This is a genomic window from Agrobacterium sp. AGB01 (assembly GCF_014851585.1).
Lineage (GTDB): Bacteria > Pseudomonadota > Alphaproteobacteria > Rhizobiales > Rhizobiaceae > Agrobacterium.
Genome location: NZ_JACVAB010000004.1, coordinates 1 through 56971 on the forward strand (window position 1 = coordinate 1; position 56971 = coordinate 56971).

Genomic DNA, 56971 nt, shown 5'->3' on the forward strand with positions numbered 1-56971 from the left:
GCTCGCCATGCGCACCGTTGAGAACAGTGCCCGCAAAGTTAAGACCGACATTGGCTGTTGGTTTGGCGGCAAGTGAACCGGCAAACTCGTTCATGTCGATGATGCCCGAACCGGTTGAGGCAACACGAGCCAGGAAGGCCGCGCCGGTTGACGTTTCACCGACGATAACACTGCCATCCGCGCTGACACCCCCAGCACTATTGGTAAAATCGCTGGCAACGGTCACGCCGTTGTTACGCAGCCAATCCTCAACCGAGATCATGCCAGTGGCGTCTGTCCAGCGGAAGGCGCGCCGTAAATTACCAGCATTGCCATCCGCCGAATGACCGACCACGACTGAGCCATCGGCATTGACGCCCGTCGCTATTGACTCTGACCCGAAGTTCACTGTGCCAAGGCTGACCATGGTGTTAGATGCTTCGGTCCAGCGGAAAGCGCGGTTAGCATTGCCGACACTGCCATCTCCTGCATAACCGACCACGACCGAACCATCGGCGCTGACAACATTGGCGTACGAAAAAGCCCCACCATTCAGGGTCCCCAAGCTGACCATGGTGTTGGACGCTTCGGTCCAGCGAAAGGCACGGCTAACATGTCCGACACTGCCATCCGTTGCATAACCGACGACGACTTTGCCATCGGCGCTGACGCCATTAGCATACGAAAACGCGCCGCCATTGAGTGTACCCAGGCTCACCATGGTGTTGGACTCTTCGGTCCAGCGGAAAGCGACGCGGCTATGATTGCCAACATTGCCATCCGTGGCATACCCGACCACGACCTTGCCATCGGCGCTGACACCCATAGCATAGGAATAATCCCCACCATTCAGGGTACCCAGGCTGACCATGGTGTTGGAAGCTTCGGTCCAGCGGAAAGCGCGGCCCTCGTTGCCGATATTGCCATCCGATGCATAACCGACCACGACCGAACCATCTGCAGTTACCGCGAAGGCCATTGAAGTATGTCCCCCGTTAAGCGTTCCCAAACTGACTATGCTGTTTGAGGCACCGGACCAGCGGACCGCCCGCTGACGGTTCCCACTATTTCCGTCACCTGCAGAACCAACGACAACCGAGCCATCGGCACTGATGGCATAAGCATAAGAATAACCACCACCGTTGAGGCGGCCCAAATATTGGAAACCATCTGGCTCCGCAGACCAAGCAGTTCCCGAAGACAGCACGCCAAATACGCTGGCCATCATGACAATTGCGGTTGAGGTGTTGAGGCGGTTCGCACGCCGGGAAGTGCCGGTACTGGCTGCCAAAGTAGTATGTTTATCATTCATCTTGGTACAAGCCCCCATCCCTGCCCACGCGGGGCCGGATCCGTTACGTCAGCGTATTTCAGCAAATCAGTTGATGAAATTCTGATAAATATCTCTGATGAGTCAAATATTTTCTGGCAACTCATAGTAGTGTTGAGACGAGTGCCGCAAATTGGCAACAAAAAGGGTAGCTTGCTGTTGATCCAGCGAAGCCAATAAGCGAGGGGGCGATTGTGGCCGAAAGCGGATGCACATCGTACATCAACGCGCCAACATTCCCATCCGCCATTCACTGTTGCCTTTTGCCCCGCACTGGCAACGTAGCTTGGGGAGCAACATAGTGATGACACACTGCTTTCCATGTTTTCGAGCCATCTCCCAGCGATCGACCGGCGCAACGCGGTCACAGGTCTTGCAATGGATCGCGAGTGTTTTCCATTCTGGCAACGAGGCGAATGTGTACTCGGGATCGTCAAGAACGTCGGGATAGTGGTCCGTTCTTTCTTTGCACTTCGACGGCCTCAATGACTCCGGTAGATCTGGCGCGAGTTCGCATGTCATGTGATGGCGTTCGTGACGTACGCTTCATGTCTGCCCAACTGCAATGCGAAGACTGGATGGACCCGGACCTGACCTTGGAGCGTCTTGCACGGCGCGCCAGCATCAGCTACTCGACCAGAACCGAAGCAAGCCCGTGCTTTCGTAGCAAGTTATTGCTCTTGGTGATTTCGCCAGAAAAGCCGGTGTTGTAATTGGCTTCGTCTCTCAGATTGACAGGTGGTTTAAGAAGAAGGCCAAGAAGCCGACGAAGGCTTCAAAATCTGCCAAAGGTGATGACGGGAAAAAGAGCAACGTCGTAAACATTATGGACGCGCTAAAGAAGTCGGTCGCGAAAGAGCTGAAGTCCCGAAAGGCAGGATGACCGCCCAGAGACCGTGTGGCTGCATTCTATGGCGCGAAGGCATGGCTGTATTCGCGGCCGCTGAAATCCACTTTCGGAACAGGAGGTGCTTGAAGGTGGTTAACCGCACTAACCCCTAAAAAGGAGAGCCGTGATGGAAGATACACGATACCCCACCCCGCCATATCCAGAACAGCAGCAGGAGCCACCGGGCAAGACTGAGAAGATGGAACCTGTCCCTGACCATGGTGAAAAGTCCTATACGGGCGACGGCAAGCTCACGGGCAAAGTCGCCCTCATCACGGGCGCTGATTCCGGGATCGGCAAGGCTGTCGCCATTGCATTTGCCCGAGAAGGCGCCGATGTCGTTATTTCCTACCTCAACGAGGACGACGACGCCCGCGACACCGCGAAGTGGGTTGAGGAAGCCGGACGTAAAGCTATAATCGTTCCAGGCGATATTAAATCCGAGGGACATTGCAACGATCTCGTGAAGCGCGCCGTCGACGAATTGGGTGGCGTCGACATCCTTGTCAACAACGCTGCGTTCCAGCGCACATATTCCGATATAGCTGACATTACCGCTGAAGAATGGGACGAAACGTTCCGTACCAACATTTACGCGCCGTTCTTCCTGTCGAAGGCGGCCGCTCCCCACATGAAGCCCGGCAGCTCAATTATCAACACAACCTCGATCCAGTCGCGGCAGCCTTCGCCTCAGCTTCTGGCATATGCTTCTACCAAAGGCGCTATTTCCAACTTCACTGCGGGTTTGGCGGAAATGCTTGCGGAAAAAGGCATTCGTGTGAACGCGGTGGCACCTGGTCCGATTTGGACGCCGCTTATACCTTCCACCATGCCGGCCGAGAAGGCTGCCAAATTTGGAAAGAGCACACTCATAGGCCGAGCTGGGCAACCAGCGGAGTTGGCTGGGGCGTACGTTCTGCTCGCCTCCGATCTCGGAAGCTATATGACCGGAGCCGTCATTCCCGTGACAGGCGGAGAGATCATGATCTGAGGAAATTGAGGCCGCGCCTGGGCAGCGTCCGTTTCTGCTTACGGCTAAGCTACGGCCGATATTTCGTTGGAACACATTCCCGGCGTTAGAGTTAGATTTTTGCCATTGCGGTGACCCCGTAGATGGTGCCCGTTGGAACTTAGCGCGTCTCTCAAGGAGACGCGCTTTTTTGTGAGGGAGCCGACAACGTGATGAATCTATTGCGATGCGCTCACCTATCGGGCCAACCTGAAACCTAGGCAGCCCTCTGCGCTTCCATATGAGCGGCGCAAAAGATGCCCGATCAGACGACTTCTTGAACTGGCGGGCAAAATTCGCTGCGCGGGACGCTTTAACTTGAGCACCCGCCTTCTGACATTTCCGAAAGTCTACAGAACACCGCCTCCGGCGCCTTTACCACCTTGAAGTAGGAACCTTTGGATCTTCGGTCACGTTGGATAACGAGGAGATCAATATGAAATATCTTTCTAATGACCGACCTGACTTCCCATCACCAGCAAAGCCGCCAATTGAAAGGGCCAGCGATTTAAACTTGCTGATCATTGGGGTTGTAATTGGCGCAGCCTTATTGGCATACCAAGTCTTGGTTTTGATAAGCATATACTGAAGCCCCTCCCGACGCTTTCGCGCAAAGCGCCCACTGTGCAGCGTGGCCAGCAAGAGAGACACTAGAGCTCATCGATAAGCATAATCACATGTGCGAGATGGGTTTCCAAGCGAGGGAGTGTCTCCTTAGCGAAACCCACAAGTGACTGATCCTCGCCTGAGCCGGCATAGGTTCGAAAAAGAGCGACGGCCTCCATGTGGGCTTGGGTCTGAACGTCTACGTACAGCACTTCGAAATCCTTGCCTTCAGCACTCTGCAACTGGTCGAGCATTTTCTTATGTTTTGGCAACAACTGGATCGGGCTTGGGGGGGCGGCATCTTTTTCTGCAAGCGTCTCCTCCAGTTTTTTGCCAGCCTTTGTATGATCTGCAATGATCATATCCGCGATCTGTTTGATCCGCTCATTGTTTGTCTTCTGCCCCACAAGTTTGCTTGAGAGGATTTCAAATTCGTTTGAACTTGAGGTCATTTTGACGAATGACGGGCGGTCAATAATCATCATCGGGACGGCATCGCCCGCGGGCTTCGGTTTCATTTCTTGTGCCATAAGCGGCGGAGCCACGAGCATCATGGAGATGGCAAGCATGTGCAGCGAGGATTTCATCGTTGGGTGCTCCTTGAAGGGCTTTAGTTATTCTTCTCAAATGCTTTCTTGAGATCGGCGGTGGCAGCTTCAACAGCCACTTTCGCTCTGTCTATCACTTTGGCCATTCCGAAAAATTCGTGGGTTACACCGTCGTAGTTGATCAGGTTCACGGGTACGCCGGCTGTCTTCATTTTTTCAGCGTAACTCTGGCCCTCAGAACGAAGCGGATCGAATTGGGCGGTAATGACGGTTGCAGATGGCAGCCCACGAAGATCGTCTCTTCCTACGAGGTTTATTCGCGGATCGGCGGTCTGGTCTTTTGAGGTGAAGACCTGCGCTACAAACCATTCCATGTCCGCTTTACCCAGCGGAGACGCCCCGGCGTTTTCCTGATACGACGGCGTATTGAAGTCGTTACCAGCTATTGGATAAACCAGCAGCTGATGCACCGGCATTGTCGCTTTCCTGGATTTGGCCATCAGCGCGACATTTGCAGCAAGGTTAGCGCCGGCACTTTCGCCTGCAACAGCGATCCGGCTTGCGTCACCGTTGAGGGTATGGATGTTTTCCACTGTCCACACATACGCTGCCCAAGCGTCGTCATGTTGTGCCGGAAATTTGCTTTCCGGCGCATGGTGATAGTCGGCGGAGATCACGATAGCATTTGCGCCGAGTGCTAACGCCCGCGCTGACGCGTCATAGGTGTTGATGTCAGCAACAACCCAGCCTCCACCGTGATAATAGACTATGACCGGGAATGGGCCTGTTCCCTCTGGAATATAGGCGCGCGCAGGCAGCGCACCCGAGGCGCTCGGGATCGCAATGTCCTGGGTGACGATCTTGGCCTCTGGCAGGGGCGAAACCTTCTTTTCACGTTGGACTGCTCGCGCGGCGTCGGCAGCGCTTGCCTGGGCGCGAGCATCCGCAACGCTCAATGTATGGAAAGGTTTGGCGTCAAGACCCTTCAGGGCATCGAGCACGTCCTGCATTTGGGGGTCAAGTTTCGGTTGTTGGGCCTGCGCAGCAAGACTAGTTGAAATGATGGTGGCTGCAAGGCTGGTGGCACGTAGGGTGGAGTGAAGAAATGACATGTTATTCCTCAATAAAAGAGACCTATGCGAGGGCGCGGATCATTATTTCGGAGGCTGGACCGTCTGTTGATAGAGGCCGATGAGCTCACCCTTGGCCACGACGTGCCCGTCGATAGCCGAAAGAAGCGCATCTCGGTCGGATGTAGCAGGAATATCCAGCATGACGTCCAGTGCCAGCACTTGGAAGTGATAGTGGTGCGCTGCATCGCCGACCGGAGGTTTCGGCCCAAAATATCCATGTGTTCCAGAACTATTCCGACCTTGCAGCACACCTTCCGGCTCTACGAGCCGTAGCTGTTCTTGCAGTCCCTCAGGCAGGCCTTCCACCGTGCCGGGGATATTCCACGCTACCCAATGTACGAAGGGCTTGATCGGACTGGCGTCGGGATCTTCCATGATGATTGCGTAGGATACGGCATTCGGTACGGTTGCCCATGTCAATGTGGGCGATACACCGTCTGCGTATTCACTATGCTTTTGGGGTATTGACCCATTTGCTGCAAAACTGTCGGAAGACAGGGAGAGCCTCGACTCTGTGTCCGTCTCGGGACGAGACAGTGCAAGCGGCACACCTGAACCTTTATCAGCTTGTGTTTTCATCGGCGCGTCTGGAACAGCTTTCTTGTCGGTTAATCTTTCGCCATCACCGTCGTAAGCGATACGATAAATCACGCCGTTGGCATCATCCGCCATTAAAAGGGATCCATCCTTGGCCATAGCCAAACCGACGGGACGAGCAAAGTGGGCCTTGCCGCTGTCAGTCAGAAAACCCGTAAGAAAAGGTTCGATCGATTGTGGCTCGCCATTTTCGAAACGTATTCTAACGACTTCATAGCCAGATGCGGGATTTCTATTCCAAGAGCCTCGCATCGTTGCAAACGCATCGCCCGCGAAATCTGCGGGGAATGCTTGGCCGTTGTAAAACATCATCTGCATGGGTGCTGCGTGAGCGGTATAGCCGATAACCATGGGCTGGCTTTGGTCGCGCCATTGTTCTTTCGTCAACCCGCCAACAGGGTTGGATTGCGGATAAAGGTCGCCCTTACCGAAGACATGTGGCCAGCCATACTGCTTGCCCTGCTCCAGCCGATTAAGTTCCTCAGGCTGAACCTCATCACCCAGCAAATCGATGCCGTGATCGAGCCCCCATAATTCGCCAGTATCCGGGTGCCAGTCGAACCCGATCGTATTGCGCAGTCCCGAAGCAAAGATCGTCCGGCTTTTTCCATCAGGACTGGCGCGCAGTATTGTCGCGTTTTCGGCATTGCTTTCGTTACAAGCATTGCAGGTGGAGCCGACACTGATATAGAGCATTCCGTCGGGACCGAAAGCCATAACTCGGTTCGGATGCTGTCCAGCATCGGGAAGATCACCGATGATGAGTTTAAGTGGGCCCAAGGTGCCATCTTGTCGGATATCAGCGACGAACACTTCTTTCACCGTGACGAGATATAGCCTGTTGTCCTTTATGGCGAGGCCATGCGTCTGAGCTCGTGCAGCGACTTTGACTGGCGCCGTGTCAGCCTTGCCATCACCATCCTCATCTTTCAGCAACAACACGTCGCCTTCTTCGCGCCGACTGACGTAAATGTGTCCTCGTTTTGAGACTGCGATGATGCGGCTGTTGCCCAGACCTTGCGCAAACGGTTTTACGGAAAAACCATCGGGAACTTTTAACTCCCCGATACGATCCCTGGTAGGGGTGACCTTGTTCGGCTTGAAGATGTTTGTAGTGATCTGAACGTCTGTCCCGTCGCCCTGTTGCGCGACAGCGATGTTGGCGGGGATAATTAAGGCACTGCAAAGAAAAAATACTTGCTTTGATCCAAATACCATCGTGCAAAATCTCCAGTGTGTCCGCCCCGAACCTCCGCTTCTGACGTTTGTTCCCGAGTTTTTCCGAAATCCTGTTGGTTTCCCCGACAGCCGCGCTCCCCCACTTCATCAGCGCTGCGTTTCGCCGCCTGAGCGTACCAAGCAAATCGCTGGTGCCTATGTCGGTTCTGGATTCGCCTGACCATTAAGTTGTTGCTCATAAACCTCCCGCGGAGTGCAACCGTTCCGGCTTGAATCCATTTACTGTGGGGTCTCTTTGGGAAGTTCTTATGGGAAAGAAACTCAGTGACGTAGAAAGACACTTGGTTCGTGGTTTGGCAAAGGGTTTAGCAGGCCACGAACTGTATGACTTTGTTGCGGGTCGATCTGAATACTTTTCGATTAAGCGATTAAAGCGCGCTTCGTTAGCTGCGATGGGAAGTCAGCCCGTCTCTGTGCATGGTGTATTAGAAGGTGTCTATTCGCTTGCTGTTTATGGGGCTCGTTCATCGTCGCACTGCCATTATGTTTGACTGGAACTTTATAAAACAACGCGCATTTCTCTCGCATCTTCATTTGAGATGAGGTTCCGATGGATAGCGCAGTCCAGCTTCAACATGAGGTAGTTGCATTAATTCCGGCCCTCCGCCGCTTCGCCCGCAGATTTCATCGAAATGAAAATGACGTGGACGACCTCGTGCAGGAAACTCTCACCCGAGCGCTTGCATCTATCCATCTCTTTAAACCGGGAACCCAGCTGAAATCATGGTTGTTCACAATCATGCGAAACAGTTTTTTGTCTCAGTATCAGCGCAACAAACGCTTTGTCTTTGGTCTTGATGATATAATCGAAAAGTCTCGTGTGGCCCCCTCTCAGGAGTGGATTATTCGCGGCAAGGAATTACAAACTGCTTTCCGAGACCTACCGGACAACCTTCATGAAGCCATGAAAATGGTATTTCTCGACGGGGAAAATTACGAAGACGTCGCGCGCAAATGCAATTGCGCCTTGGGAACTGTCAAAAGCCGCGTTAGTCGCGGACGAATGCATTTGGCAAAAGCACTAGGTGACGGCGTTTCAAATGCGGCTTCTATATAGGTTAGGAAAATTCACTAACGTTTGAGCAGAGGTAACCGTACTTATATTGTTTTCGAACTGATTCCGTTGGATTTTTGCACCAGCTTCTGTACGATCGGCTCACCTTCAAAGGTTGGGAAATGTTGCTAGATCCAAACGAGAACTGCAGTATGGCGGACGAGATCACTTGGGATGAGGAGCAGCGATCTGCGGCCCTCCATTCATACGATGTGCTCGACACACCGCGTGAAGAAGACTTCGATGATCTGGCGCGGGTCGCCTCTGAAATCTGCGGGGCTCCAATAGCTGTCGTCAATCTGGTCGACACGACGCGGCAGTTTTTTAAGGCCGAGGTGGGACTAGGCGTGCGGTCGACGCCGCTCGAAACTGCTTTTTGCCGTCATGCCTTATTACTCGAAGACACGATGGTGGTTCCGGACGCCACGAAGGATCCGCGGTTCGATTGCAATCCCCTGGTTACGGATGCCCCGCATATCCGAGCTTATGCTGGTGCACTGCTGAAAACGCCTGAGGGTTTGCCGATCGGAACGGTATGCGTACTCGATTACAACGTCCGAGAATTTTCCGACCAACAGATTCGAATGCTGAGGTTCCTTGCCAAGCAAACAATGACACAGTTGGAACTCCGAAAGCGTATCGCGTTGCAACGCCGGCTACTGCTTCGTACACGCAAGGCAGAACAGGAAAAAACAAATTTTGAACGGGTCGTTCGGCAGTCTTCCGATTTTATCGGGATTGCCAATGAGCGTGGGGAAGTAGTTTTCCTTAACGACGCGGCTAGAGCTCTCGTCGGCTTGGCGAGCGATGTACAGCCGCCAAAGAGTGTTATCGATTACCTCGCTGAAGCTGACAAAGCTGCTTTCCTCGAAGAGATTAAACCAGCCATCAAATCTGGCAACAGTTGCGAACAGGAACTCAGGCTGCGTAATTTCGCAACGGGCGTCGAGGTCCCTGCGCTGTTTAGCATGTTTCCGATTAAGGACGGCGACGGGCAACTGATAGGATATGGGGTGGTGACAAAGGACATCACTGCCCAGGCGGAAGAGGCTGAACGGAAGGCTCAAATCATGGCCGAAGCTGCTCACCGTATCAAAAACACGCTCTCTATTGTGCAGGCAATCGTCCATCAAACGTTGAAAAACAGCCCTACCCTCGAACAGGGGCGGGATGCTATCGTTAAACGGGTGAACGCCCTCGCGATGGCCCAGGACATTCTCATGGGTGCAGGCAATTCGGCGGCAGATATCATGTCTGTAGTCACGAGCGCGCTAGCACCTCACGAAGCCGGTGATGGCCGTTTGTCATGGGATGGACCGGATCATCGGTTAGAACCGCCTCAGGCGATCGGCCTTTCTTTGGGACTGCATGAACTCGCAACAAATGCGGTAAAATATGGCGCGCTTTCTGGTGACGTAGGCAACGTCAAAATCACCTGGACTGTCGAAGCCGACGGGAGATTTGAACTCCAGTGGACCGAGCAAGATGGCCCACCGGTTGTGGAGCCGATATCGACTGGATTCGGCTCTCGCCTGATCCGTCGCATGATTGGCCCATATTTTACCGGCGAGACGACTCTGGAGTTTCCGCCAGAGGGTGTTCGTTTTCGCTTAACTGGTAAACTCCCACCTAAGTCGGGCACTATCGACCAGTGAGACAGTTCACCGCGCCTATGATCTGATCATGTTCATAAGGCTTTTCGAAGAACACTGTTCTCGAAGGGAGGCTACCCTCAGTGAGGCGGGCAATCCCTGAAGCAATGATGACCCCAATCCGTGGCCACTCATCCCTTATTTTCTTTGAAAGGGCCAGACCGTCAATGGATCCGGGCATATGGACATCAGTAAAAACGACATCGATGTCCTCTCGCTCTCGAAGAATAGCTACGGCTTGATCACCGCACGTCGCCTCAAGCAATTCGAAACCCGCATCTGAAAGGGCGTCAACCGCATCAATGCGGATCAGACCCTCGTCTTCGACAACCAATACGACGGTTTTCTGTTCGTGCAATGTACTCATAGCTCACCTTCCACAACACCCTAACCTCTTTCCCAAAAATGAGTTCCAAAGGCTCCTTCAATAGTGCCTGAACTGGCAGTCGCGGCGCCTATGCAGTTAGCCGTCCCTTAATCTGCAGTATCGCTGCTGCCGGCCATGCTACGCCACTTCCATTAGGAAGGCGGTTAGTTACAAAATGGAACAATCCACTGGGACTTTGGAACATTCTGTTCTCCTCGATCTTCTCATCTGACAATCAATGGAGATCTAAATATGAGCGCTCGCCCTGACAAGTTACGTGATCTGGTCGTTGTTGTTGTCGGTGCCTCAAGCGGCTTTGGGCGCGGAAGCGCCATTAAGCTTGCAGCCGAAGGCGCGTCGGTTGTCGTTGCCGCGCGGCGCAAACATATGTTGGACGAGATCGTTGCTGAGATTGCAAGTGCGGGCGGAAAAGCTTTCGCTGTCGAGGCCGACGTGTCAGATCCGGCGCAGGTTTCAGAAATTGCGGAAGCCGCCATCAATCAGTTTGGACGCATAGATGTCTGGATTAATAACGTTGGCGTTGGGGCTATCGGTTATTTTTGGGATATCCCGATCGAAGATCATTCCCGCCTCGTTGATGTCAACCTCAAAGGCCTGATTTACGGTGCGCATGTCGCGCTTCGTCAATTCATCGTTCAGGGTTACGGCACCCTCATAAACACTGGGTCGATCGATAGTGAAGTTCCCTTGGCTCTTCAGAATACCTATGCGGCCACAAAAGCCGGCGTCCTCAGTCTAAGCCGTTCTCTCAACGAAGAATTACGGCTTGCCCAGATGGACGACATAAAGGTTGGTACGATCATGCCATGGGCGGTTGATACGCCGTGGTGGGACCATGCCGCGAACTACACAGGCCGGGCACCACGTATGGCGATGATGGACGATCCTGAGATTGTAGTCGATGCAATTGTGAGATCATGCCTCAATCCTAAAGAAGAGCGTCCAGTGGGTTGGAAGGCTAAAGCCTCCGATCTGTCTCACCATTTGATGCCAGACCTCACGGAGCGGATGTCGGCCAACATTGCAAAGAAGCAATCGGATCGTGGCGGCGACAGGTCCTTTCACACGGGAGCCATCTACGAACCCATGCTAGACGGTCTGGGGATGGATGGCGGGATTAGAGCCCGCATGAAACACGAAGATGCGAACGAATAGCCGAGCTAACTGCGATATGTCATTTCAAAACCGACACGTGCCTCATCTTCTGCAGGATCATTGATGATCAACGTGTTACTGCTCCGTGGGAGAGAGGAAATTGAGCCAACTCATTGAAATCTTCTTGCCTTCAAATGTTGACGATGCGCAGCGCAAGATCGAGCAATTGAAGAAGGAACTTGTCGAACGTTTGGCGGAGTAACCCTGTATGTCAACTCTCCTGCTAGGAGGCTTTGGGATGCAGGCGCTCGCGTTGAAGACGACACGATCGTTGTGGCAGAGGTCATGGTGGAAGAACTCGATCGTGAATGGTGGGTTGGTTACCGCGCGGCCCTGGAGCTTAGTTTCGATCAGGACGAAATATTAATTCGAGCGACACCGGTGTGCCGCCTGTGAACGTCCTCGGGGCTGGCGCTGCTAAGTCGATTAAAAGCTAGATGAAACCGTATCGTCCCTCGCGGACATTCTGGGGTCAGCACTGGTTGACGGGCCTGGTGCGATAAACAGATTTCTGGATCCGGTTACAGTAACTTCTGGAACGGACAAATTCATCCTGCAAGATTCCGCCTCCCGAAAGTTCACGCCAAGAAGTCGCTGGTATTCGGCCTCTGCCATTCCGTACAGTGGGCCGGAGACTTTTATGAGGTCCTGTCGGTTTCGAAGAACGACGCTGCCGCGTTTACAGGTAATCATACCCTCACCTTCCAATACGTGCAGCGCTTCGGTAATACGGGGGCGCCGAGCATCCACAACAAATGCCAACGCGTCATGAGTTACACCCAGTTCATCGCAGTTCAGCCGATCAAAATACATTAGTAGCCATTTGGCGAGACGCGCTTCAATGCCCCGTCGCGGCGCGGAGACCCCGTTCGATGCCAACTGAATTTGCGCGACCCGATCAGCACGAATGAGCATCGCATGGAGTTCCTCATGGCGATTGGCTGAACTGGCGAGTTTCTTTGCATCGATGCGCCAGGCACTTCCTGATACCTGCACCTGCATCGTCCAGGGCATTCGGTCGTCCACTGACGGGTAAGCGTGGTTGATGACACCTTCCCGTCCGATTAGCCCAATCTGCTGGTGGTCTTCGCCTGCAGCTGACGCCAGGACACCGATTACTGCGGTCTCCGGGAAATAGATATGTGGAAGCGTCTCTGACCGGGTAGCGAGCAATTGAAGAGGCTCCAGCCGAACCCGCTCCAGATCCGATGCGAGTTCCTCGGCCACATGGGATGAAAGTCGATTTAAAAGAACATTCCCGTAGAATTTTGACATCCGTGTCCCTCAAAGGGTCCTTGATTTCAGCATCGCGCCGCAACGTATCCACCAGAATTCATAAATCAAGGAACCGTTCCGCGATTGGGTGGTTCGGCCGGAAAAGGAAAGAGGATGCCTTATTACTATCTTCACCATCGCCGCGACGCGCATACGATCATACACGATCCAGAGGGAGCCGAATTTGCGAGCCTGGACGATGCCCGCCTTGAGGCGGTGGCCGCTGCGCGGGAATTGTTAGCGGGACAAGTGATCGAGGGACGAGTGTGGGACGGCCAAGCAATCGAGATTGCGACGAATGACGGAGCCGTGTTGATGACAGTGCGTTTCATGGATGCCGTTTGGGTCGAAAAGACTGGCCCCTCAAGCTGCGAGTAAGGCCCTGTTTCACTGGCCTTTGGAGAGATTAATCCTGCCGGATTTCAACGACCTAAGATCTCTTTTATAGCGTTAGCCAGATCTTCCTGACTGTAGGGCTTGGTTATCAAGGTCGCGCCAGAGAACGCTTCGTCCGTTACACGCGATTGTCCGCTCGCCAAAATAACCTTGAAGACCCGACCTACACTTTGAAGCTCCCGTACGAGGTCATAACCGGACACGTCAGGTAGACCGATATCGGTCACAAGAAGATCGAAGCTGCTCTGGGCCACCATGAGAGCTTCCTTTCCGGACCCCGCTTCCAGAACGGTGTGACCCAGATCGATAAGCATTTCCGCCGTGTTCATGCGTATAAGCGCATCATCTTCGACTAACAGCACGTTGAGCGTTGGAACAGTATGTTCCGGGACGTTGACCACTGCTGTCTTCTGAGATCGGACCTGCGTACGCTGAGCACGGTTCCCAAGGACATGCCGGATCTTACGAGCCAGCGCCTCACGGGTGTATGGTTTGGACAGCAGTTCAACGCCGGCATCAAGTCTGCCGCCGTGAACAATCGAATTTTCGGTGTAACCTGATGTATAAAGTACCGCGAGATCGGGTTGACGTTCTTTTGCGCGCTTTGCCAGTTCGGTACTTTTCATACTGCCAGGCATAACGACATCCGTGAACAGCACGTCGATCGCGATGCCAGATTCAATAATCACAAGGGCTGCTTCCGCACTGGAAGCCTTTAATACACTGTATCCGAGGTCACTGAGCGTCTCGACCACGGTAGTGCGCACCTCATCGTCATCTTCGGCAACCAGAATGGTTTCCGAGCCTCCGACAATCGGTCCCAGGGCGATAGGCGTCTCGCGATCCTCACTTGCGAGCGCACGCGGCAGATAGATGCGTACGGTCGTTCCATGACCGACTTCGGAATAGATTTTGACGTGACCGCCTGACTGCTTCACGAAACCGAATACCATGGATAAGCCAAGGCCAGTGCCTTTGCCCTCCGACTTCGTGGAAAAGAATGGTTCAAAAACCTGATCGATCATGTCCGCGGGAATACCGCAGCCTGTGTCAGTCACCGATATCATTACATACTGGCCGGCTTCGACCTCGACGTGCTTGGCTGCATAGTTGTCATCCAAGAAGGCGTTTCCGACCTCAACTGTCAGCTTACCCTGCCCGTCCATCGCGTCGCGGGCATTGATCGCGAGGTTCAGGACGGCATTTTCCACCTGAGCTGGATCTGCAAGGCAGTTCCACAGTCCACCAGCGATAACCATTTCAATTTCGACGGCCTCGCCGATCGACCGCCGCAGCATGTCGTCCATGTCACGCAGGAAGCGGCCGACATTGATGATCTTTGGATCAAGTGCCTGACGCCGTCCAAAGGCCAGCAGCTGGCTTGCCAATTTTGCACCGCGATTAACGCCTGACATAGCGTTTGTCAGACGACGCTGTGCTTTCTCGTCTCCAACAAGATCTTTCTGCAGAAGATGGAGGTTACCCGAAACAACTTGCAGCAAATTGTTGAAATCATGTGCGACACCGCCGGTTAGCTTACCGATGGTCTCAAGCTTCTGGCTGTGGCGCAAACGCTCTTCAGAAGCTCGCAATTCTTCCGTTCTTTGAGTGACTTTTTCTTCGAGACTTTCAGTGAGTTGCAAAAGCTCATTTTCGGCGCGCCTCCGTTCGACAGCGTTTCGAAGTCTTGCTGACATTTCTTTCAGAAATGTCACATCCTCATCGCGCCAATCTGTGGGAGTTGAATTGTTGACGAATAGGACGGCGACGAGTCCACTTTGCTCCCTCAATGGAACATTCACGCTAGCACGAGCAGAAATTGCCTCCAGCGCCACGGCGCGGTCTCGCGTTCGGGGATCATGCTCGGCGTCGGGTATTACAACGATTTTGCCGTTCTTGAGGTCATCAATGAACATGCCGTAGTCGCGAAAGCGTCTTAAGCCACTCAGGCTGCTCATGCCGCCAGTGGTCCAGTCGTGTTCTATCGATACAGTCTCGAGAGCTTCATCGATAGTCCCGTAGCCAGCCCGACTGACCTTCATAAGACTTCCGATTGTCTGTACCGCAGCTTGCACGATATCGCCGGGATCACGGAGCCCAGCAACTTGCTCATCAAAATTCATGATAGCGGTTCGCTGAATTTCCGCGATTTTTAGTTCGTGAACGTCTGTGCAGGTGCCATACCAGCGTGTGATCTGGCCGACAGAGTTGTGGATTGGATTTGCTCGACCGATGACCCAGCGATATTGTCCCGAAGAATGGCGCAAACGATATTCGATGTGATATGGTTTACCGGTGTGTAAGCAATCCTGCCATACCGCCCACGCGCGGTCACGATCGTCGGGATGGAAGATCTCGTTCCAGCCAGCTCCATCTGTCGAGCCTGGTTCCACGCCGGTAAACTCATACCAACGATCATTGTAAAAGTCATGGAAACCGTCGGGTCGTGTCGCCCAGACCATTTGATCGATGGAGTTGGTGAGAGCCCTTAGTCCGCTTTCGCTTTCCCAAAGCTTCTGTTCCATATCGTGCCGCTCGTCAATGTCGATGACCGAGCCAATATAACCAAGAAATGTACCCTCGGGAGAAAAACGCGGCTCGGCGGCATCAATCGCCCACCGGTAAGCGCCATCGTGGCGGCGAAGACGATACTCAAGTCGAAAACCCTCCCGGCGAGCCAGAGCTTCCAGAAATGTTCGCGTCGCCACTTCTTTATCATCAGGATGAGTAGCGTCGAGCCAACCAAAGCCTTCTGCTTCTTCCTGAGATTGTCCTGTAAACTCGTACCATTTGGTATTTAGGTAGGTGCACGAGCCGATCTCATCGACCACCCACATCATAACAGGTGCGTGATCCGCCATGTTACGAAACCGAGCTTCACTTTCTCTGAGGCGTTGTTCGCCTTTGGTGCGCTCGGTCGTTTCGCTGACAATGCATAGGACACCGCCAACGGCACCATCGGACATCGGCACTGCGGAGTAGGCAATATCGAAGGTAACGGTTTCCGGATGACCGTGACGTTCAATATAGAAGGGTCGATCCTTGAGAAATACAGGATTGCCACCAATCATGACCTGATCGAGAAGAGGTTTAAGGTCGTCCCATAGCTCGCTCCAGTAATCGCGCGCCGGACGGCCGAAAGCCTCAGGATGCTTCACGCCAATGGTGGGAGCGTAGGCTTCGTTGTAAAGAGCGAGATATTCTTCTCCCCAGAACAAGACGACCTGGTGCGGCGACGCAACCATTGTGCGAAACGTGGTCTTCAAATCCGCTGGCCATTGTTCAAACGGGCCGATGTGGTCGGTCGGCAGACCGCCAAGCATATTATGGACCCATGCCGTGTCGGCGCCCGCGGATGTATTCATGCTAACCAAGCCCCAGTTAAACCGTTGGTCTTGCGTAAAGAAGCACACGCAAACAGTAAAGTCCCAGAAGCGTACGGAGGCGTAAGCTCCGCATTCCGATGCTGCCGCTAGACCTTTTGGGTCGCTCCGGTATGTTGGGTACTTCGCCACACATATTTGAGGACCTCAGGAGAATTACCAGATGCCGAAGACAGATCAGACGCTCAGCGTTGTGATACGGTCCGACGCCGAACGCCATTGGGTAGAGTGGACTAATGCAGGGGAAACCGGATATTTGTGCCCTTATCAGGATGCGCGAATGGCAGATGGTGTCCGTGCGGCTAAGGAGCGAGGGTTCTCCGAAAACACTGGACATATAGATGACGCAAAGCCACCACGTGGCGTTTATGTCCCCATCCAGCCGGATGCTAAATAAGACATGGCGGCTCTGAGGTCTGCTTTGAGCGACCCGTGGGTTAGTACAACGCGGAACTGTTTCTCGAAACTGAGAATTTAGTAGTCGTATTCCAACAAAGAGGTTCGAAATGGCTACGACAAAAACATTGGACGATCTGTTTCTCGATACACTCAAGGACATTTATTACGCTGAAAAGCAAATCTTGAAGACGCTTCCAAAAATGGCGAGAGCTGCGCAGTCCGAGGAAGGCAAAGCCGGTTTCCTACAGCACCGAGATGAGACGCAAGGTCAAATTGACCGGCTGGAACAAGTGTTCGAGTTGCTTGGCAAACCCGCGCGCGGGAAAACCTGCGAAGCTATCCAAGGCATCATCGCTGAGGGTGAGGAAATTATCGACGACTTTAAGGACAGTCCCGCCTTGGACGCAGGCTTGATTTCGTCGGCGCAGGCAGTCGAGCACTACGAGATTGCTCGTTATGGCACTTTGATCGAATGGGCAAAACAGCTCGGTCTTACTGATGCGGTTCCCCTGTTGCAGCAAAACCTGCAAGAGGAAGAAGCGACTGACAAAAAACTGACCCAGCTGGCTAAAGCTTCGGCAAATGCCAAGGGCCAAAAAAAAGCTTGAGACCAAAATATGGGTCGCTCCAAAGGCGGCCCATTTTCCAAGGGAGAAACCGATGAGCAAGCGCGAATTTATCGACACCGGAACGGACAAGCGTTACGTTCGCCGAGATGACAATGGCCAGTTTAAGGAATCGGTCGATGTCGGCAAATCTCTTTCAGCCGACAAGCGTCACGCTGCTAAACATGAAGCAAAGCCCGGCGAAGGTGACAAGGGCGACCATAAGTCGTGACACGCCGAGCACCTTTATTGTCGGCCGTCGCGATGCAAGCCACAAATAAGGGAAATACGCCGACGGATTTATCGTGGCAACATCCCTATGCGCCACTCGACGTTGCCTTTTGGCCCGCACTGGCAACGTAGCTTGGGGAGCAACACGGTTTTCACGCACTGCTTTCATGTTTTCGAGGCATCCCCCAGCGATTGACCGGCGCAACACGGTCACAGCTCTTGGAATGGATCGCGAGTGTTTTCCATTCCGGTAACGATGCAAATGTGTACTCAGGATCGTCAAGAACGTCGGGGTATGCATCTTTTCCGTTCATGCCCTTCCGCTCCTTCAATGGGTCCGGTGGATCAGGCGCGAGCTCGCATGTCATCTGATTGCGGCCATTCATGAATATCGTTTCGTTAGCATACAAAAGAAGCCCCCCGTGGCCATGAGCTCAGAGCTTCTTCAGCTCGTCGTTTGCGTCTCTAACGATCTTCAGCGTACGAAGAATTTCAGCTGCTTCCAACATCGCGCGTTTTACCTTGCCATCGTCTGTGTGACCTAGTGGAATCAGCTCTGCAGCTATTTGCAAATCTATGACCGGATCACGCAGCGTTGATCCTGGCAGCAATCCGAGCTGTTCGCGCATGTCCTTGATCGTTGTCACTGCGCGTTCGAGCATCCGACTTTTTTCAAAGTCACCCAGTTTTTCGATCTGGTTCGCGTCTCGGATCAATTCAGAAATGAAGGCAGAAACAGAGTTACTCATTTCCCCCTCATCAAACTTCGTCAAAGATAAAGGGAAAAAACGGCAATCGCAATGTGGACGAAGCTACAGAAAGCTGCCGGAAGACCTTCAAATCCAGCGTAATGGCGTAGACACACTGCGGCTTCAGTGAAATCACATCGTCATAAGGTGACTGGAAACTGCAAATCATGAGTCTGAGATTAGCCAGGTTCTTTTCTTGTTGGGCGGTGCGGCCATGGCGCCCTGGTTTCCAATAGATAATCACACTAAGCTTAGGTGGTTCTGGCTCGCCGTTTCTCTTGTATGGACCGTCTTGGCATTTCGCGAGCTGGGCTGGGGGCGGAGTTTTCATACCCCGTTGTCCAACGAAGATGAGGGACCGTTTTTCTCTTCCTCGCAGCTTTGGTACAAGCCGTACATCACGCCTGCACTTATCGTCGCAGGTCTGATCTGCGCGGCCTTTTCAATTAAGGGCAACGGTATTTACGTTCTCAGGTTTCTGATTGTCACATGGCGCTTTCCATTTGCCGACATTCTCCTGTTCATTGTCGCAATGATTGTTTCCGCTGGTGCGGAAGGACATATGGGTTTGAATTTCGGCGACTGGGGCCACATGCAGATACTGGAAGAAATGTCAGAGACTGCAGCTGCTGCCTGCGCAGGCACGAGTAAAGCTGGCCCTCAGGCGATAAATCCAACCCAAATTCGTTTCAAGGGAACCAACAACCGACCAATGACTTGTGCCCACATACAGTTTCGTGGTTTGGGGTTATCACTATGAAGATTATTCTAGCTCTCACAATTTTTAGCGTCGTCAGCATGACCGCGTTAACAAGCTACGCACAGACGAGCAATGACGCTGCCGCGCAAGCCTGTCAGTCCACAGGGCTAATTGCGCTCAAGGAGAGAGCGCCCGAGATAACAGACCTTGTTCTAGATATGGAAACGCTCGCGGTTAGCGCGGCCGACACGACAGTTGAAGACGTTGCTGTGAAGACTGTAATTATGGGCGATGCATACATCGCTCGTGGTGGTCAGACTGGAAAGCCCGATCGCTTTGTTTGCCTTGTTGGCGATAAGGGCAAGGTCCTGCTTACATTCTTTACGGCGCAGTAGTCCCTTCGGGGCCAGCCGTCAGATCACAATACGCCGATTACTGCGGGGGGGGGGGGGGGTGGTTTACTGGACCAGTGCCATACTCGACTATCGCCTCGTTCTGCGCATCCGAACCTTGCCATCGAGACGGCTTTATGTGTTAAATCCAGTAACAACGCCCAAGGATTTACGTGGTCTGGTCGGCGGCAAAATCCGCGAAGAACCGATTATCGCAAATTGGCCCGTTATCGGTCGCGAGCCAAGTGCCGAACGTCGAGCTTTGCGTCAACTTTACGTAGTGGTGTCTTTAAATACATACATGTTCTTAGCCGCAAATTCCGGACTGAAAATTTCGTCAAGTAAATTCAAAACACGGTGCACTCCTACGTTTGTGCAAGTGTAGTAGACAATTTGAGATTTACGGCGTGTGCTGACCAAACCATCCGACCTCAGTTTTGCCAGATGCTGGGATACTGCAGACTGGCTTATGGTCATTTTTGAACAAAGCTCACCAACGGACACTTCTCGTTTAGTCATGAGCGAGAGCATTTCAAGCCGCGTAGCGTTTGAAAGGTTTGTCAGCAACCGGGCTTTTGAAGCATTTGAGTACATTCTACCAAGCTCCTAGATTAGGCGTAAGATGCCATAGGGGAAAGCCCAAGAATTGTCTGAAACAGCAGCTTATGTTTTCCTGCTGTCTGCGCATGGAAGGGTGAAGCTTGCCCTCAGCGGTAAGGACCATCTCAAGTTCGTAAACCAGAGCGCTCAGATCGTGATCATACAGCCAATCAAACTCAGACCCTTCGGTACCGATCACTTCGGAACAAACTGCAATCGATTGAGTTCACCTACAGAGCGCGGGCCGTGTCAACCGGACGCGACAGGGATGGTGAACATCGCGGTTTTTTCCGGTTTCTCGCGATGGCAACGGAACGGGAGATGAGCGCCCCACCTGTTCGCACTCGATAATATACAAAGTGGCCGACCTTGCAAGGCCGTGCCGGAAGGCACAGGACATCAATCTTCAGCATAGACTCTGAAGGTGCTGATGGGTTTGGAAATGTTCTTTACCCGTTGAAAACCTGCATCCTCAAACTTTAGCTTTCGGTGCTTTCTGACATGATCTCTCACTGATCGTGAAACGCATATTCCCCCAGGTTCCGAAATGCTTTCCAACCGCGCCGCTATGTTCACAGTGTCGCCAAAAATATCACCATTGTCGATAATCACGTCGCCAACGTTCATTCCGATTCTGAACCGAAGTCGATCATTTTCTGATCTGTCGATGTTCTGCATTCCCAAATGCTTCTGAATTTCAATAGCGCAATCGATTGCTGACAGGGCACTCGAAAAAGCGGCTACGATGCTGTCTCCGGCCGTCGTGATAATGACGCCACTGTGGTCCTCAATGATCGCATCAATGCCGTGTCTGGCAGATTTGAGCCGATTGAGTGTGTCTGCTTCGTCAATTTCCATCATCCTGCTATAACCGACCAAGTCCGCAGCCATGACCGCCATCAGGCGTCGATCGGCGTGCCCCAGAAGCTCATCTCTCGTCTTCTCGGCCGCTTTTGCGCGCGTGACCGTCGCGCGCACGACAAGAATACTCAAGCCCCCTGCGAGAATTGCAAATATAACGAGCAGGGTTTGCATTCGCCTCTTTCCAAGAGCGACCGCTTCCAGCCGCGTAGCTAACTGCGCGACACCATCTTCTTTCATTTGGTGGATGACAGCCCGTATGCCATCCATCAGGATTTTACCCTGACCGGTCCTCATGAGTGCAATCGATGCTGGCTCATCCAAGCGACGAAGCTCGACGCTCTGCTGGAGCTCAGATTTCTTCTGCGCAACGAGACTTCGAAGCGCTGCGATATTTGATGTCTGCACAGGGGTGCTATCTACCTCTGCGAGTTTGTCGATGATGTTGTCCAACGACGCCATAGCGACGTTGTAAGGATTTAAATAGAGTTCATCACCCGTAAGAAGATACCCTCGTTGCCCGATCTCAGCGTCTTGAATGGATGACATCAGATCAGCGACACCGTTCTGGTATGCAACGGTTGCTCGGAAAGCCTGATCTGCCTCCGAGTCTTCTGACGCTATCCACACCGATAGGAATATTGCGACGCCAAGAACAAGCCCAACGACTGTGGCAGTGATAGGCATCGCTCCGCTTGCAAGCTTCCCAGAAATCCTTGAATCAATGACAGAAGCGCGACGCATGTATGTGATCCTGCTGCGGAGAGGTTCGTCGGGACGTCAGGTACTACCGTAATATCTGACTAATTCAGAAACGCATGGTTCTGAACTTCGTTCACACGGTCCCCATAGCTCGAATTGATTAGTTTTATTAGAGTTCCGCATATGCGAATGCGCTAACATTGCTGAGAGACTTTTGAGGGACCTATTTTCAGTATGTGTAAAACTTCGGCCACTTGCGTGGTCGAGGTTTTTTTCGATTAAGGCGTCTCATGGACGAAGACGCTCACACTTTAAGATCAAGGAAGGCCAACCCCGAGCCTCCCCATGTCCAGCTAACAGTGACGTTAGGTCAAGGCGAAGTGGGCTAGCGATCGGCACCTTCATAGTGAGTGTGGTAAGACCGCCCAATCATATTTCCGCTTTGCTAATAAGGTGTTGGGATCTAGGCTGACGCCACCCATAGTTCGCTGTTGGCGTCGGGCGGCAAATCGTATCGCCTCGAACTGGATTCTGACTCGGCTGGATGTCTGAACATGCAAACCACGACGCTGCTTCAAGTGCCCCCGGATCAGGGGATCGAAATGATCAGAGCGCGAGCGATAGAACGTTCGTTGCCCTACAAGGAAACATCGGATGGGCTCAAATTGGAACTGCCCTGGGGGCAGTTATTAGCGATCCCAGAGAGAAAAGGTCTGCGCCTTACGCTGAATGCAAGCGATTCGATGAAGCTTCACCTGTTGCAGGAAGCTGTCGATCACCGGCTGGATGAAATGTTGGCTGCACCGGACAGACGTTGGTCTCAGGTCGATGTGGGTCAAGCACCGCCTAGCTTGACGTTCGCGAAAGTTGTTTCCTGTGAACGACTATCCCCATCGTACTATCGTGTCCGCCTGTCTGGTCCAGAACTGGATCGGTTCTCTCGCGACGGTTTGCATTTTCGATTGCTTTTCCCACCTGACGGTAACAAAGGTGAATGGCCATACATATCCGAGACAGGACGTACGGACTGGCCTGGAGGCATCGCAGCATGGCATCGGCCAGTCTACACGACCCGAAGATTGGAGCCGGAAACGGCAGCGCTGGAATTTGATGTCTTCACACATAGTGGTGGGCGGGTGACCCAATGGTGTGAAACATTGAATGTCGGCATGGACGTTGCATTGATGGGGCCTGGCGGTGAGTGGTTGCCGACTGCAAACTGGATTGCACTCTTCGGCGACGAGACTGCGTTACCCGCCATTGCCCGTATTCTGGAAAATCTCTCAACTGACGTCATGGCAACGGCCTCAGTTCTCATCCCAGATCGCCGTGATGCTCAGCCCCTACCTGAACGAGATTCCATTTCGGTGCGCTGGATAGTTCGTGGCGGAGGTGTATCCCTGATTGACGCTTTGTGAGAACTCGACATCCCCGATAAAGACCGCTTCGTGTGGTTCGCGAGCGAACGATCAGAGGTAAACGAGGCTAGAGAAATCCTCCTCGCTCGTGGGCTCCAGAAAGCAGAAATACGGGCAGCATCGTACTGGAGTCGGTGATATGCAATCCAATCTGACTGCACATGATGCTGATATGCAACGTAAGCGATAAGTTAGCTATTTAATCACGAAAGATGATTGAGGGTGTCTATATTGCCAACCAAGCTCGCGCTTAGGTTGGTTTACAATCTCTCACCGTAGTATTGTAGAAATACTACGGTGAGACAAACTTACTTTCTGGGAAAGCGAGCGCTCATAACGGCCTGCTGCTAACTGGAGACTTTTCACAAACAGCACCGGACACTCCAGATAGAACGCGTTTAGAAATATCAGCAGGGCTTGCAGCTTGGCCTCATGCGCCAGGAAGGCTGCTGTGGTAACGATAACCGACAGTGGAAACGTCAGAAGCACAAACCATCTTGGGAACCGGTGTGCAGGTTTGTCGATATCCATCACACTGCCAATTTCGACGCCTAGTTCGCAAAAATGTAATAGGCCTTGTTGTTGCTTAAGGACAAGATCAGGTATCCGCGATTTTGACGCCCAATGAAATTGCCTGGCTCACTAATGCTCCTGTGTAGGTCAGCAGCAAGGGCATCTGGTATGTGCAAGACAATATCCCGACGAGACAAGTATTCATTTAGCGAACCGTATTCAGTGCCATCACAACGTGACACGAGTGTTCCAGGAGTTTTCGTCCAATCAAGATAACTTCGCGGATTGTCTCGAGGCCGAGGGCGGGATTTCACGCACTTTAGCGATGTCAGAAATGGTATTTCTCCTTTTCTGACCTGTTCCACGCTGGTTTGCGAGAGATTGAATTCAGCGAATACGGCAACGAAGTCACCAGGACCACCGATCCCAGTATAGTCTGACGTCGCAAAGCCAGGCTCCTCAACTTCGATCCCGCAGGGAATGTTACGGCGAAATGCGTCGGAGTTATCAGGTGATTGTGTACATGCGGCGCATAACAGGGCCAAGCTGACCATCAGAAATACAACCATTCGTTTCATGCGGATTTGTTTAGTCTGCCTGGTGTTCTCACACAACATTGTTGAACGAGAATTTCGCATAGGATTTAGTGCGGCGGTAAAGTCTCAAACGCGCAGAAAAAGCTGAGAAACCGGAGACGATCGACTGTCGTGGACATCTGCATAGCCGGCCAAGTTAAAATGCAAGTCTGCTACTGAGGGCGAAAGCGTGCGGATCATATGACGCGAGATATCCAGACTCCCTCCCAGCTTACAGCAACCGTGACGTGAGATAGCCATGGGCGACGATAGTCATAGGAGCAAATTGACCAAGCTAGACAAGCTCAGAACATGGTCTGCAATTGCTGGAATGACGGCATTTGGGCCGGTCTTCATAACATATGTAATCGTCATTATGTTTCGAGGTGAACTGTCTGGCCGGCTCTCCACTCTGAACTCTGCGGACCATTCAATCCTGTTTTACGCGGTCATTTGCATATTTCTCTTGGGAAGCCTCAAGCTTACACAAATCAGCGTATTGTTTGCTGTCCGAGAACATCTAAACCCTATTAGGTGCAGCGCTACGCAGACGACGAAGCCATTGGTGAAGTATGTCCTGAGCGGTAGTCAGTAATATCCATCTCCGCCTTTGTCAGCGGTCATTCGCAATCTGTATTCAAAGTATCGTCAACGGATAGCCCCGTCAGGCTTTCCTATCAGATTGGCGATAGACGAAGTCCCTGAGCGAAACAGCCGACAATCGTTATGTGAACGAAGCGGCAAAACCGTGCATGACTTTTGAGAGCCAAAGTACGCCTGCCCCACACGGTGACGATGCAGTACGAGTGCTCGGTACCTTCAGGCGCGATTTTTCTTGTCTGATGCTATGACTATCCCGTAAGTCAATGTCCTATGACCAATCATCATTTTTGCCGGGATATTTGCATCGACCGCGGTGAGCCGCTGCCTGGTTCAGGGGTGGCTGCAAACCGATATGCACTGTTACATTGGCCCCGCCGTCACTGGCGGGTTCCCAGAACACAGTCGGCTGAAATGCCAGTCGATCTATCTGATGCAATTGTCAAAGCAAATGAGGCCGGGGTGCATGTTGCCCTGGTTGACGGCGATGATATCGCGTTGTCGGTCGATGGAAAGGTGTTACCTGTCGCATCTCACGAACTGGCAGCAGAACACCTCCTACACATCGCATCCAGTGGCACATTGGATGGTAAACCTGACACGCGCATAACCATACTCTGTTGCACGGATAGCAAGCAGGATCCCTGTTGCGCAAAATACGGGTTTTCCACCTGGAAAGCACTGAAAGAGAAAGCTGATCCAACCAAGTTTCGGGTACTGCAATCGACCCATTTGGGCGGCTGTCGTTTCGCAGCTACCCTGATTGTCCTGCCCGCGCGGCAGAGATATGGCCGGCTCGAGCCTCAAGCTGTGCCTGCTTTTTTGGAGGCTCTGTCCAACGGAACTCCATTTTTTCCGGCCTACCGCGGCAATCCAATGCTTGATGAGGCAAGACAGGTGGCAGAGCATGCTGCGTTTACCTATGCTGACGGTGATGGTGTCAGGGAGGTGGCGCTGCAGGAAAGTCCAGAACGTTCAAGAGACCCGGAAAAGAACGCTGAATTCATAGCTGTCATGTCTTCACGCCGCCTACGCATTCGATTGGCGCGCCATTCATTTGAAGTGAATACCCGGTGCGACACTATCACGAGGGGATCAAGTCAAGCAGCTGACCGCTGGCAGGTTGTAGCGGTCGAACCTATCGATTGATACGGGTCTTAGCGAGACTGCGCCGCCTCTTTGAGGTCAGCTTGCCGCAGCACTTCACGCTCACCGACATGCGAAAAAAGCAAGGTCGCAGAGCCTATTAGGCCGTTCATCGTTTCTCCATAGCGGCTGCGGTTAAGGTATAGGAACTGGCGATTGCGGACCGCAAAAAGATTTCGCCATTGGGCAGTTGAGCGAAATGCCATGGTCTCCGCTTCTTCACTCAACATCTCTTCATAAGTGTCGATAATCACATCGCTGTCAAAATCTGAAATTCGTTCCAGACTGTAGGGAATGTCAGGGGAGCTGTTTGCATAAGCGGGGACGTGACCGAGCCCGAAGTCCGAAATCACCTCCTCCATGCCACCGCGACCGATGAGGCGAAAACCATCGCGATAAATTTCCATTGGCGTGACAGTGATGGTGGCGGGATCGCGGACACGGTTTTTGAACGCGTTGACAATGCCCTGATACTCCATGTTCAACTCTTTGAAGCGTGCCTGCTTGCCAACGATATCTGCCAATTGTCCAGCATATTCGACTATGTTCTTTTCGCGCACCGGCAGGAGAACCACGGGTGCAATCGACGACAGCTTTTCGCGAAGTGCTGCGTGATAGGACAGGCCAACGATCAGGTCAGGTTTGAGGGACGCGATGGTCTCAATATCAGGCGCTTGATGGGTACCAATATAGTGGATAGCGGACGCATCGAAACGTTGCGACGCACCACGAAAAATCGTTCCTTTAAACAGTCGCTTGCGGCCCGAAGAGCCACAGGGCGTAATGCCGAGCTCCAGCAATTGCGTGGTCAGGCTGAAGTCATGCAAAGACACCACACAGCGGGGTGAAACAGGAATTTCCGTCTTTCCGAACTGGTTCGTGAATGTCCTTGTCGCTTCACTTGCGTCAGCGGTCACACCACTCACAAAGCACAATAACGTTACAAATAGTGCTCGCATTCTCATGAGATATGTCCTCTGCGCGAAAGCAGGAAAAGCAGATAGGGTGCACTGATTACGGCAACGACCAGACCGGCTGGTATCTGGAGGGGTGCAAAGAGCGTCCGACCGACCGTGTCGCCAATCAGTACGATGCTAGCACCGACAAGGGCAGTTAACGGCAACAGAAACCGGTGGCGATCCCCGACAAGCAGTCTGGATGCGTGTGGTGCGATCAGCCCGATGAAACTCATAGTGCCGACATTGGCCACGGCGGACGCTGTCAGCATCACACTCAGCAGCAATCCGACCAACTGGAACCTGCCGATATCCAGTCCGCGGCTGCCTGCAACGGCCTCTCCAAGCTGGTAAAGATCGAAATGACGATAAAGTAGAAGAATGGGTATCCCTGAAATAGTCAGCCAGAAAAGCTGGCCGCGGACATTTGCCCACCCCGCATGGTGAAGACTACCCGCCAACCACAACAAAGCAGATTCAACCTGGTCGATGCGACCATATGTTATCATCGTGTCGGAAACCGCACTCAAAATTGCGGTTATGCCGACACCAACCAGTATCAGGCGTAGCGGGTTAACCCCTTTGTTCCAGGATAGGACTGCTACTAAAAGTGCCACCAAGACACCGCCTACGAAGGCCGCGAGAGGGTAGAATTCTTCCGTGAGGTCCGACCGCCACACAATCATCGCCAGAAGCACTGTTGTCCCTGCTCCGGCTTCAACGCCGACGAGGCCTGGTGCAGCAAGTGAATTGCGGGTCAGAACCTGAAGTGTAACACCCGAAAGCGCCATTGCCATACCGGACAAAATAGCCTGCATAATCCGAGGAAGGCGAATGTCGTAGATGATCGTATGAAGGATATCTTTGTCATCACTTGAACTGAAGCTTGTCACGACATCACTTACTGTCATCGGATAACTTCCGAAAGTGACGGATAAGAATGCAAACAACAGCATGAAGATGCAAATGAAAACGACAATCTTTCGTGCCCTTTTATCTCTAGATGTCGTGTCTGAGCCGACCGAGGCTGGAATCATTTCAGCCTCCCAAGGACAAGGGCGATAAACACTGGTGCGCCAACCAAAGCGGCAACAATTCCGGTGTTTAGTTCGAGCGGCCGTACGACAACGCGAGCGACCACATCGCCGATCACCACCATCAAAGCGCCTAATAGAGGGGCCGCTACGATCAGGTAGCGATGATTGTTACCAAACAACATCCGCCCGACATGGGGCGCCACTAGGCCGACGAAACCAATTGGTCCGGCAATTGCCACGGTTGACGCGGAGAGAAGCACAGATGCCAAAAGCATAGATATTCGAAAACGCCCAATGTTCAGCCCCAGCAATGAGGCCTTGTGTGACCCGAGGCGATAAAGGTTGAGACCGGGAATGTTAAATACTGCTATGCCACTAGCAACAATGAGCAGCGGCAGGGTGTGCCATCTTGCTTCGCCGCTTTCAAACGCCAACGAACCGACAAGCCAACGTCTGAGAGAATCAAGCCCTTGCTGATCCATCAGAAGAATGCTTGAGGTCAGAGCGCTGAACAGCGCACTGATGACGACACCGGACAGGATGAGCCGTGCGCGATGTTGTTCTACTCCTGCATTGAGAAGAACAAACGATGCCGCCACAATAGCGCCAGAAAATGCCAAAAGAGGGATCATCGCCAGCGTCATATCAGGCACGACCAACAATCCGCCAACCACGAAAAATGCAGCACCACTGTTGATGCCAAGCAATCCCGGATCTGCAAGTGGGTTTTCCGTCAGGGCTTGCAGCAGCACGCCCGCTAAACCCAGTGCACCGCCAACAATCAGCGCACTGAAAAGGCGCGGCATGCGCATATCAAGGACAATGTTATGGAGTGGATTAGTATAATCAGGAGACAATACTGCATCCCACACGACACCCCAATCAAGCACACGTGCCCCGAATGCCAGATGCACCAATGCAGCGACGCCAAGAGCAATAGCGAGTGCGATAAACGGTATTAAACGAATGGCGGATAACATGTCAGCCGCCTAAGTCTCGAGAGATGAAGGAATGCAGATCACTCCGCCGGTTACAGTGTCCTCCAACATTCTGGAGCGTACGCCAAACACATTCTCGATGTTGTGGTCTGTAAAAACGCGAAGTGTCGCACCTTCTGCGACAATCTCGCCATCCCGCATCATCACGAGCTCCTCTGCATACTGCGCCGCCTGATTGAGATCATGAAGAATAGCAACCACGGTCCTGCCTGCGTCACGTAACATGGCCAGGAGATCAAGAAGGCTCAATTGATTGGCTACATCCAGATAGGTGGTCGGTTCATCAAGCAGAATGATGGGGGCATCCTGTGCCAAAGTCATCGCAATCCAGGCACGTTGCAGTTGGCCGCCCGAAAGGGCAGAGAGCGGCCTATCCAGTAACGCCTCTACTTCGCAAAGTGAGGCAGCCCGCCTGACCGCTTCCTCATCCTTGTTCGACCATTTGCCCAGCCAAGTTCGCCAGGGAAAACGCCCTTGTACCAACAGCTCACGAACGCTTATGCCCGTTGGGGTATGTGTGCGTTGAGGAAGGAAAGAAACCAGGCGGGCAAACTCCCGCTTTGGATAGGACGACACTGATTTTGAGTCGAGAAAGATGCTGCCTTTTTTTGGAAGCACATTTCCAGCAATCGCGCCAAGGAGTGTTGATTTGCCTGAACCATTCGGACCTATCAGGGCAGTGAACCTATGTTCCTTGACGGTTAGATTGATACCGCGCAGAGCATGAGTGTCACCGTGGTACACATTTAGATCACTTATCGAAAACATGTATGTCTATCCACGCGCCGACGTCGTTACGACGAGACCAAAGATTCAATCTGATTTGGCAACCTGTAACACCGGCCCCCAAATGGCATGCAATGCTAAAAGTGTGTTGAGACACTTTAGCGTTTTTCCAGAAGTGCATCACATGTTAGTGACGCCCATCTTTGTTGACCGCGAGTGTCATGTTTGTGTGGCAACGTCAAGGTTTGGGGGGCCAATGCGCCAGCGTTTCAAAAAATTCACCACCAAAAGCCTTCTTTGCAGCTCTGCATTGGCCTGCTTACTTTCGGCGGAAAGTGTTGCCATCGCTCAGGATACTCAGAGCGCAACAGTCCTCCAATCAATTGTCGTGACTGTTAAAACGGACGCTACTGCGCCAATCGATGGCTATGTGGCTCAAACAAGCAATAGCGGCACCAAAACAGACACGCCGATCCTCCAAACACCGCAGTCATTGTCGGTCGTATCAGCAACGGAAATTAAGGATCGCGATGCGCGAACTCTTGCCGATGTCCTTGCTTACACCCCGAGCTTTACTGCACAGCCACGTTCATTTTCCCGCGTCGCGGACCGCTTCCGTATCCGGGGTTTTGATGTGGAACCCGGTACAGGTGGCTTGTTGCGTGACGGAATGCGACTGCAAAACAATTCCTATGACGGAACTCAGGAACCTTTCGGATTGGAGCGCGTGGACATTGTGCGCGGCGCGTCCTCTGTTCTCTACGGCCAGCTTTCGCCCGGCGGTTTTGTCAATGGCGTCAGCAAACGCCCGACGGATGAACCGCTTCGTGAAATCGGCATTGAAGGTGGACTGCACAAACGCAAACAGGTTACGGCTGATTTCAGCGACGCCCTGACCGATACCCTGTCCTATCGCCTCACTGTCATGGGTCGCAATAGTGATACGCAGGTGAACCACAGCAATGACGATCGTTTCTACATTGCGCCCGCCTTGGAATGGAGCCCTGATGACGATACGACGCTGTCGGTCCTCGGTTTCTACCAACGAAGCAGCACGCGGTTTCCCGCATCAATCCCGTACCAAATTATTGACGGTATAGGATCTGGTCCCTTTTTCCTGAAACGGGGCACATTTATTGGCGAACCCGGTTACGACCGAATGGTGAGCGACATGAGTGCTCTTGGCTATGAGTTCACGCATCGGTTTGACAATGATGTGAAGTTCTCATCGAAATCGCGCTATTATGAATCGGACCTTGATTGGCGTTATCTAATGGCCCAGACCGGCACTGCGGCGGTGAACAATGCCGCCGCCACCGGTATTTTGGCGCGTCAATATAGCGATCGTTATGATCAAGCCAAGGGTTTTACCCACGACATGAATGTTGCGTTTGACCTGGATACAGGTCCGCTGTCACATTCCTTCGTCGTGGGATATGACTTTTATGACACATCCTATGACTCTGACAATTTCCGTGCAGCGGTTGGGTCGATTGATCTGAACAATCCGGTCTACGGAACACCCATTGTGGTGAATAAAAACCCTGCCCTAAATCGTGGCGGTAAAACCACGACCACGCAGCACGGAATTTATGTTCAGGACAATATCAATTTCTACGAACGCTGGAATGTGCTGTGGGGCTTGCGCCACGACTGCGCCGACCAGGAATTTAGGATTCATAGAACCGGGCAGACGATTACCCGCGATACGCAGGAAACGACGTGGCGTGCGGGACTGGTGTATGAGGCGGCCAATGGGCTGGCACCTTACATCAGCTATGCGCAATCGTTCTTCCCAGTATCCATTGGCGCTTTCACCAACGATATAAACTTCGACCCCACCACAGGCGAACAGATTGAGGCCGGAATACGCTACCAGCCGCCCGGAACCAACATGCTGTTCAGTGCAGCCGTCTATCAGTTGACGCAGGATAATGTTGTCTCAGCCAATCTTGCCGGTGACCTCACCCAGATTGGTCAGCAACGTGCACGGGGCCTGGAACTGGAAGCGAAAGCTGACCTCACGGATTATCTCACTGTGGTTGGATCATACGCTTATACGGACGCAAGAATTACCAAGAGTGAAGTGGCAGAAGAAATTGGTCGACGCAGCGAAAACACGCCTTATCACCAAGCCGCTTTGTGGATGACCTACGATCTTGCGCAACTGGGCGTCGAAGGCTTGAGCGTTGGAGGCGGTGTGCGTTACAAGGGAACAACCCGTGCTTCAGGTATCGATCATGGGATACCCGCCAATGTGGTTGTCGATGCTCTAGTCCGCTACGATGTCAACGAGAACGTGACACTGTCGGTCAACGCCACCAACCTGTTTGGAAAAGATTACGTCAATTGCGAGTTTTCCTCCTGCCAATATGGCGATGACAGGGAAGTTATGGCGTCCGTCCGAATCCGTTGGTAGTGGCAGCTCGGCCTACGAAGACTGAACAACCAGTGACAGCTTTAAAGCGGCCCTGCCCTCACGCAGGGCCGCTTTGAAATTTTGCCAGAATCGACAGGCCACGCGATAATTCATCGATCGAGGGACCGCCAAGACAAAGCCGTATCCCCGTCGACTTATCTTGGCGGTCTGCGCGCATTGCATCTGGTGGCGTGACTATAACGCCCATCATTTCTGCTGACGACACGAACGCCTCCGCCTGCGCATGGGGCATCGGAATCCACGCATGGAACGCCGCGGGATTGGTGACGATTTTCCTGTCAGAAAGCAGCGAAACCGCAAGGTGTGCTCTGCGGCTGGCTTCTGCCTGAAGCGATGTTCGTGTGGCTTCGACAACCCCGCTGGTGAACCACTCTTCAAGTAAGGAGTAATCCAGAGGCGAAGCCGCCAGTGGAATGATCTGCAGAGCTTCTTCAGCTGAAGTAATCCATTTTTCGGGAAGAACCAGAACCCCTAATCGAAGACCTGACGTCAGTGTTTTTGAAAGACTGGTAACGTGAAACACATTATCGGGTGCCAGTGCCACGAGAGGTGGGTAGTCAGTGCTGGAGCCGAGCGTATAGACCCCGTCCTCTACAATCTGCACGTCACGTTGACGGCAAATCCCGATGATTTCTTGCCGACGGCCGAGGCTCATCGATGCAGTGGTCGGATTATGGAGAGAAGGCGTGAGATAAACCAGCCTTCGCCTCCGCTGATTGTTTGGATCGTCTAGAACCCGTGCCAGATCGTGCGGCACCATACCCTCTTCATCAATCTCCACACCGGCAATTGGATGACCTCTGTGGCGCGCGAGTGCTATCGCCCCGGGATAACTCAGTCGCTCGGTGATGATCAGCCCCCCTCCCCCGCACAGTGTGTCGAACGCCAGCCAGAGTGCCTGCTGGCCGCTTCCGGTCAGGATGATGCGGTTGGGCTCAACAAATATTCCCAGGCTCTCAAGCCATTTCCCAAAGATCCTGCGGTGAGCATCATGGCCTGCAAGTGGCGGTCTCAAGTGGACATGTTGAGCATCTATCTTGCGAGACACAGTTGAGAGAGTACGTGCCAACAGACGATCACTTAGCATTGGCGGAATGGCATTGACGGAGAAGTCGATGGTCGCGCGATTTTCCGATTGGAACGATGCAACAAAGGTTCCTCTTCCTTTGATACTGCGTGCAAGGCCCCGCCGTTCCAGCACCGCGTAAGCTTTTGTCACTGTGCCGACACCCAGTCCGAGCGTCCAGGCAAGCTCGCGATGGGGTGGAAGCCTGTCGCCGCCTGCCAAAAGCCCCGACAAAATGTCGTCGGAGAGTGCTTCCAACAAACGGGTCGAAGGATTGCCCTCACCGTCTGTTAGGCGGGCCTTCCATGGAGATTTGAGGCGCATCAGGTTCTCGATTTGTCCAAGACATGGTTGTCGGATGTCACTGATTAAGACCCACTCGTCAACATTCAGTTGAAGGGAACCAAACCTGTCTTCGTAGAACGCTGTTACATCTATGGAGCGAACATAGCGTATTGTAGCATAAAATTGAAGATCGACATCGATATCGGCAGCGCCTAAATCTCGCTCCTATTTATCTGGTCTCTAAAGCCCGCGTCGCGTTGCATCTCCTTCGTTTGAATTTCACAAGCCATTTCCAGGACATGCTTCACGTCGTGCTTCGGTATACATGCCAGACCATCAGCCCCGAACACGATCAGATCACCAACGTTTATTTGCACGCTGTGAATCGAAACCGGTGCGCCAATTTCCAAGGTCTGCAACCGACCTTTGCTGCGGAGTGGTGAAGTACCTCTGCACAGCACAGGTAAGGGTCCGGCAGCCAGAGCTTCGCTGTCACGGGTTGCACCATTGAGCACAACACCTTTCAGGCCATTGATCTGGGCTCGCAGAGAATGGCCTTCGCCCCATGTCACGACATCTCCCGCGTTACCGGCGTCGATCACCAGGACGTCACCGGGACTGGCCAATGTTAATGCAGCCTCTCCTTGACGGACTATTCCTGTTTCTCCGGGTTTCAACAGGGTTTGCTTCAAGGTGAAGGCCCGCCCAAAGACGGTGCCTCCTTTTCCGCCGAGTAAGCGATAGCCACCTGCGGCATTCTGTGGCAAGCCGAGTTCGTCCATTGCATCGCTGATCTGGCCGACGCCGACCCCCAGGGTAATCGCCTGTTCGATAAGATCAGTCATTTGGGGACCTTCGGGGCCGTTGCAGCGACCGACGCCTTGCCTGAAACCTTTTCAAACCATGCTGCAAGATTGGGACGTCCCTCTCGCCAGTTGGCTGCCTCAAGTAGGCGAACATCAAACCAGCCAAGTGCGCTGATCAATGACACTTCGCCAATCGTCAGGCGGTCTGTTGCCAGTCGAGTGGCATCCTTTTCTGCTGCATCAAGACCATTCGTGACCTTGAGCAGTTGCAAACGCTTCCAGTCCGCCCACTGTTTGTCTTCAGGTCGCAATCCTTCGATGCGTGCCGATTGCCCGGCCTCGAGAAGACCGTCGCCCAACGCATTGCGTTGAAGTGCAGTCCATTTCGCCGCGTCGGCCGGGAAGAAGATCGGCGCCCCGTCGAATGCATCGAGATATTCCGCGATCACCGTTGAACCGTAAAGGACGGTGCCATCCTCAACAGTCAATGCAGGAATTTTGCCAAGCGGATTGATCGCGATAGCAAGTTCCAGCGGCTGTAATGGATTGACGGGCGCAGGAACGAGCTCCAGTCTTTCGACCAGGCCTTTTTCATGTGCTACGATCATTACCTTGCGAACGAATGGCGAAAGCCCACCATGTAAAAGCTTCATGACTATCGTCTCCTTTCTCAACCCTGGAACCGTGGTTCAGGCAACCCTTTGACGCCAACGTCGATACGGAACAGACCGCCGGCATCCGGTTCGGCTGCCTTCTGTTCGTCGCTCAACCCTTGCCATGCTGTCGTGACGTAGAGAACGTCTCGGTTTGGTCCCGCAAAACCGGCGCAGGTTATGTTGGTGACCGGCATTTCTATAATTCGATCAACTGTGCCATTCGGGGCATAGCGCACAACACGTTTGCCGGCGAATTCGCAGTTCCAGATGTAACCTTCGGCGTCGACGGTTGAGCCGTCCGGGCGGCCAGGATTGGCGGTAAGATCGGCAAAAACCCGACGGTTTGAGATTACGCCCTCATCAATATCAAAGTCGAATGACCACATCATACGCTTGGGCGTATCTGCGAAGTACATGGTTTTGTCATCGGGGCTGAAGCAAACACCATTGGGAATGTTGATGCCGTCAAAAAATTTGCGCGCTGAAAGATCGGTGCCGATCCGCCAAAAGTTTCCGTCATCCTGTCGAACCTTGTCATTCATGCTGCCGAGCCAAAAACGTCCACGGCGGTCGCATCGACCGTCATTCAAGCGATTATCCGGCAAGTCTTCTTCCGGATGGAACAGCTTTTTGCGCTCGCTGACACCGGGATCAAAGGCATAAATGCCGTCATCCTGCGCGAGGATCATTCCTCCGTTTTCACGCAAGGCATAACTGCCCAGAGCCCGTCCGCCCGTCAGGAAAACCTTGTGTTCACCTGTTGCCGGATTGAAGGATTGTACACGCGGACGACGCACATCCATCCACCAGAGGAGGTTGCTACGGTCGCACCAAACGGGAACTTCGCCCACCTGGTCGCCCGACTTAACGACGCATTCGATCTGAACCATTGTCTATAGTCTCCTGTTATTCGAAAGTTTGGCCGGCCCAGCGCAATCAGCACCAAACCGGACCGCCTAGGCGGATTGTCCTCCAAGGCAAATATATTTGATTTCGAGATAGTCATCGGCTCCGTACCTAGAGCCCTCTCTGCCCAGACCAGATTGTTTTACCCCGCCAAAAGGGGCCACCTCGGTCGATATCAGACCGGTGTTCACACCGACAATGCCCACCTCAAGTGCCTCGGCCACCTTGAAAATACGGGCCATGTCCTTCGCATAAAAATAGCCGGACAAACCAAATTCGCTGGAATTTGCCAACTCGATTACTTCGTCGACGTCATCAAAACGAAAGATTGGTGCAAGTGGTCCGAAGGTCTCTTCCGTGGCGACCTTCATGGAGGCGCAAGCACCAATGATGACGGTTGGCTCAACGAAATGAGTTCCGCCATCGGGAGATCCGCCGGTCAGAAGAACAGCGCCCTGTTTAATGGCGTCTTCAATGTGGTCCTGGACTTTTGCCACGCTGGAACGATTGATCAGCGGGCCGATCACAGTGTCAGGCTCAAAACCGTCGCCAACCTTGAGGTTGCGTACCCTCGTTACAAATTTTGCCACGAAGGCATCATGAATGCTGGACTGCACATAGATGCGGTTTGCGCAGACACATGTCTGTCCGGCGTTCCGGAATTTGGCGAGAATTGCACCTTCTACTGCCGAATCGAGATCGGCATCATCGAACACGATGAATGGCGCATTACCGCCGAGTTCCAATCCCAGTTTTTTGATTTGTTCGGCACCCTGGCGCATCAAGATACGCCCGACTTCGGTTGAGCCGGTGAAGGTAATTTTTGAAACGTCGGGATTCGATGTCACCTCCCGGCCGAACTCAGCGCCGCTACGGGCCGTGATCACCGAAAACAACCCATCGGGAATACCTGCACGGTCGGCAAGCACGGCAAGTGCCAAAGTCGAGAGCGGCGTTTCGGCTGCGGGTTTTGCCACCATTGCGCAACCAACCGCCAAAGCTGGCGCAACCTTGCGGGCAATCATTGCATTGGGAAAATTCCATGGTGTGATCGCTGCAACCACTCCGATTGCTTGCTTCAGAACCAGAATGCGTGCGTTTTCGACATGTGCAGGGATAACATCGCCATAAATGCGTTTCGCTTCTTCCGCGAACCACTCAAGATATGCCGCACCATAGAGAATTTCCCCGCGCGCCTCGGTGAACGGCTTTCCTTGCTCGGCGGTCAGGATGGTGGCCAGATCATCGGCATTATCGATCCAGAGGCGGTGCCAGCGCATAAGATGCGCGGCCCGGTCTTTGCCAGTTTTTTTCACCCAAGAAAGTTGTGCTTTCTTAGCGTCAGCAATTGCCTTGCGAGCATCCCCAGCGGAAAGTGCTGGCAAAGATGCCAGGATAACACCTGTCGATGGATTGTGGACGTCGAAACGCTGGCCATCGGTGGCATTGTAGACCCACCGCGTGCCAACTTTTGCAGCCTCAACCACGAGGGTTTTGTCATGCAGGCGCGCAAGCAAGCTATCATGAACAACCATTACAGCTACCCTTCTTCTAAAATCGACAAATGCTGATCAGGCTTCTTCGGTGAAAACTTCTTCACGTTTTTTGCGGAACTGTGGGACGACCACAGACAACAGCAGAAGCAAGGCGATCAGGAGCATGGTTGCGGAGATTGGCCGGGTGAAGAATGTCGTTGCGTCGCCCTTGGCCAACAACATTGCTCGCTTGAGATTGGATTCCAGCATCGGTCCAAGGATGAAACCAAGCAGCAGTGGTGCCGGTTCGCATCTCATGCGCATGAAGAGATAGCCCAGCAAGCCAAACACCGCGGCGACGGTGATTTCAAAGGTTTGGTTTTGGATGCTGTAAAGTCCAATCACGCAGAACATCAGAATTGCCGGGTAGAGATAACGGTAAGGCACAGAAATCAGCTTCACCCAAATTCCAACCAGCGGCAGGTTAAGGAGGACAAGCATCACGTTACCGACGAACATCGAGGTGACGAGACCCCAGAACAGCACCGGCTGCTGCGTGATAACCTGCGGGCCAGGCGCGATATTATGGATCATCATCGCCCCCATCATCAGGGCCATGGTGCCGTTTGAGGGAATGCCCAAGGTCAGCATCGGGATGAACGAGGTTTGGGCAGCGGCGTTGTTGGCAGCTTCCGGACCTGCGACACCTTCAACCGCACCGTTACCGAAGCGCTCGGGATGGCGCGACACTCTTTTTTCCAGAGTATAGGCGGAGAAAGATGCAAGGGCTGCACCGCCACCGGGCAGAATGCCAAGGATCGAACCGAGAATAGTTCCACGCGTCGCCGCAGGCGTCGCGTCCTTGAAATCCTGTCGTGTTGGCCACAGATGAGTGATCTTATGGATAACCGTTTTGTTGCTCGTCTTGTCGCTGACATGCGCAATGATGTCGGCAAATGCGAACAAACCCATGGCAATCGAGACAAACTCGATACCCGTCGACAATTCAATGGAACCGAACGTGAAACGATAGGCACCGCTATTATTGTCGATACCGACGCTGCCGAGAATAAGTCCGACGAGTACCATGCCTATGGCCTTTAAAAGCGAGCCACTGGCAAGAATGACAGCAGCAACCAGGCCGACAACCATCAGCGAAAAATATTCAGCCGGACCAAAGGACAAAGCCACGCTGGCAAGCAGCGGCGAGAACCCTGCAACAAAAAATGTGGAGATAGTGCCGGCAAAAACCGATGCCAGCGCCGCGATTGAAAGGGCTGCACCCGCACGACCGGAATTGGCCATTTTGTGACCGTCAATTGCGGTCACAACTGAAGAAGCTTCACCCGGTAAGTTTACAAGGATTGCAGTGGTGGACCCACCATATTGCGCGCCATAATAGATGCCAGCAAGCATGATCAACGCCGAAACGGGATCGAGCGCATAGGTCAAAGGCAGAAGCATCGAGATGGTCGCCAGTGGACCGAGGCCCGGTAATACTCCGATGGCGGTACCTACAATGACACCGATCAGACAATAGGCGAGGTTTGCTGGCTGGAGAGATGTCTCGAAGCCAGTCACAAGATGTGAAAAAAGTTCCATGATTTCAATTCCAGAACAGTGGAATACGAAGGTCGAGACCAACGATGAAGATAAGCCACGCCATCAGCGTAAGCACGACAGCGGACAGCAACGTTGACCACAAATTACCTTGGCGAGCAGCAAGTGAGGCAACCAGCACCAGGACGGCGATCGACACAAACACGCCAGCAGTCAACAACAGCAGTCCTGACGCTATAATGGCGACAGTAATGAAGAATGCCGACCGCCACTCAAAAGGTTCGGCAACCTCTTGGCTCGTCCGAATGGAATTGATGATGACCGCGGCGCCAACGATGGCCAGAAGGCTCCCCAATCCGAGGGGGAAGAAGCCTGGGCCCATCTGTGATGCGCGGCCAAGCGGATATTGAAGCGACTGCCAGGCAACGAACAGACCGAACACTGCAAATAATATTCCGGCCTGCCCGTCCGGCGTTTTGTAAAATTTTTCCTTCATGGTTTCCTCCCTTCCTCCCGTTCCAGCTCTGAGGGCTGGACCTTAGTTTCCTCATTCTGCGGCGGCGGTACGTTTCGCAGACGGGATCAATGGTCTCAGTAGCGCCGAGACGTCTTCTTTCGTCTCAAGGTCCTTCAATGCTTCGAAGGCGCTCTGTGCAATTGTGCCGTCGACACCGCAGCTTGACGCGCAATCAAGGAACTTGTCGTTCAGATCGTTCCAAGTGAGCGGGCGTTTTGGGTGACCCGGAGAGACATCAACACGGCGGGTGATTGTACGCCCGTCATGCAACTCCGCTTCGACGATCACAAAACCCCGTGTGCCAGCACTCTTCTTGTTGTAATCGGGATCCTCCACCCCGCAGGCCTCATCCTCTATGACCTCGATCTTGTTGTACAAAGCCCAGATCTCAGGACGCTTGACTGCGGTATCCTCAAAAGATGCGATCGTAAGGCGGCGATCGACCATTGCCACGGCAAGGCCATATGGCATGCTGAACTTGCCTTCGAGGCCAGTTTTAGGGCGATTGAAACGCAAGGGCAGAAGTGCACCCGGGACAACGCGGCAGGTTAGTTTTTTCAACTGGTCCAGAAGGGGGCCGACCTCTTTTTCGATCTCCGCTACACCATCAATCGCACGATGGGTTGCATAGCATGTCGGAAATTTTTTGAGCGCAATACCAGGTGACACAATGGTCCATGGCTTGCCCAGAAGTGGCAGTACTTTGCTCGCATCGCTTTCCTCCGTGCCGTATGCGGCGAGATAACCGCCTTTGTCTTCAAGCGCTGTGAGCGAGGCAGTAAAACCGGAGCGAACCAAATCAACGGCGATCACCGCAGACTGCGCGGCCCATCCGGAATGCAGCGGCTTTGTCATCGTTCCAAAATTTGCCTGGATACCGCTTGCCGTTGATGCAGCAAGACTGAACGCCATCTGCGTCTGCGCAACCGAAAGATCAAAGCGTCGCGCCAGCGCAGCTACGGCACAAAACAGGGCTATCGTCCCGGTCGTGTGATATCCACGTTGATAATGGCGTATGCCGACGCCCTGCGATAGTTTCGCCCCAACTTCAAGGCCGACAATATAAGCATCGATGAACGCTTTGCCCGAGACAGGCTCATCATAACATTGAGCAAAAAGCGCTGGCATAATGACAGCGGCCGGATGCCCTGGCATCATTGACAGAACATCATCGAAATCCAACGCAGCCCCGAATGTTCCGCCAACGAGCGCGGCGGCAGGTGCTGACGCATATGCGTCAGTCCCGATAAGAGGAACACTGCCCGCTCCCATGCGCGACACATAACTCAACATAGCAGGGGCGACATCACTGCCTGCACCGGACATAATAACCGCAACCGTGTCGGCGATTACTCGTTTTGCCAATTCCGCAGCATCGACGCCTGCCTCTGAGCTATCCGCGTTCTTTACAAACTCGGCGAGGCCGAGAGACAATTCAACACTCATGGGATTTCCTTTTGGAAAACTCTGGGATGGTCGCGGCATCGCCACGACCGTCGTTGGTCACTGTGTAATTTTGGCTTCTTTGATGACCCCACTCCATTTCTCGGCATCGGCATCCACCAACGCCTTGAAATCCGAGGGCGTGCTGCCGACGATTGTTGTCGCCGACTGTGCCCATTTGTCGATCAGGGCCTTGTCTTTGAGCGCGACATTGATTTCAGCGCTTAACTTGTCGACGACAGACGATGGCGTGCCAGTCGGCGTAAAAATACCCCACCACAACCGGACATCTACATCCGGATAACTCTCGGCAAGTGTCGGCACATCAGGCAGCACCGCATCACGTTTCGTGTCGGTCACTGCAAGGGCATTGCTTTTTCCATCCTTGACGCTTGGGAGCATATTCACAACGTTGGAAAACCCGACATTGACATTACCCGAGACCAAATCGAGGCTGGCTTGCGCGATACCGTCATAGGGTACATGCACCAGCTTTATACCTGCCGCAGACTGGAAAAGCTCTGCTGCGAGGTGCGCAGCACTGCCCTGACCAACAGATGCGTAGGTGATGGATTCTGGATCTTTTTTTGCCTTTTCCACCAGCTCGGCGATTGTCTTGATACCTGTGGATGGATGCGCTGTGATCAGCATTGGCGTGAAACCGAGCTGCGTGACAGGTTCAAAAGATTTCAGCGTGTCGAACGGCAGGTCGGGACGCAGTGCCCGGTTCATCACATGAGTGGCGACGCTGCCAACGAGGATTGTGTAGCCGTCCGGCTTCGCATTCGCCACGAATTGTGTCGCAACAACTCCGTTGGCACCCGGCTTATTCTCGACAAGAACCGGCTGCCCCCATGCCTTGGAAAGATTCTCGCTGACAGAGCGCGCAAGAAGGTCAGGCGGCCCAGCCGGTGGGAAGGGAACGACAATCGTGATTGGACGGTCGGGATAAGTGTCGGCGGCCAGCGCAGTTGCGGAAAGCGTCATAATGCCCGCGGCAAATGTTAACGCAGCCATCCCGCATGAATAGCGCAGAAGTTCTCTTCTAGATGTCATGATGTTCCTCCTCCATGTGATCGGCTCCACTCCGATGTGTAGTTTGTGTCATTATTTGGGAAAAACATCAAGTATGAAATATTGCGATAATTTCACATTTCTGTATTTTGCATGAAAACACGCCGCAATCGGCACCAAGGAACGCAGCATGGAAAAGACAAGTATCGACAGGGCTTTTGAAATCCTGGACCTTCTCGACGACGAAAGCCCAACCGTCTCTCCAGATGAAATCAGCATCAAGCTGGACCTGACGCGCTCAACGACTTATCGCTACCTGCGCGTCCTCTGTAATGCTGGCCTGCTGGTACAGCTTAGCCGTGGCAGCTATTCGCTTGGTCCGCGCATCGTGGAGCTTGAAAGAAAAATCCAGATCAGCGATCCGATGACGGCCGTCGCCAATGCCATCATGCCCGGATATGCGCGGCAGGTGCCAAACAGCGTACTAATCCTTTGCGGCCTCTGGGGAGACAGGGTTTTGTGCTTACGTCAGGAAAACAGTGCCGCAAATGGCATTGCTCCAGTGCCGTTAATGCGCGCCAGAGGTTTGCCGTTCTCTCTCTTCAAGGGAGCCGCATCGCTAGCCATTCTGGCCAATCTTCCATCAGCGCGCATTAAATCGCTATTCCTGAAATCAGGCACTGAGATTGCCCAGGCGAGCCTTGGCGATAACTGGAATGATTTCCGCCGGCGATTGCAGGGCATTAAAAAAGCTGGTCACTGCATCACTGTTGGCACATTCGAGACTGGGCTTGCGGCGATCGCTGCACCAATTTTCAATGATGAGGGTGCCGTCATTGGCAGCCTAACGCGTATTCTCAACCGCAGTCATGCGGAAAGTGATGAAGATTTGGCAAAGCAGGTACGCGAGGCTGCCGCCAGCTTCTCCCGTGAACTGCAAGTGGGGATGGCCGCGCATGCGCCAGTGACCCAGCAGGAGCATAGGCGCGATGCAGAGTTACTGGGAAGTTTGATTGAACATGTTTGATTAGTCGCATCGTGAGTTACGCACGACCGCCAATTTACATTTCCAGATTTCGTTATCGCGAGAGGGGATTATGCTACTGAGGCGTTGCAGCCGCGTAGAAACTCGCACGATCAATTTAAACTGTGTCCGCAATCGACTGATGAGTAGTCAATATACGTAGCAGACCGCTAACTTTACGGTCATTGTGTATCACAACCGTGGGATAAATTAGCGCTGGGCTGTAATTCTCGTCACTTGGACGTCACTTTGCTAAAAGCTTGGTGGCCTTCTGCAAACATCGCTCCGTCGACGTTAGCCGCAGAACGGAGCGGCGTGATGGAGATCGGTGTTACCGCATCTGCTTGTTCCAGCAGTGCTTAGAACATTGGAAATGCATCATGTCTTGTCTGGGTCAACTCCTGTCTTCTACGAGCCGTTGGCATTTAAAGAAATGTCGGTGTCTACACCGAATGCCCACCAAATAAGCGCTCATCGCTCAATTGGTGTGCGGTGCGCAAAATATTCGACCATGATCTAATATATAGATCTAATTTCGAGATCATTATACGCTTATAATTCCGCTTTTCATTCCGCGTATGGTTTACCAGATTGGGGTAACAAAAAACGGGAACTCAGAAACCGGAAGGTTTAAATCTTGTCAGCCAACGGCCGCACCACAAGTCGCGTCGTCCACGAAGTGGTCGCGGAGACGCTCATCGCTTATGGCACGGAATGCCTCTTCGGATTGATCGGAGACGCAAACCTTTTCATGGTCGATAGCTTCGTTAAGAACAAAGATGTCCGATATATCGCGGCAACTCATGAAGCGTCCGCCGTATTGATGGCGCTTGGATATGCCCAGCGGACCGGCCGTATCGGTGTCGCGACCATAACGCATGGACCTGCCCTGACCAATGCAATAACGGCGCTAGCCGAAGGTGCAAAGGGAAGCATCCCTTTGGTTCTCGTCTGCGGTGATACACCGCCGGATAATCTGCAGCATTTGCAGAAAATCAATCAACGTGAACTGATTGCGGCAGCTGGAGCCGGTTTTATTGAACTGCGCAAGCGTGAGACCGTCGCGGAAGATATCGCAACCGCATTCCGCAAAGCCCAGCTCGAACGGCGCCCCATCGTTCTAAACATGCGGGTCGATCTGCAATGGGAGCCCTGCGATGTCGTTCCGACAAAGCTGCGCATGCCCGAAACTCGGGCGCTGGTTCCGGCAAGTGAAGACCTCGACGAAGCACTTGGCATCATCGCCGGAGCACGGCGTCCGATCATTCTGGCTGGTCGCGGTGCTGCGAGCGCGGATGCGCGTGAAGCACTGGTCAAACTTGCAAGACAGATCGAGGCACCGCTGGCAACAACCTTGAAGGCCTCCGGGCTGTTTGAAGGTGAACCGTGGAACCTCGGCGTATTCGGAGGCCTCAGCCATCCGGCAACGGTAGACCTTATCGTGCAAAGCGACTGCATCATTGCATTTGGTGCAAGCCTCAGCCGTCACACCACGGAACAAGGCTCGTTCGTTCGCGGAAAACGCATTATCCAGATCATGTCGCGGCCCACCGATCTTGCCAGCAATGTCGTACCGACAATCGGACTGGTCGGCGATGCCGCCCTGATGGCAAATGCCATGTGCGACATGCTTCAGGCCGCAGACATTGAGCCATCCGGTTTTGCGGTTGGCGAGCCGCCGCAACGCGATAGCATTATCGAACAGGCAGCAAGCAAACCCAAGGCACTGCCAACGGGTGTGGTCGACATCGATTTCGCACTTGCGCGTCTCAACAATGCGACGCCACCCATCAGGACGCTTGTTACGGATCTCGGCCGCTTCGTCACGACCGCTTGGCTGGCTTTTCCGGTCACGGCCCCTGAAAATCTTATCCATACGGTGAATTTTGGCGCAATCGGACTGGGTCTCTCACAGGCAATAGGGGCAGCCATTGCATCAGCCGGAGAGCCGGTGGTTATGGTAGCAGGTGACGGAGGTTTCATGCTTGGAGGGCTGTCGGAAATCTCTACTGCAGTGCGGGAGAACCTCGCTCTCATCATCATCGTCTGCAACGACAACAGCTACGGGGCGGAACACATCCAGTTCACCAACCGGTCGATGAACCCTGAACTGTCGATGATCGGCTCGCCGGATTTCGCTGCAATCGCGAAAGCCATGGGCGCGGCGGGCGTGACGGTACGATCCGAAGCGGATCTGGACGTCGCCTGCCATGCCATCAGCAATCTCTCAGGCCCGCTTCTGATTGATCTCAAACTCGACGCCAATCACATACCGATGCGCTGAGCCCAGACACCAAGACATACAGTCAAGCATACCTATCAAAAGAAAAGGGGAACACATGCAATTGACACGTCGCAGAATGCTTCAAACATCGATGATGGCCGCAGCCGCCACGTCGATCGGTTTTCCGGCCTTTGCACAGGCCAGCCCTTTGATCGTCAACATGTTTGGCGGCCGCTGGGAAAACGACTGGCGCAATACGGTTTTGCCGAACTTTTCAAAAATAATCGGTCGCCCTGTCAATCTCGACATCGGTCTCGGCATGGGCTGGGTATCGAATTTTCGGGCCGCCGGCCAACAGAACCCGCCATTTTCCGCCGTCATGCTCAACGAGCGTTACACGGCCATGTTGCGTGATGACGGTTATTTCGAAACATTGACGCCTGAGCTGGTTCCGAACCTGGCCAATGTCATCGCACCCGCCCGTCTCAAGAACGACACCGCCGTCACTGGCATGCTGGCGCCTCTAGTCCTTGGTTATCGAACCGACCTCGTTTCCGAAAAGCCCCGCGGCTGGGCCGATCTATGGCATGAACGCTTCCAGGGGCAACTCGGCCTTTACGCGATCACCAACTCGGCTGCCATGATGATGGCGATGTGGACTGGCAAGCATTTCGGCTCGGGTTATGACGACATCGACACCGCCGTGAAGAAATTCGCAGAGCTGAAGCCCTTCCCGCAACTCGGTTATTCTGCTCAGCTGACACCGTTGCTGACCCAGGGGCAGATCGCGGTCGCGCCAATCGATCTCGGCGAGATCTCTACCATGCAGGCCCAAGGCGTACCGGTCGATTACGTCATTCCGGAAGAAGGCATGTTTGTTTTCGACCATTCCTTCAGCCTGTTGAAGAATGGCGCCGACAAGCAGGATGCCGCGAAATACATCGATTTCGTGCTTAGCCCCGAGACCCAGAGCTGGATGGCAAAAAACTGGTTGATCGCACCGACAAACAAGACGGTCGCGCTGCCACCTGAAGTTCAGAAATGGCCTCTCAGCCAGGAGGAAGTTTCGAAAGCCCTGCGTTTCGACTGGACGGAGGCCAACAAGATCAGCGCCGCCCTTTCCGATCAATGGGCACGGAACATCTAAAGCCATGGCAAAGGTGGAGGTCAAAGCGCTTACAAAGCACTACGCAGATGTCGTCGCTCTCGACGGCGTCAGCCTTCAGGCCGAGACCGGGGAGTTGATTTCGCTCCTCGGCCCCTCCGGCTGTGGGAAAAGCACAACCTTGCGATGCCTAGCGGGCTTCTTGTCTCCAGATTTCGGAGACATAAGTGTCAATGGCCAAAGCATTGTGGCAATGCCGTCCAACCGGCGTGATTTCGGCGTGGTCTTCCAAAACTACGCCCTTTTCCCGCACATGACCGTCGCCGAAAATGTCGGCTACGGTCTGTTGTTCCGCAAGATACCGAAGAGCGAACATCAGCAGCGTATCGACAACGCCCTGCAGATGGTGCGTCTCACCGGTCTTGCAGACCGCCTGCCCCGCGCTCTTTCCGGCGGGCAGCAACAGCGTGTCGCGCTCGCGCGCGCTCTGGTTATTGAACCGCGCCTGCTCCTGCTCGACGAACCATTGGCAAACCTTGACGCGCGGCTGCGTGACGAGGTCCGCTGCCTGATCCGCGAGGTTCAGCAACAAAGCGGCACCACTGCATTTTACGTTACCCACGACCAAGCCGAAGCCATGGCCATTTCCGACAAGGTCGCGGTGATGAAATCCGGCAGGGTCGCCCAATTCGCGACACCACGAGAAATCTATCAGCGCCCAAGCGAGCGTTATGTCGCCGATTTCACAGGCGAGGCAAACTTCCTTGCGGCGACAATAATCGGCTCCTCGGCGAATATGTATGGCATCGATGTGGCTGGCCGCTCAATTGAGGTTCCCGGCGTCGCAACACTGAAGAGCGGCGATCGCGCCGAACTTCTGCTACGCCCTGAATCACTGACACTGGTGCCCGACCCAGCATCGCCTTCGGCACTGTTTGAGGGCGTCGTTTCGAAGGCGGCGTTTTTGGGCGCCAGCCAACATTGCGAAGTCTCTCTTGGCACCGGCGGCATGTTGAAACTTGCCGTGCCGCCAAACACCGAGATTTCTGCAGGGGAGCGGGTCGGCATCTCAGTTGCGCTCGAACACGCTTGGCTGATGCCGGAGGTGACGCCATGACCAGAGGCCGGAAATTGCAGATCCTGCTGGGCATTCCAGCTGTCCTGCTGTTATTTGTGTTCCTCATCCTGCCGCTCACCGGCATGGTGGAAATGAGCTTCCGCACATCAGGCACCAACGCACCTTACGGGGATGGCTTCACCACCTCCCATTATGTGCGCGTCCTCGGCGACAGCTTCTTCATGACGACGCTCTTGAGAAGCCTCGTGACCGCAGCGATCGTCACGGCTTTATGTCTGATTGTTTCCTATCCACTGGCCTGGCACCTGTCCAAGGCGCGGGGTGGCAAGGCACTGCTGCTTTATGCCTGCATCGCGTCGCCTCTGATGACCGGGGTACTCGTTCGCAATTTTGGATGGATGATTGTAACCGCAATTGATGGTCCGTTGAACGCCTCGCTGATCGGGCTTGGTCTGATCTCGAGGCCATTGCGGCTCCTGTTCACGCAAGGCCTTGTGATCATGGCGCTGGTCCATGTCTTCGTTCCGTTCATGGTGCTGCCGATCAACAATGCGCTGCGCAACATTAACCCGGCTCTGTCGGAAGCGTCACTGTCGCTTGGTGCAGGCAGGGTTTCAACCTTCCTGCGCATCATCCTGCCTCTCAGCTTTCCGGGCATACAGCCCGGCGTGATCCTTGTTTTCGTGCTCAGCGTTGCCGCCTATGTGACACCGGCCCTGTTGGGTGGCCAGATGGTCAACCTCATGCCGACACTGATCATTCGTGAACTGACCGGCACATTTGCCTGGCCGTTCGGCTCGACGCTCGCAATCGTCATGTCGGTCGCCACACTCTCCATCGTCATCTGCTTTTCGCTGCTGACGGCCAAGCTGATGGAAAGGGTGCGCGCATGACGACTATCGCCTCACCTCACGGACGCGTTGCACGCTTTTCATTTGGCGCCCTCGTTCTTCTTCTTTACGTATTTTTGCTCGCGCCGCTGGCGGCCATCATGCTCGCTTCGTTTACTGGCGGGGAATTGATGCGTGTACCGCCGCAAGGGCTTTCGCTGCGATGGTTTGTGGCGTTTTTCCAGCGTCAGGATCTGGTGGATGCCCTGTTCATGTCACTTCGGCTGGCGCTGGTGACCAGTCTGGTGACAAGCGTGCTGGGCATTATGGCTGCCCTGTGCAGTCAGGCCTTGTCGAAAAGACTGGCGATGGTCTTCCAGATTTCGATGACACTGCCGTTGCTGGTGCCTGAACTTCTAACCGCGATCGGCCTGTTGTTCTTCCTCTATCAGATCGGGCTTGCCAAGACGTATTTGGGGCTGCAGATGGGTCATATCCTGATTGCCTTTCCGTATGCCTATGTCTCGATCATTGCGGCATTCCGGCAGATCGATCCGGCCATGGAAGAAGCCTCGGCAAGCCTTGGTGCCTCGGCCTGGGATACGTTCCGGCGCATCATGTTGCCGCTTGCGGCACCCGGCGTCGTGATGGGCGCGGTCTTCGCCTTTATAACATCCTTCGACCTCTACACGATCTCACTGCTGTTGAAGCCGGTCGGCGGCAACACCTTGCCTTTGGCGCTGTTCGACTTCCTGACCTACGAGTTCAGGCCGACAGCGGCGGCAGCGGCAACGTTATCGATCCTGCTCTCTGCCCTGGGCGTCGCCCTGATCCAGAAAATTGTCGGCCTTCAACGTGCGTTCTGACCGCAGACTGCTTAGCGAGAATATCCTGTCATGACATTGTCCTTGCATCCCAGAAAAATCCTCTATCAACTCGTCAGCCCGCTGCACCGCGTCACCAGCACTGGTGAAGTGGAACGCCGACAGAAAATGTTGCGCGGATGGGTTTCACCATCGGTTCACATCGACATTGCGTCTCCCGAGACCGGTCCTGATGTCATCGAATCCCAAGTCGATGCGGCAATGGTTTTTTCAAACCTGCAGCCGATTGCGCCGCAGTGGAGTGAGGCCGGTTATGAGGCCGTCATTATCGGCTGCTTTAGCGATCCGGGTATGGATGCCTTGCGGGAACTGACTGGTGCGGCAGTCATCGGACCCGGCGAGGCATCACTATTGGCGGCGGTGCAATTTGGGGAGCGCATTTCCGTACTGTCTTCCGACCCAACACCACAGGGCCTGCGGCGGCGCATCCGCTCAATGGGGCTAAGCGACCGTTTCGTTTCCGAACATATCGTCGGCGCCTCCGTGGCCGATCTGCGTCGCCGGCCCGAAAGCGCGTTTGACAAGATGATCCAATCGGCAAGGCACTGCGTCGATGATGGCGCCGATGTCATCGTGCTTGGTTGTCTCGCCATGTGTTTCGTCGATGGTCTGGTGGAGCGGCTTCAACGCGCACTCGGCATCCCGATCATCAATCCCGTCGTCGCGGGGATCAAATCTGCCGAAGCCTCGCTGAGCTACGGCATCTCGACCAGGTCGAGAACGGCCAGCGAAAAAACAGCATGAGGAGCATCTGAATATGGCAGCAACATTCGAGACGGATGGGATCGAGGCGCTTGCAGCGGCCGCACACAAAAGTCAATCCCGGCATGTCGCAATCCCTGATTTCCGCTACCCCGAAGGGGTTCAGATCGCCGTCAACTTCACACTCGACTTCGATGCAATGCTGCTTCGACGGTTGTGGAACGAGCCAGCGCTCCAGCGCAGCAAGGGCGAGTTTGGCGGGCGCGTCGGCATCTGGCGCTTGCTCGACATGTTCGATGCAAACGACGTCAAGGCGACCATATTTACACCGGGGCGTATCTGCGAGCTTTACCCGAAAGCCTTGCATCGCGCGGTCGAGGCCGGTCACGAGCTGGCCGACCATATGTGGGAACATCAGGTTCCGGATGATCTCGCTCTGGAAGAAGATCATCTCGGCAAGGCAATTGCAGCCCTTTCAAAGATCGCAGAGGCTCCAATTATCGGCACACGAAGCAGCCACACTCCGGCTCTCTTGCGTAAAATGGGGGTGACCTACAACTCGTTCACATCTGCCCGCTCAATGCCGTTTTATCAGACGGACCAGAACGGTGAAAATGTGATCCTGCAACTCCCCTTCCACTATGCCATTGATGACGCGATGTATTTCAGCTTCGGCTGGCTCGGCACGCCCAATGCAGCGCAGAGGATCTATGATCCTGATTATGTCCTCGATATCTGGTGGCAGGCCTTCCAGCAGCAGTATCGCGTCGGCGGTTATTTCAATCTTTTGCTGCACCCGTTCGTCTCTGGTCATGCCGCACGTGTCGACATGCTGGAAAAACTGATCCAGCGCATGAAAACGCTACCAGGCGTCTGGTTCCCGACCTGCGCGGATGTTGCTCAACATTGCTTCGAGCACTTCCCTTTCGATCAGCAGAAACTTCCGTCTAAGTGAGATAGCTCAATGCCTTGGAAACAGGACTATACGATATCAGACGAGATCGGCATTGCCGATGCAGACATTGCTTGGCCACATGAAAAACAATGCGGTTTCAGCATCGTCGTGGACCTTAGCCCGGCGACGTCACCGTCAGGGCTGGACGAAAAATCGCTTTCTTACCCCACCTATCATTTCGGGATGAATGAAGGACTGGATGCCTTCCTAGAAACCTTCGCCAACCACCGGCTCAAAGCGACCTTTGCTGTGCCGGCCGCAATCGCGAAAATCTACCCCGCGACGATCGAAAGACTATCGGCAGCAGGTCACGAGATTGCCGTGAATGGTCTGCTCGGTGAAGACCCGCTGACATTGAACGACAAGGCAGAGGTACAACGGATCACCCAGGCGACCGACATCATGACTGAAGTGATCGGCACGCGACCCAAAGGCTGGTTCTCTTTGCCGCGCCCGACCGATCCGTTCGCCACTGGCAATGTCAGCGGCAGAACAATCGATCTGTTGATCGACAATGGATATGACTATTTCGGCAACGGCCTTGCGGACGACGCGCCCCATTATTGGGTCACGGATTTCGACACTCGCCGCAACCTGCTGACGCTTCCCTACTATTATCACTTTGATGATCGTTTCTTCCTAATGTTCCCGGCCGAGGGTACCGGGCTGGAGCGACCTGATGTCCTGCTTCGCAATTGGAAATCAGAGTTTTTTGCGCAGTACCGGCGTGGTCGTTACTTTTCCATGACGGTCTCACCACAACGCAGTGGTTGGGGGCACCGTCTCAACAATCTCGACACCTTCCTGCGTGAAGCCGTTGCCCTGCCCGGATTGTGGAATCCCACAGGTTCCCAGATCGCAGACCATTGGGTCAGCCAACATCCTGCAGCGACACATCTCAAGCTGGAAGCGTCGATCTGGCAAAATCATGAAGGAAGCCTCAGCTGATGGCCGTGGACGCTGTGATGACCGATAACGAGGCCCTGCTTGAAGGCTTGATCGACTGGGTGAAATTCGAAACTCCGACCGGCCGTGTCGATGTCATCGGCGCGTTGCTCGACCACATCACGGCGGAGGCTGCTCCACTCGGCTGTGCGATCGAACGGATCGCAGGCCGTGATGGCATGGGTGATCATCTGGTGCTGCGTTTCGACGGCGGTCCGGGACGTGGTATTCTCTGCACCAACCATCTTGATACGGTCTGTGCACCGGGTTCGATCGCCATGCGGCGGGATGGTGACAGGTTTTATGGCCCAGGCATTGCCGACATGAAGGGCGGCGCCTACCTCGCCTTTTCGGCAATTCGCAATATCGTACGCTCCGGCGAACGAATGCCAGGCCCATTGACGCTGATCTTCAACACTGATGAGGAAATCGGCTCACCTACCTCCTATGCGCTTATCCAGGAAGAGGCACGCAAGGTCGCCTGTGCCTTGATCCCCGAGCCGGCTCGTGGTGACGAGGCAATTACCTTTCGCAAAGGTCGCGCGAAATACCGTATCGACATAACAGGTCGCGAAGCCCATGCTGGGTCTGCATTTGCCGACGGTCGCTCGGCCATCTCAGAGCTTGCCCGTACAATCGTCAAACTGGACGCCATGACCGACCTTGCAACAGGCACCACAGTCAATGTTGGTGCCATTGGCGGGGGGACGGAGCCCAATGTTGTGGCCGGCGCGGCACATTGCCTTGTCGATGTGAGGTTTTCGTCAAATAATGCCGGATACGCCACTGAACGTGCGATAAACCACATTGACCCATATAACCCTGATGTTTCGATACAGATCAACGGTGAAATCGAAAAGCCCTGTCTGGAACGGAGTGATGCGACCGTCGGCCTTTTCGAACATGCCAATGCCATCGCGCATGACATCGGCAGTTCGCTGATTGAGACCTCCAGTGGCGGCGGTAGCGATGGCAATTTCACCTCAGCCGTCGGCACGCCCACGCTAGATGGGCTCGGAGCAATCGGCAACTTCTGGCACTCTCCCAACGAGCACATCCTGGTCTCGGCACTGGCGCGACGCGAATTGCTGCTGCGTCGACTGTTCCTTAGCCTCGGTGCCTGAACACATACACCCTGCTCGCACACCCATTGGATTATCAACATGCTTTCAACATTCGGATCAACCCGCAGTTCCATCAAGACAAACCACGCTCTCCTCACGCCGGAGAGCTTTGAGCGCGTCACCCAGCCGGGGTGGGAGAGCGCAGAATTTGTCTATGTGATCTCTCCCCAAATGGGTGCACGGTTCAGCATGGCATTGGTGGAAACGAGTGCGCAGGCAGAGGCTACGATCGGCTCATCCGAGCTTGCAAGCTTCCTGTTCGTGCTCGATGGCCAGCTCGAGATCAAGACCGATGAAGCGAGCCACGAACTCGGCCGGGAAAACTTCGCCTTTTTGCCTCCATTCCTGGCAACTCGACTGGCTTATGCGAAAAATACGCGTTTCGTGCTTTATCAATGGCGCTTCATTGCAAACGGCGAGCAATACCCCAAACTCCTTGTGAGCCATTCCAGCGAATGCCCGTCATTTGCGCTGCGCGGCGATGATGCGCTGCAGGTGCAAAAGATGCTGCCCATCGACCCCATATTCGATGGAGAATTCAACCTGATGAGCTTCGAGCCCGGAGCATCACTTGCTTATGTCGAAACTCATTTCATGGAGCACGGACTGCTTTTCATCGACGGCGGCGGCATCTACCGGCTGGATGACAATTGGTATCCGGTGCAGAAGGGCGACTTTATCTGGATGGGGCCGCATGTTCCGCAGTGGTTCGGCGCGCTTGGTAGGGAACGATCCCGCTATTTGATTTACAAGAACTACAATCGCTCGCCGATGGCGGGCTGAGTATTTCGACCGGGACGGTCACTCGTCCATGGTGGAGAAATAGGTCTTCGCCACCTCGGCAAAAGCAGCAGCGGCGGCGACCGGTGTCCGTCCGGCGCTGCTACAGCAAGACAGGACGCCGAACTTGATGACATCCTCCTTGAGATCGATGAAGGCGAGACGTTGGGGGCTGTTACGGATGAACCGACCCGTGACGATGCTCACCCCCAGACCCGCCTGGACCATGGTTCGCAGGAAGGTGAATGAATTGGTTTCCATGATCGGATTGATCTTCAAATCAGTAGCAGCAAATGCATCATCGAGCATCCGACGCAGAGCGAGAGAACGATCAGGGAGGATGAAATCCGCGCCATCAATATCCTTCAATCTGACTTGTTTGCGGCGTGCAAGCGAATGACTGGGCGATGTGATCAGATACGTCTTGCGCTGCATGACCGAGAGGAAATTGAGTTCCTTGATCGAAGGGAAATTGTAACCGAAACCGATATCCACGTCGCCGTCATGCAGTCGCTTGACGATTTCGGGCGTGTTTTCAACAATCGTCTTGAAGGTAAGGTTGGGATAACGGCTGTGCAGTTCGGCAATGACATCGGGCAGCAGATCCATGGCGATAACTTCGTTGACACCAATCCTCAGGTGCCCTCTTTGAAGCCCCTTGAGCTCGCTGATTTCATCGCCAGCAATCGCCAGTTCGTTCATCACGGAACAAAGCCGATAATGCAGAATGCGGCCGGCTTCCGTCAGGCGAAGCCCCGTCGGGCCTCGATCACGATCAAACAGTTTCGTGTCAAGATGCGCTTCCAGAAGGCTGATCTGGCGATTGATGGCCGATGCGGCAACATGGATTTCGTCCGCTGCCTTTCGAAACGATCCATATTGTACAACTTCGAAGAAGTATCGCAACGCCGTCAACCGCGCCAAGCGCGGAACCGTTCTTTCATCCATGCCAGATTACCCGTCGCAGAGGTATCCTCATAATGAGACTGCTCCCTCGAATTTGCTTTAACCCCATTGTTCTATAACAGGATTTCCCGCTTGACTATGACGAATGATTACCAGACCAAAGAGGCGCTTGCCGACCTCGCAGTGCTGTTGGGTGCGACGGGTTATCTCACCGGAACCGATGTTCGCGAACGCCATTCCAAGGACTCATCGACTGCAAATGCCTGCATGCCTTTGGCCGTTTTGCGACCGGCGGATACGGAGCAGGTTTCCGCCATCATGCGGATATGCCACCGCGCTGGCATGCCCGTGGTGCCGCAGGGTGGATTGACCGGCCTTTCCGGCGGCGCAGTGCCCAGCCCTGACAGTGTTGCGCTGTCATTGGAAAGAATGAAGGGCGTCATAGAGGTCAACATCGAAAATGCAAGCCTGACTGTATGGGCCGGAGCGGCTTTGGAAACAGTACAGGAAGCCGCCCTTACGGCAGGCTTCGAATACCCTGTTGATCTCGGTGCGCGTGGATCGGCAACGATCGGTGGAACGATCGCGACCAACGCAGGCGGTATTCGTGTGCTTCGACACGGCATGACACGCAATCAGGTTCTCGGGCTTGAAGTGGTGCTCCCAGACGGCACGATCGTCTGCAACTTGCGTTCGATGCTGAAAGACAATGCCGGCTTTGACCTCAAACAGCTGTTTGTCGGAAGCGAAGGATGCCTTGGAATCATAACCCGGGCAGTCCTACGGCTTTCCCCTGCCCCGCGTGATCGGCAAACTGTCCTCTTTGGATTGCCGAGCTACAAGTCGGCGCTGCAATGCCTCGCTTCAGCCAGACGGGTTTTCCAGGCAGACCTCACCGCATTCGAAGGCATGTGGCCCGCATACTGGAACATCGCCAACAAGATGCTCGCGGTATCCCGCAAACCGATCGAGACGGAACATGCGCTTTACGTGCTCATGGAAATCAGCAGCCAAGACAGCGAGCAACTGCATGTCTGGCTGGAAGAATGCTTCGCCGCAGAACTCATCACGGATGGGGCTGTTGCGAGCTCGCTATCCGATGCTGCGGCCATGTGGTCGATACGTGAAGCCATTGGCGACATAGGTCGCGAAACCGGCGGCCACCTGAATTTTGACGTCGGCCTTGCACCAACACGCCTTGATGATTTTATCGAGGCGTGTGAACTGGCGCTCAAAGATGTGATCGAGGAAGAGGTTTTCTATCTCGGACATATAGCCGACGGTAATCTTCACGTTATTGTTCCGATACCACCAGGAGATCACGTCCTCGAAGCTGAGGTTGAGCGCCGTCTCTTCGACGTTCTAGCCGAGCGAGAAGGAACCGTCACAGCGGAACATGGGATCGGTACGCTCAAAAGGCCTTGGATCGGAAAAACCAGAACTCCTGAGGAAATCCAACTTATGCAGGTATTAAAAAAGGCAATCGATCCAAGGGACCTGCTCAATCCAGGGAAAGTTGTCGACAACAGTGCATCGTAACAGGATACTAAATCGTGTTCCTAGCAGCGTTCGAATGAGAGTCATCCGACGACCAGTTGTGATAGCTGGCGCTAAGGTACTTCCTATTTACGATACCTGCCGGGTTGAAGCGGTTTATGGAAAATCCAAACGTTTTGTTGAACGTCTAAATCTCTAGAAAGCGACCACCCAGGTTTCCTGTAGGTTGGAGTTCGACGCATTTGCGCCTTCAACGCACACCGACTGACAGGACGATCGCTAAGACAATTTGAAATCAATGACTTCAATGAAGAGTCACTTGCATATGGCTGTCGAATTCTTATACGGTGAGCTTTACAAACTGTCACAGTAAGGAACCTCACGTGAAGTCTTCGGGGCCATCGGCGGCGCAGAAAAAGCCGCGTTCTCTTGAGGCGCGAATATATGCCATCTACCCCGATCTTTCGCCCACCGAAAAACGCCTTGCTGATGTTCTTTTGCAGTTCCAGATGGATTTGCCGAGCTACACGGCCGGTGAGCTGGCACAAAAGGCCCAGGTATCAAAGGCGACTGCGGCCCGCTTAATCCGCACTTTAGGTTACACCAGCTATCCTGACGCAAAGCGCCAGGTCAGAACAGATCAACATTGGGGTTCACCTCGCGCTGGTCTGGCTGATCCCGATCAGGCACCATCAGGCACAGTGTCGATCAGCAACACAGTCCAGTTGGACATTGATAATATCCGCGCGACAGCGGAAAGTATTCCAGCGAAAACGCTGGCCGAGGCGAGCGATGCTATCGTCGGCGCTCGGCGCCTATGGATCATGGGCCTTCGCAGTGGCTACGGTCTTGCCCACCAGGCTGCGCATTACTTTACCGTTATCAAAAGCGACGTACAGGTGCTACCA

The 56971-nt window shown here is 53.8% G+C and carries 54 protein-coding genes and 2 pseudogenes (1 of these 56 cut by a window edge); 29 read left to right on the top strand and 27 right to left on the bottom strand.

Annotation, left to right across the window (positions count from 1 at the left end):
• Positions 1-1291, bottom strand: a pseudogene (locus tag IB237_RS14800) (hypothetical protein); the annotation flags it as partial.
• 503 nt (positions 1292-1794) lie between these two features.
• Between IB237_RS14800 and IB237_RS14805 the strand changes: the two are divergent.
• The 3 genes from IB237_RS14805 to IB237_RS14815 all read left to right on the top strand — a co-directional run bounded on the left by IB237_RS14805 (position 1795) and on the right by IB237_RS14815 (position 3796).
• Complete coding sequence (locus tag IB237_RS14805) at positions 1795-2022, top strand: hypothetical protein (protein WP_192489465.1); 228 nt, start codon at positions 1795-1797, stop codon at positions 2020-2022.
• Positions 2023-2325: 303 nt separating this feature from the next.
• A complete protein-coding gene (locus IB237_RS14810) occupies positions 2326-3189 on the top strand; it encodes an SDR family oxidoreductase (protein ID WP_192489466.1) in 864 nt (287 codons plus the stop codon).
• A 454-nt stretch (positions 3190-3643) separates the two neighbouring features.
• Positions 3644-3796, top strand: a complete 153-nt coding sequence (locus tag IB237_RS14815; RefSeq protein WP_192489467.1) for a hypothetical protein — start codon at positions 3644-3646, stop codon at positions 3794-3796.
• A gap of 61 nt (positions 3797-3857) precedes the next feature.
• Here IB237_RS14815 and IB237_RS14820 read toward each other — a convergent pair whose 3' ends face one another.
• The 3 genes from IB237_RS14820 to IB237_RS14830 are packed head-to-tail and all read right to left on the bottom strand — an operon-like array spanning position 3858 to position 7309.
• Complete coding sequence (locus tag IB237_RS14820) at positions 3858-4400, bottom strand: DUF4142 domain-containing protein (protein ID WP_192489468.1); 543 nt, start codon at positions 4398-4400, stop codon at positions 3858-3860.
• A gap of 23 nt (positions 4401-4423) precedes the next feature.
• Positions 4424-5473: an alpha/beta hydrolase gene (locus IB237_RS14825; RefSeq protein WP_192489469.1), complete on the bottom strand. Its 1050-nt coding sequence runs from the start codon at positions 5471-5473 to the stop codon at positions 4424-4426.
• Positions 5474-5515: 42 nt separating this feature from the next.
• Positions 5516-7309, bottom strand: coding sequence for a YbhB/YbcL family Raf kinase inhibitor-like protein (locus IB237_RS14830; RefSeq protein WP_192489470.1), 1794 nt, complete (start codon positions 7307-7309; stop codon positions 5516-5518).
• 269 nt (positions 7310-7578) lie between these two features.
• Between IB237_RS14830 and IB237_RS14835 the strand changes: the two genes are divergently transcribed.
• The 3 genes from IB237_RS14835 to IB237_RS14845 all read left to right on the top strand — a co-directional run bounded on the left by IB237_RS14835 (position 7579) and on the right by IB237_RS14845 (position 10039).
• Positions 7579-7821 carry a hypothetical protein gene (locus IB237_RS14835; RefSeq protein WP_192489471.1) on the top strand — a complete coding sequence of 81 codons (243 nt, stop codon included), beginning with the start codon at positions 7579-7581 and terminating at the stop codon, positions 7819-7821.
• Positions 7822-7880: 59 nt separating this feature from the next.
• Complete coding sequence (locus IB237_RS14840) at positions 7881-8387, top strand: sigma-70 family RNA polymerase sigma factor (RefSeq protein ID WP_192489472.1); 507 nt, start codon at positions 7881-7883, stop codon at positions 8385-8387.
• Between the two features lie 149 nt (positions 8388-8536).
• The gene (locus IB237_RS14845; RefSeq protein WP_192489473.1) at positions 8537-10039 is read left to right on the top strand and encodes a sensor histidine kinase; all 1503 of its coding nucleotides are present in this window, start codon (positions 8537-8539) and stop codon (positions 10037-10039) included.
• On the opposite strand, the gene IB237_RS14850 is transcribed toward IB237_RS14845, so the two are convergent.
• The gene (locus IB237_RS14850) at positions 10026-10403 is read right to left on the bottom strand and encodes a response regulator (protein ID WP_371815332.1); all 378 of its coding nucleotides are present in this window, start codon (positions 10401-10403) and stop codon (positions 10026-10028) included. The genes IB237_RS14845 and IB237_RS14850 overlap by 14 nt on opposite strands.
• A 252-nt stretch (positions 10404-10655) precedes the next feature.
• On the opposite strand from IB237_RS14850, the gene IB237_RS14855 reads away from it, so the two are divergent.
• Positions 10656-11579, top strand: coding sequence for an SDR family oxidoreductase (locus IB237_RS14855; protein WP_192489474.1), 924 nt, complete (start codon positions 10656-10658; stop codon positions 11577-11579).
• A gap of 426 nt (positions 11580-12005) precedes the next feature.
• Here the strand turns inward: IB237_RS14855 and IB237_RS14865 are convergent, their stop codons facing one another.
• A complete protein-coding gene (locus tag IB237_RS14865; RefSeq protein WP_192489475.1) occupies positions 12006-12854 on the bottom strand; it encodes a Crp/Fnr family transcriptional regulator in 849 nt (282 codons plus the stop codon).
• Positions 12855-12968: 114 nt separating this feature from the next.
• Between IB237_RS14865 and IB237_RS14870 the strand changes: the two genes are divergently transcribed.
• Positions 12969-13232 carry a hypothetical protein gene (locus IB237_RS14870; protein ID WP_192489476.1) on the top strand — a complete coding sequence of 88 codons (264 nt, stop codon included), beginning with the start codon at positions 12969-12971 and terminating at the stop codon, positions 13230-13232.
• 44 nt (positions 13233-13276) lie between these two features.
• On the opposite strand, the gene IB237_RS14875 is transcribed toward IB237_RS14870, so the two are convergent.
• Positions 13277-16615 carry a PAS domain S-box protein gene (locus IB237_RS14875; RefSeq protein WP_192489477.1) on the bottom strand — a complete coding sequence of 1113 codons (3339 nt, stop codon included), beginning with the start codon at positions 16613-16615 and terminating at the stop codon, positions 13277-13279.
• Between the two features lie 181 nt (positions 16616-16796).
• On the opposite strand from IB237_RS14875, the gene IB237_RS14880 reads away from it, so the two are divergent.
• From IB237_RS14880 to IB237_RS14890, 3 genes are all read left to right on the top strand, one after another.
• Positions 16797-17030, top strand: a complete 234-nt coding sequence (locus IB237_RS14880; RefSeq protein ID WP_192489478.1) for a hypothetical protein — start codon at positions 16797-16799, stop codon at positions 17028-17030.
• Positions 17031-17139: 109 nt separating this feature from the next.
• The gene (locus IB237_RS14885; RefSeq protein ID WP_192489479.1) at positions 17140-17640 is read left to right on the top strand and encodes a ferritin-like domain-containing protein; all 501 of its coding nucleotides are present in this window, start codon (positions 17140-17142) and stop codon (positions 17638-17640) included.
• Positions 17641-17692: 52 nt separating this feature from the next.
• Complete coding sequence (locus tag IB237_RS14890; RefSeq protein ID WP_192489480.1) at positions 17693-17869, top strand: hypothetical protein; 177 nt, start codon at positions 17693-17695, stop codon at positions 17867-17869.
• A 151-nt stretch (positions 17870-18020) separates the two neighbouring features.
• On the opposite strand, the gene IB237_RS14895 is transcribed toward IB237_RS14890, so the two are convergent.
• The 3 genes from IB237_RS14895 to IB237_RS14905 all read right to left on the bottom strand — a co-directional run bounded on the left by IB237_RS14895 (position 18021) and on the right by IB237_RS14905 (position 18948).
• Positions 18021-18182 carry a hypothetical protein gene (locus IB237_RS14895; RefSeq protein ID WP_192489481.1) on the bottom strand — a complete coding sequence of 54 codons (162 nt, stop codon included), beginning with the start codon at positions 18180-18182 and terminating at the stop codon, positions 18021-18023.
• 120 nt (positions 18183-18302) lie between these two features.
• The gene (locus tag IB237_RS14900) at positions 18303-18617 is read right to left on the bottom strand and encodes a hypothetical protein (RefSeq protein ID WP_192489482.1); all 315 of its coding nucleotides are present in this window, start codon (positions 18615-18617) and stop codon (positions 18303-18305) included.
• 10 nt (positions 18618-18627) lie between these two features.
• The gene (locus tag IB237_RS14905) at positions 18628-18948 is read right to left on the bottom strand and encodes a hypothetical protein (RefSeq protein ID WP_192489483.1); all 321 of its coding nucleotides are present in this window, start codon (positions 18946-18948) and stop codon (positions 18628-18630) included.
• Between the two features lie 6 nt (positions 18949-18954).
• Between IB237_RS14905 and IB237_RS14910 the strand changes: the two genes are divergently transcribed.
• Both IB237_RS14910 and IB237_RS14915 read left to right on the top strand, forming a co-directional pair.
• Entirely contained in the window at positions 18955-19377 is a 423-nt protein-coding gene (locus tag IB237_RS14910; RefSeq protein ID WP_192489484.1) for a hypothetical protein, read from the top strand.
• Complete coding sequence (locus IB237_RS14915) at positions 19374-19712, top strand: hypothetical protein (protein WP_192489485.1); 339 nt, start codon at positions 19374-19376, stop codon at positions 19710-19712. The genes IB237_RS14910 and IB237_RS14915 overlap by 4 nt, the downstream gene beginning before the upstream one ends.
• A 270-nt stretch (positions 19713-19982) precedes the next feature.
• Here the strand turns inward: IB237_RS14915 and IB237_RS14925 are convergent, their stop codons facing one another.
• Positions 19983-20303, bottom strand: a complete 321-nt coding sequence (locus IB237_RS14925) for a helix-turn-helix transcriptional regulator (protein ID WP_192489487.1) — start codon at positions 20301-20303, stop codon at positions 19983-19985.
• Positions 20304-20708: 405 nt separating this feature from the next.
• Entirely contained in the window at positions 20709-21914 is a 1206-nt protein-coding gene (locus IB237_RS14930; RefSeq protein WP_192489488.1) for a CHASE3 domain-containing protein, read from the bottom strand.
• Positions 21915-22663: 749 nt separating this feature from the next.
• On the opposite strand from IB237_RS14930, the pseudogene IB237_RS14935 reads away from it, so the two are divergent.
• Positions 22664-23428: pseudogene (locus tag IB237_RS14935) on the top strand (siderophore-interacting protein).
• Between the two features lie 132 nt (positions 23429-23560).
• On the opposite strand, the gene IB237_RS14940 reads toward IB237_RS14935, so the two are convergent.
• Complete coding sequence (locus IB237_RS14940; RefSeq protein ID WP_192489489.1) at positions 23561-23821, bottom strand: hypothetical protein; 261 nt, start codon at positions 23819-23821, stop codon at positions 23561-23563.
• Positions 23822-25251: 1430 nt separating this feature from the next.
• Between IB237_RS14940 and IB237_RS14945 the strand changes: the two genes are divergently transcribed.
• Complete coding sequence (locus tag IB237_RS14945; protein WP_192489490.1) at positions 25252-26127, top strand: sucrase ferredoxin; 876 nt, start codon at positions 25252-25254, stop codon at positions 26125-26127.
• Between the two features lie 8 nt (positions 26128-26135).
• Here IB237_RS14945 and IB237_RS14950 read toward each other — a convergent pair whose 3' ends face one another.
• Genes IB237_RS14950 through IB237_RS14965 form a run of 4 tightly spaced genes read right to left on the bottom strand, consistent with a single transcriptional unit; the run spans position 26136 to position 29883 of the window.
• Positions 26136-27089, bottom strand: a complete 954-nt coding sequence (locus IB237_RS14950; protein WP_192489491.1) for an ABC transporter substrate-binding protein — start codon at positions 27087-27089, stop codon at positions 26136-26138.
• Complete coding sequence (locus IB237_RS14955) at positions 27086-28117, bottom strand: iron ABC transporter permease (protein ID WP_192489492.1); 1032 nt, start codon at positions 28115-28117, stop codon at positions 27086-27088. Before IB237_RS14955 ends, IB237_RS14950 begins: the two co-directional genes overlap by 4 nt.
• Positions 28114-29097, bottom strand: a complete 984-nt coding sequence (locus tag IB237_RS14960; RefSeq protein ID WP_192489493.1) for an iron ABC transporter permease — start codon at positions 29095-29097, stop codon at positions 28114-28116. The genes IB237_RS14955 and IB237_RS14960 overlap by 4 nt, the downstream gene beginning before the upstream one ends.
• 9 nt (positions 29098-29106) lie before the next feature.
• A complete protein-coding gene (locus IB237_RS14965) occupies positions 29107-29883 on the bottom strand; it encodes an ABC transporter ATP-binding protein (protein WP_192489494.1) in 777 nt (258 codons plus the stop codon).
• Between IB237_RS14965 and IB237_RS14970 the strand changes: the two genes are divergently transcribed.
• Complete coding sequence (locus IB237_RS14970; RefSeq protein WP_246787971.1) at positions 29882-32260, top strand: TonB-dependent siderophore receptor; 2379 nt, start codon at positions 29882-29884, stop codon at positions 32258-32260. The genes IB237_RS14965 and IB237_RS14970 overlap by 2 nt on opposite strands.
• A gap of 58 nt (positions 32261-32318) precedes the next feature.
• Here the strand turns inward: IB237_RS14970 and IB237_RS14975 are convergent, their stop codons facing one another.
• The 9 genes from IB237_RS14975 to IB237_RS15015 all read right to left on the bottom strand — a co-directional run bounded on the left by IB237_RS14975 (position 32319) and on the right by IB237_RS15015 (position 42051).
• Positions 32319-33671, bottom strand: a complete 1353-nt coding sequence (locus IB237_RS14975) for a PLP-dependent aminotransferase family protein (protein WP_192489495.1) — start codon at positions 33669-33671, stop codon at positions 32319-32321.
• Between the two features lie 173 nt (positions 33672-33844).
• Positions 33845-34477 carry an RraA family protein gene (locus IB237_RS14980; protein WP_192489496.1) on the bottom strand — a complete coding sequence of 211 codons (633 nt, stop codon included), beginning with the start codon at positions 34475-34477 and terminating at the stop codon, positions 33845-33847.
• Positions 34474-35091 carry a glutathione S-transferase N-terminal domain-containing protein gene (locus IB237_RS14985; RefSeq protein ID WP_192489497.1) on the bottom strand — a complete coding sequence of 206 codons (618 nt, stop codon included), beginning with the start codon at positions 35089-35091 and terminating at the stop codon, positions 34474-34476. The genes IB237_RS14980 and IB237_RS14985 overlap by 4 nt, the downstream gene beginning before the upstream one ends.
• Positions 35092-35108: 17 nt before the next feature.
• Entirely contained in the window at positions 35109-35984 is an 876-nt protein-coding gene (locus IB237_RS14990) for an SMP-30/gluconolactonase/LRE family protein (protein ID WP_192489498.1), read from the bottom strand.
• Positions 35985-36050: 66 nt separating this feature from the next.
• Positions 36051-37535, bottom strand: a complete 1485-nt coding sequence (locus IB237_RS14995) for an NAD-dependent succinate-semialdehyde dehydrogenase (protein WP_192489499.1) — start codon at positions 37533-37535, stop codon at positions 36051-36053.
• A gap of 36 nt (positions 37536-37571) precedes the next feature.
• The gene (locus IB237_RS15000) at positions 37572-39077 is read right to left on the bottom strand and encodes a tripartite tricarboxylate transporter permease (RefSeq protein ID WP_192489500.1); all 1506 of its coding nucleotides are present in this window, start codon (positions 39075-39077) and stop codon (positions 37572-37574) included.
• Between the two features lie 4 nt (positions 39078-39081).
• A complete protein-coding gene (locus IB237_RS15005) occupies positions 39082-39531 on the bottom strand; it encodes a tripartite tricarboxylate transporter TctB family protein (protein WP_192489501.1) in 450 nt (149 codons plus the stop codon).
• A 51-nt stretch (positions 39532-39582) separates the two neighbouring features.
• Positions 39583-40998, bottom strand: coding sequence for an MmgE/PrpD family protein (locus IB237_RS15010; RefSeq protein ID WP_192489502.1), 1416 nt, complete (start codon positions 40996-40998; stop codon positions 39583-39585).
• Between the two features lie 57 nt (positions 40999-41055).
• Positions 41056-42051, bottom strand: a complete 996-nt coding sequence (locus tag IB237_RS15015) for a tripartite tricarboxylate transporter substrate binding protein (RefSeq protein WP_192489503.1) — start codon at positions 42049-42051, stop codon at positions 41056-41058.
• 148 nt (positions 42052-42199) lie between these two features.
• On the opposite strand from IB237_RS15015, the gene IB237_RS15020 reads away from it, so the two are divergent.
• The 11 genes from IB237_RS15020 to allE all read left to right on the top strand — a co-directional run bounded on the left by IB237_RS15020 (position 42200) and on the right by allE (position 53663).
• The gene (locus IB237_RS15020) at positions 42200-43036 is read left to right on the top strand and encodes an IclR family transcriptional regulator (protein ID WP_192489504.1); all 837 of its coding nucleotides are present in this window, start codon (positions 42200-42202) and stop codon (positions 43034-43036) included.
• Positions 43037-43670: 634 nt separating this feature from the next.
• Positions 43671-45317 carry a thiamine pyrophosphate-binding protein gene (locus IB237_RS15025; RefSeq protein ID WP_210323968.1) on the top strand — a complete coding sequence of 549 codons (1647 nt, stop codon included), beginning with the start codon at positions 43671-43673 and terminating at the stop codon, positions 45315-45317.
• Between the two features lie 55 nt (positions 45318-45372).
• Positions 45373-46404, top strand: a complete 1032-nt coding sequence (locus IB237_RS15030; RefSeq protein ID WP_192489505.1) for an extracellular solute-binding protein — start codon at positions 45373-45375, stop codon at positions 46402-46404.
• Between the two features lie 4 nt (positions 46405-46408).
• Positions 46409-47479: an ABC transporter ATP-binding protein gene (locus IB237_RS15035; protein ID WP_192489506.1), complete on the top strand. Its 1071-nt coding sequence runs from the start codon at positions 46409-46411 to the stop codon at positions 47477-47479.
• On the top strand, positions 47476-48333 hold the full coding sequence (locus IB237_RS15040) for an ABC transporter permease (protein ID WP_192489507.1): 858 nt from the start codon (positions 47476-47478) through the stop codon (positions 48331-48333). Before IB237_RS15035 ends, IB237_RS15040 begins: the two co-directional genes overlap by 4 nt.
• The gene (locus tag IB237_RS15045) at positions 48330-49136 is read left to right on the top strand and encodes an ABC transporter permease (RefSeq protein WP_192489508.1); all 807 of its coding nucleotides are present in this window, start codon (positions 48330-48332) and stop codon (positions 49134-49136) included. Before IB237_RS15040 ends, IB237_RS15045 begins: the two co-directional genes overlap by 4 nt.
• Before the next feature lie 30 nt (positions 49137-49166).
• Entirely contained in the window at positions 49167-49898 is a 732-nt protein-coding gene (locus IB237_RS15050; RefSeq protein ID WP_192489509.1) for an aspartate/glutamate racemase family protein, read from the top strand.
• A gap of 13 nt (positions 49899-49911) precedes the next feature.
• Entirely contained in the window at positions 49912-50811 is a 900-nt protein-coding gene (locus IB237_RS15055) for a polysaccharide deacetylase family protein (RefSeq protein ID WP_192489510.1), read from the top strand.
• Between the two features lie 9 nt (positions 50812-50820).
• Entirely contained in the window at positions 50821-51759 is a 939-nt protein-coding gene (locus tag IB237_RS15060; RefSeq protein WP_192489511.1) for a polysaccharide deacetylase family protein, read from the top strand.
• Positions 51759-52880: a M20 family metallopeptidase gene (locus IB237_RS15065; RefSeq protein ID WP_210323969.1), complete on the top strand. Its 1122-nt coding sequence runs from the start codon at positions 51759-51761 to the stop codon at positions 52878-52880. Before IB237_RS15060 ends, IB237_RS15065 begins: the two co-directional genes overlap by 1 nt.
• Before the next feature lie 39 nt (positions 52881-52919).
• Positions 52920-53663, top strand: a complete 744-nt coding sequence (gene allE, locus IB237_RS15070; RefSeq protein ID WP_192489512.1) for a (S)-ureidoglycine aminohydrolase — start codon at positions 52920-52922, stop codon at positions 53661-53663.
• A gap of 18 nt (positions 53664-53681) precedes the next feature.
• Here allE and IB237_RS15075 read toward each other — a convergent pair whose 3' ends face one another.
• Positions 53682-54608 (bottom strand): LysR family transcriptional regulator, encoded by a 927-nt coding sequence (locus tag IB237_RS15075; RefSeq protein WP_192489513.1) that lies wholly within the window; start codon positions 54606-54608, stop codon positions 53682-53684.
• Positions 54609-54704: 96 nt separating this feature from the next.
• Here IB237_RS15075 and IB237_RS15080 point away from each other — a divergent pair, with 96 nt between their 5' ends.
• Positions 54705-56105 (top strand): FAD-binding oxidoreductase, encoded by a 1401-nt coding sequence (locus tag IB237_RS15080; RefSeq protein WP_192489903.1) that lies wholly within the window; start codon positions 54705-54707, stop codon positions 56103-56105.
• A 341-nt stretch (positions 56106-56446) separates the two neighbouring features.
• Positions 56447-56971, top strand: partial view of a MurR/RpiR family transcriptional regulator gene (locus IB237_RS15085; protein WP_192489514.1) — the 5' portion only. 363 nt of this gene lie beyond the right edge of the window; only the first 525 of its 888 coding nucleotides appear in the window; it begins with the start codon at positions 56447-56449; its stop codon lies beyond the right edge, outside the window.

What these genes read in the sequence shown, in the direction of transcription:
- IB237_RS14930 (WP_192489488.1), bottom strand. Translation starts at nt 21,914, where the DNA reads ATGCGTCGCGCTTCTGTCATTGATTCAAGGATTTCTGGGAAGCTTGCA.
- IB237_RS14815 (WP_192489467.1), top strand. Translation starts at nt 3,644, where the DNA reads ATGAAATATCTTTCTAATGACCGACCTGACTTCCCATCACCAGCAAAG.
- IB237_RS14950 (WP_192489491.1), bottom strand. Translation starts at nt 27,089, where the DNA reads ATGAGAATGCGAGCACTATTTGTAACGTTATTGTGCTTTGTGAGTGGT.
- IB237_RS15040 (WP_192489507.1), top strand. Translation starts at nt 47,476, where the DNA reads ATGACCAGAGGCCGGAAATTGCAGATCCTGCTGGGCATTCCAGCTGTC.
- IB237_RS14820 (WP_192489468.1), bottom strand. Translation starts at nt 4,400, where the DNA reads ATGAAATCCTCGCTGCACATGCTTGCCATCTCCATGATGCTCGTGGCT.
- IB237_RS14890 (WP_192489480.1), top strand. Translation starts at nt 17,693, where the DNA reads ATGAGCAAGCGCGAATTTATCGACACCGGAACGGACAAGCGTTACGTT.
- IB237_RS15065 (WP_210323969.1), top strand. Translation starts at nt 51,759, where the DNA reads ATGGCCGTGGACGCTGTGATGACCGATAACGAGGCCCTGCTTGAAGGC.
- IB237_RS14825 (WP_192489469.1), bottom strand. Translation starts at nt 5,473, where the DNA reads ATGTCATTTCTTCACTCCACCCTACGTGCCACCAGCCTTGCAGCCACC.
- IB237_RS14870 (WP_192489476.1), top strand. Translation starts at nt 12,969, where the DNA reads ATGCCTTATTACTATCTTCACCATCGCCGCGACGCGCATACGATCATA.
- IB237_RS15060 (WP_192489511.1), top strand. Translation starts at nt 50,821, where the DNA reads ATGCCTTGGAAACAGGACTATACGATATCAGACGAGATCGGCATTGCC.
- IB237_RS15010 (WP_192489502.1), bottom strand. Translation starts at nt 40,998, where the DNA reads ATGAGTGTTGAATTGTCTCTCGGCCTCGCCGAGTTTGTAAAGAACGCG.
- IB237_RS14865 (WP_192489475.1), bottom strand. Translation starts at nt 12,854, where the DNA reads ATGTCAAAATTCTACGGGAATGTTCTTTTAAATCGACTTTCATCCCAT.
- IB237_RS15080 (WP_192489903.1), top strand. Translation starts at nt 54,705, where the DNA reads ATGACGAATGATTACCAGACCAAAGAGGCGCTTGCCGACCTCGCAGTG.
- IB237_RS14885 (WP_192489479.1), top strand. Translation starts at nt 17,140, where the DNA reads ATGGCTACGACAAAAACATTGGACGATCTGTTTCTCGATACACTCAAG.
- IB237_RS14915 (WP_192489485.1), top strand. Translation starts at nt 19,374, where the DNA reads ATGAAGATTATTCTAGCTCTCACAATTTTTAGCGTCGTCAGCATGACC.
- IB237_RS15000 (WP_192489500.1), bottom strand. Translation starts at nt 39,077, where the DNA reads ATGGAACTTTTTTCACATCTTGTGACTGGCTTCGAGACATCTCTCCAG.
- IB237_RS14805 (WP_192489465.1), top strand. Translation starts at nt 1,795, where the DNA reads ATGACTCCGGTAGATCTGGCGCGAGTTCGCATGTCATGTGATGGCGTT.
- IB237_RS14880 (WP_192489478.1), top strand. Translation starts at nt 16,797, where the DNA reads ATGCCGAAGACAGATCAGACGCTCAGCGTTGTGATACGGTCCGACGCC.
- IB237_RS14835 (WP_192489471.1), top strand. Translation starts at nt 7,579, where the DNA reads ATGGGAAAGAAACTCAGTGACGTAGAAAGACACTTGGTTCGTGGTTTG.
- IB237_RS14855 (WP_192489474.1), top strand. Translation starts at nt 10,656, where the DNA reads ATGAGCGCTCGCCCTGACAAGTTACGTGATCTGGTCGTTGTTGTTGTC.
- IB237_RS14955 (WP_192489492.1), bottom strand. Translation starts at nt 28,117, where the DNA reads ATGATTCCAGCCTCGGTCGGCTCAGACACGACATCTAGAGATAAAAGG.
- IB237_RS14840 (WP_192489472.1), top strand. Translation starts at nt 7,881, where the DNA reads ATGGATAGCGCAGTCCAGCTTCAACATGAGGTAGTTGCATTAATTCCG.
- IB237_RS15020 (WP_192489504.1), top strand. Translation starts at nt 42,200, where the DNA reads ATGGAAAAGACAAGTATCGACAGGGCTTTTGAAATCCTGGACCTTCTC.
- IB237_RS15030 (WP_192489505.1), top strand. Translation starts at nt 45,373, where the DNA reads ATGCAATTGACACGTCGCAGAATGCTTCAAACATCGATGATGGCCGCA.
- IB237_RS15045 (WP_192489508.1), top strand. Translation starts at nt 48,330, where the DNA reads ATGACGACTATCGCCTCACCTCACGGACGCGTTGCACGCTTTTCATTT.
- IB237_RS15050 (WP_192489509.1), top strand. Translation starts at nt 49,167, where the DNA reads ATGACATTGTCCTTGCATCCCAGAAAAATCCTCTATCAACTCGTCAGC.
- IB237_RS14990 (WP_192489498.1), bottom strand. Translation starts at nt 35,984, where the DNA reads ATGGTTCAGATCGAATGCGTCGTTAAGTCGGGCGACCAGGTGGGCGAA.
- IB237_RS15005 (WP_192489501.1), bottom strand. Translation starts at nt 39,531, where the DNA reads ATGAAGGAAAAATTTTACAAAACGCCGGACGGGCAGGCCGGAATATTA.
- IB237_RS14980 (WP_192489496.1), bottom strand. Translation starts at nt 34,477, where the DNA reads ATGACTGATCTTATCGAACAGGCGATTACCCTGGGGGTCGGCGTCGGC.
- IB237_RS14975 (WP_192489495.1), bottom strand. Translation starts at nt 33,671, where the DNA reads ATGCGCCTCAAATCTCCATGGAAGGCCCGCCTAACAGACGGTGAGGGC.
- IB237_RS14830 (WP_192489470.1), bottom strand. Translation starts at nt 7,309, where the DNA reads ATGGTATTTGGATCAAAGCAAGTATTTTTTCTTTGCAGTGCCTTAATT.
- IB237_RS14810 (WP_192489466.1), top strand. Translation starts at nt 2,326, where the DNA reads ATGGAAGATACACGATACCCCACCCCGCCATATCCAGAACAGCAGCAG.
- IB237_RS14900 (WP_192489482.1), bottom strand. Translation starts at nt 18,617, where the DNA reads ATGAGTAACTCTGTTTCTGCCTTCATTTCTGAATTGATCCGAGACGCG.
- IB237_RS14945 (WP_192489490.1), top strand. Translation starts at nt 25,252, where the DNA reads ATGACCAATCATCATTTTTGCCGGGATATTTGCATCGACCGCGGTGAG.
- IB237_RS14845 (WP_192489473.1), top strand. Translation starts at nt 8,537, where the DNA reads ATGGCGGACGAGATCACTTGGGATGAGGAGCAGCGATCTGCGGCCCTC.
- IB237_RS14970 (WP_246787971.1), top strand. Translation starts at nt 29,882, where the DNA reads ATGTATGTCTATCCACGCGCCGACGTCGTTACGACGAGACCAAAGATT.
- IB237_RS14905 (WP_192489483.1), bottom strand. Translation starts at nt 18,948, where the DNA reads ATGAAAACTCCGCCCCCAGCCCAGCTCGCGAAATGCCAAGACGGTCCA.
- IB237_RS14875 (WP_192489477.1), bottom strand. Translation starts at nt 16,615, where the DNA reads ATGAATACATCCGCGGGCGCCGACACGGCATGGGTCCATAATATGCTT.
- IB237_RS14925 (WP_192489487.1), bottom strand. Translation starts at nt 20,303, where the DNA reads ATGTACTCAAATGCTTCAAAAGCCCGGTTGCTGACAAACCTTTCAAAC.
- IB237_RS14940 (WP_192489489.1), bottom strand. Translation starts at nt 23,821, where the DNA reads ATGGATATCGACAAACCTGCACACCGGTTCCCAAGATGGTTTGTGCTT.
- IB237_RS14965 (WP_192489494.1), bottom strand. Translation starts at nt 29,883, where the DNA reads ATGTTTTCGATAAGTGATCTAAATGTGTACCACGGTGACACTCATGCT.
- IB237_RS14985 (WP_192489497.1), bottom strand. Translation starts at nt 35,091, where the DNA reads ATGAAGCTTTTACATGGTGGGCTTTCGCCATTCGTTCGCAAGGTAATG.
- IB237_RS15035 (WP_192489506.1), top strand. Translation starts at nt 46,409, where the DNA reads ATGGCAAAGGTGGAGGTCAAAGCGCTTACAAAGCACTACGCAGATGTC.
- IB237_RS14960 (WP_192489493.1), bottom strand. Translation starts at nt 29,097, where the DNA reads ATGTTATCCGCCATTCGTTTAATACCGTTTATCGCACTCGCTATTGCT.
- IB237_RS14995 (WP_192489499.1), bottom strand. Translation starts at nt 37,535, where the DNA reads ATGGTTGTTCATGATAGCTTGCTTGCGCGCCTGCATGACAAAACCCTC.
- IB237_RS14895 (WP_192489481.1), bottom strand. Translation starts at nt 18,182, where the DNA reads ATGAACGGAAAAGATGCATACCCCGACGTTCTTGACGATCCTGAGTAC.
- IB237_RS15015 (WP_192489503.1), bottom strand. Translation starts at nt 42,051, where the DNA reads ATGACATCTAGAAGAGAACTTCTGCGCTATTCATGCGGGATGGCTGCG.
- IB237_RS15055 (WP_192489510.1), top strand. Translation starts at nt 49,912, where the DNA reads ATGGCAGCAACATTCGAGACGGATGGGATCGAGGCGCTTGCAGCGGCC.
- allE (WP_192489512.1), top strand. Translation starts at nt 52,920, where the DNA reads ATGCTTTCAACATTCGGATCAACCCGCAGTTCCATCAAGACAAACCAC.
- IB237_RS15075 (WP_192489513.1), bottom strand. Translation starts at nt 54,608, where the DNA reads ATGGATGAAAGAACGGTTCCGCGCTTGGCGCGGTTGACGGCGTTGCGA.
- IB237_RS14850 (WP_371815332.1), bottom strand. Translation starts at nt 10,403, where the DNA reads ATGAGTACATTGCACGAACAGAAAACCGTCGTATTGGTTGTCGAAGAC.